General features: G+C 52.7%; 40 protein-coding genes. 24 read left to right on the top strand and 16 right to left on the bottom strand.

What is annotated here, in order from left to right:
• Positions 1-987: 987 nt before the first annotated feature.
• Complete coding sequence (locus tag JCM12308_RS05375) at positions 988-1,392, top strand: cupin domain-containing protein (protein ID WP_208978281.1); 405 nt, start codon at positions 988-990, stop codon at positions 1,390-1,392.
• On the opposite strand, the gene ctlX is transcribed toward JCM12308_RS05375, so the two are convergent.
• A complete protein-coding gene (gene ctlX / locus JCM12308_RS05370; protein ID WP_208608946.1) occupies positions 1,385-2,374 on the bottom strand; it encodes a citrulline utilization hydrolase CtlX in 990 nt (329 codons plus the stop codon). The two genes, JCM12308_RS05375 and ctlX, sit on opposite strands and share 8 nt — an antisense overlap.
• A gap of 403 nt (positions 2,375-2,777) precedes the next feature.
• Between ctlX and JCM12308_RS05365 the strand changes: the two genes are divergently transcribed.
• From JCM12308_RS05365 to JCM12308_RS29100, 4 genes are all read left to right on the top strand, one after another.
• A complete protein-coding gene (locus tag JCM12308_RS05365) occupies positions 2,778-3,404 on the top strand; it encodes an NAD(P)H-dependent oxidoreductase (RefSeq protein WP_054783059.1) in 627 nt (208 codons plus the stop codon).
• A gap of 68 nt (positions 3,405-3,472) precedes the next feature.
• Entirely contained in the window at positions 3,473-4,261 is a 789-nt protein-coding gene (locus JCM12308_RS05360; RefSeq protein WP_054783058.1) for a creatininase family protein, read from the top strand.
• Between the two features lie 122 nt (positions 4,262-4,383).
• Positions 4,384-4,941, top strand: coding sequence for a hypothetical protein (locus JCM12308_RS29105; protein WP_208978280.1), 558 nt, complete (start codon positions 4,384-4,386; stop codon positions 4,939-4,941).
• Positions 4,848-5,567: a hypothetical protein gene (locus JCM12308_RS29100; RefSeq protein ID WP_208978279.1), complete on the top strand. Its 720-nt coding sequence runs from the start codon at positions 4,848-4,850 to the stop codon at positions 5,565-5,567. Before JCM12308_RS29105 ends, JCM12308_RS29100 begins: the two co-directional genes overlap by 94 nt.
• Before the next feature lie 101 nt (positions 5,568-5,668).
• Here the strand turns inward: JCM12308_RS29100 and JCM12308_RS05350 are convergent, their stop codons facing one another.
• The gene (locus tag JCM12308_RS05350) at positions 5,669-6,229 is read right to left on the bottom strand and encodes a nucleotidyltransferase family protein (protein ID WP_208978278.1); all 561 of its coding nucleotides are present in this window, start codon (positions 6,227-6,229) and stop codon (positions 5,669-5,671) included.
• A 280-nt stretch (positions 6,230-6,509) separates the two neighbouring features.
• Entirely contained in the window at positions 6,510-7,280 is a 771-nt protein-coding gene (locus tag JCM12308_RS33225) for a nucleotidyltransferase family protein (protein WP_208978277.1), read from the bottom strand.
• Positions 7,281-7,683: 403 nt separating this feature from the next.
• Here JCM12308_RS33225 and pyrC point away from each other — a divergent pair, with 403 nt between their 5' ends.
• On the top strand, positions 7,684-8,736 hold the full coding sequence (pyrC, locus tag JCM12308_RS05340; RefSeq protein WP_054783056.1) for a dihydroorotase: 1,053 nt from the start codon (positions 7,684-7,686) through the stop codon (positions 8,734-8,736).
• A gap of 185 nt (positions 8,737-8,921) precedes the next feature.
• Entirely contained in the window at positions 8,922-9,617 is a 696-nt protein-coding gene (locus JCM12308_RS05335) for an orotate phosphoribosyltransferase (RefSeq protein ID WP_008548694.1), read from the top strand.
• A gap of 105 nt (positions 9,618-9,722) precedes the next feature.
• Here JCM12308_RS05335 and JCM12308_RS05330 read toward each other — a convergent pair whose 3' ends face one another.
• Positions 9,723-10,265 carry a chloramphenicol phosphotransferase CPT family protein gene (locus JCM12308_RS05330; protein ID WP_054783055.1) on the bottom strand — a complete coding sequence of 181 codons (543 nt, stop codon included), beginning with the start codon at positions 10,263-10,265 and terminating at the stop codon, positions 9,723-9,725.
• Positions 10,266-10,661: 396 nt separating this feature from the next.
• Here JCM12308_RS05330 and JCM12308_RS05325 point away from each other — a divergent pair, with 396 nt between their 5' ends.
• On the top strand, positions 10,662-13,529 hold the full coding sequence (locus JCM12308_RS05325) for a M16 family metallopeptidase (protein WP_054783054.1): 2,868 nt from the start codon (positions 10,662-10,664) through the stop codon (positions 13,527-13,529).
• A gap of 55 nt (positions 13,530-13,584) precedes the next feature.
• Here the strand turns inward: JCM12308_RS05325 and JCM12308_RS05320 are convergent, their stop codons facing one another.
• Positions 13,585-14,385: an MBL fold metallo-hydrolase gene (locus JCM12308_RS05320; RefSeq protein WP_083416901.1), complete on the bottom strand. Its 801-nt coding sequence runs from the start codon at positions 14,383-14,385 to the stop codon at positions 13,585-13,587.
• A 116-nt stretch (positions 14,386-14,501) separates the two neighbouring features.
• Here JCM12308_RS05320 and JCM12308_RS05315 point away from each other — a divergent pair, with 116 nt between their 5' ends.
• Positions 14,502-15,494, top strand: coding sequence for a GlxA family transcriptional regulator (locus JCM12308_RS05315; protein ID WP_054783053.1), 993 nt, complete (start codon positions 14,502-14,504; stop codon positions 15,492-15,494).
• Here the strand turns inward: JCM12308_RS05315 and JCM12308_RS05310 are convergent.
• The 3 genes from JCM12308_RS05310 to JCM12308_RS29090 all read right to left on the bottom strand — a co-directional run bounded on the left by JCM12308_RS05310 (position 15,491) and on the right by JCM12308_RS29090 (position 17,044).
• Positions 15,491-15,976, bottom strand: a complete 486-nt coding sequence (locus tag JCM12308_RS05310) for a RidA family protein (protein ID WP_054783052.1) — start codon at positions 15,974-15,976, stop codon at positions 15,491-15,493. The two genes, JCM12308_RS05315 and JCM12308_RS05310, sit on opposite strands and share 4 nt — an antisense overlap.
• Before the next feature lie 94 nt (positions 15,977-16,070).
• Positions 16,071-16,403: a hypothetical protein gene (locus JCM12308_RS29095; RefSeq protein WP_208978276.1), complete on the bottom strand. Its 333-nt coding sequence runs from the start codon at positions 16,401-16,403 to the stop codon at positions 16,071-16,073.
• A 62-nt stretch (positions 16,404-16,465) separates the two neighbouring features.
• Entirely contained in the window at positions 16,466-17,044 is a 579-nt protein-coding gene (locus tag JCM12308_RS29090; RefSeq protein WP_208978275.1) for a hypothetical protein, read from the bottom strand.
• 371 nt (positions 17,045-17,415) lie between these two features.
• Between JCM12308_RS29090 and JCM12308_RS05295 the strand changes: the two genes are divergently transcribed.
• The 4 genes from JCM12308_RS05295 (at position 17,416) to JCM12308_RS05280 (ending at position 20,686) form a co-directional block, all read left to right on the top strand.
• The gene (locus tag JCM12308_RS05295; RefSeq protein WP_008548361.1) at positions 17,416-17,727 is read left to right on the top strand and encodes a hypothetical protein; all 312 of its coding nucleotides are present in this window, start codon (positions 17,416-17,418) and stop codon (positions 17,725-17,727) included.
• Between the two features lie 23 nt (positions 17,728-17,750).
• Complete coding sequence (locus tag JCM12308_RS05290) at positions 17,751-18,188, top strand: cysteine rich repeat-containing protein (RefSeq protein WP_054783050.1); 438 nt, start codon at positions 17,751-17,753, stop codon at positions 18,186-18,188.
• A gap of 405 nt (positions 18,189-18,593) precedes the next feature.
• Complete coding sequence (locus JCM12308_RS05285) at positions 18,594-18,866, top strand: hypothetical protein (protein ID WP_164845256.1); 273 nt, start codon at positions 18,594-18,596, stop codon at positions 18,864-18,866.
• A gap of 41 nt (positions 18,867-18,907) precedes the next feature.
• Positions 18,908-20,686, top strand: a complete 1,779-nt coding sequence (locus tag JCM12308_RS05280) for a M10 family metallopeptidase C-terminal domain-containing protein (protein ID WP_208608944.1) — start codon at positions 18,908-18,910, stop codon at positions 20,684-20,686.
• Positions 20,687-20,892: 206 nt separating this feature from the next.
• Here the strand turns inward: JCM12308_RS05280 and JCM12308_RS05275 are convergent, their stop codons facing one another.
• Positions 20,893-21,330: a DJ-1/PfpI family protein gene (locus tag JCM12308_RS05275; RefSeq protein WP_208978274.1), complete on the bottom strand. Its 438-nt coding sequence runs from the start codon at positions 21,328-21,330 to the stop codon at positions 20,893-20,895.
• Positions 21,331-21,568: 238 nt separating this feature from the next.
• On the opposite strand from JCM12308_RS05275, the gene JCM12308_RS05270 reads away from it, so the two are divergent.
• Entirely contained in the window at positions 21,569-22,045 is a 477-nt protein-coding gene (locus JCM12308_RS05270) for a hypothetical protein (RefSeq protein ID WP_054783048.1), read from the top strand.
• A gap of 47 nt (positions 22,046-22,092) precedes the next feature.
• Here the strand turns inward: JCM12308_RS05270 and gltS are convergent, their stop codons facing one another.
• Positions 22,093-23,310, bottom strand: a complete 1,218-nt coding sequence (gene gltS, locus JCM12308_RS05265) for a sodium/glutamate symporter (protein ID WP_054783047.1) — start codon at positions 23,308-23,310, stop codon at positions 22,093-22,095.
• Positions 23,311-23,513: 203 nt separating this feature from the next.
• Here gltS and JCM12308_RS05260 point away from each other — a divergent pair, with 203 nt between their 5' ends.
• Together JCM12308_RS05260 and JCM12308_RS05255 are read left to right on the top strand one after the other, a co-directional pair.
• The gene (locus JCM12308_RS05260) at positions 23,514-24,332 is read left to right on the top strand and encodes a class I SAM-dependent methyltransferase (protein ID WP_054783046.1); all 819 of its coding nucleotides are present in this window, start codon (positions 23,514-23,516) and stop codon (positions 24,330-24,332) included.
• A gap of 162 nt (positions 24,333-24,494) precedes the next feature.
• Positions 24,495-25,457, top strand: a complete 963-nt coding sequence (locus JCM12308_RS05255) for a 2Fe-2S iron-sulfur cluster-binding protein (protein ID WP_054783045.1) — start codon at positions 24,495-24,497, stop codon at positions 25,455-25,457.
• Positions 25,458-25,499: 42 nt separating this feature from the next.
• On the opposite strand, the gene JCM12308_RS05250 is transcribed toward JCM12308_RS05255, so the two are convergent.
• A complete protein-coding gene (locus JCM12308_RS05250; RefSeq protein ID WP_208978273.1) occupies positions 25,500-28,382 on the bottom strand; it encodes a putative bifunctional diguanylate cyclase/phosphodiesterase in 2,883 nt (960 codons plus the stop codon).
• Positions 28,383-28,578: 196 nt separating this feature from the next.
• Positions 28,579-29,043 carry an RrF2 family transcriptional regulator gene (locus tag JCM12308_RS05245; protein WP_208608943.1) on the bottom strand — a complete coding sequence of 155 codons (465 nt, stop codon included), beginning with the start codon at positions 29,041-29,043 and terminating at the stop codon, positions 28,579-28,581.
• A 430-nt stretch (positions 29,044-29,473) separates the two neighbouring features.
• Between JCM12308_RS05245 and JCM12308_RS05240 the strand changes: the two genes are divergently transcribed.
• The 6 genes from JCM12308_RS05240 (at position 29,474) to JCM12308_RS05215 (ending at position 36,445) form a co-directional block, all read left to right on the top strand.
• The gene (locus tag JCM12308_RS05240; protein WP_208978272.1) at positions 29,474-30,712 is read left to right on the top strand and encodes a globin-coupled sensor protein; all 1,239 of its coding nucleotides are present in this window, start codon (positions 29,474-29,476) and stop codon (positions 30,710-30,712) included.
• Positions 30,713-31,145: 433 nt separating this feature from the next.
• The gene (locus tag JCM12308_RS05235; protein ID WP_174519176.1) at positions 31,146-32,492 is read left to right on the top strand and encodes a substrate-binding protein; all 1,347 of its coding nucleotides are present in this window, start codon (positions 31,146-31,148) and stop codon (positions 32,490-32,492) included.
• 221 nt (positions 32,493-32,713) lie between these two features.
• Positions 32,714-33,742 (top strand): branched-chain amino acid ABC transporter permease, encoded by a 1,029-nt coding sequence (locus JCM12308_RS05230; protein WP_008548700.1) that lies wholly within the window; start codon positions 32,714-32,716, stop codon positions 33,740-33,742.
• A 4-nt stretch (positions 33,743-33,746) separates the two neighbouring features.
• Positions 33,747-34,901, top strand: a complete 1,155-nt coding sequence (locus tag JCM12308_RS05225; protein WP_054783044.1) for a branched-chain amino acid ABC transporter permease — start codon at positions 33,747-33,749, stop codon at positions 34,899-34,901.
• Positions 34,902-34,913: 12 nt separating this feature from the next.
• Positions 34,914-35,669: an ABC transporter ATP-binding protein gene (locus JCM12308_RS05220; protein ID WP_008548698.1), complete on the top strand. Its 756-nt coding sequence runs from the start codon at positions 34,914-34,916 to the stop codon at positions 35,667-35,669.
• Complete coding sequence (locus JCM12308_RS05215) at positions 35,666-36,445, top strand: ABC transporter ATP-binding protein (RefSeq protein ID WP_008548317.1); 780 nt, start codon at positions 35,666-35,668, stop codon at positions 36,443-36,445. The genes JCM12308_RS05220 and JCM12308_RS05215 overlap by 4 nt, the downstream gene beginning before the upstream one ends.
• A 186-nt stretch (positions 36,446-36,631) precedes the next feature.
• Here JCM12308_RS05215 and JCM12308_RS05210 read toward each other — a convergent pair whose 3' ends face one another.
• A complete protein-coding gene (locus JCM12308_RS05210; protein WP_054783043.1) occupies positions 36,632-37,627 on the bottom strand; it encodes a hypothetical protein in 996 nt (331 codons plus the stop codon).
• A 290-nt stretch (positions 37,628-37,917) separates the two neighbouring features.
• On the opposite strand from JCM12308_RS05210, the gene JCM12308_RS05205 reads away from it, so the two are divergent.
• Positions 37,918-39,168, top strand: a complete 1,251-nt coding sequence (locus JCM12308_RS05205; RefSeq protein WP_008548833.1) for a cyclic nucleotide-binding domain-containing protein — start codon at positions 37,918-37,920, stop codon at positions 39,166-39,168.
• A 49-nt stretch (positions 39,169-39,217) separates the two neighbouring features.
• On the opposite strand, the gene JCM12308_RS05200 is transcribed toward JCM12308_RS05205, so the two are convergent.
• The 3 genes from JCM12308_RS05200 to JCM12308_RS05190 form a co-directional block, all read right to left on the bottom strand.
• Positions 39,218-42,406 (bottom strand): efflux RND transporter permease subunit, encoded by a 3,189-nt coding sequence (locus JCM12308_RS05200; protein ID WP_054783042.1) that lies wholly within the window; start codon positions 42,404-42,406, stop codon positions 39,218-39,220.
• 3 nt (positions 42,407-42,409) lie between these two features.
• Positions 42,410-43,567, bottom strand: coding sequence for an efflux RND transporter periplasmic adaptor subunit (locus tag JCM12308_RS05195; protein WP_208608942.1), 1,158 nt, complete (start codon positions 43,565-43,567; stop codon positions 42,410-42,412).
• A gap of 208 nt (positions 43,568-43,775) precedes the next feature.
• Positions 43,776-44,705, bottom strand: a complete 930-nt coding sequence (locus JCM12308_RS05190) for an SDR family NAD(P)-dependent oxidoreductase (protein ID WP_054783041.1) — start codon at positions 44,703-44,705, stop codon at positions 43,776-43,778.
• 231 nt (positions 44,706-44,936) lie between these two features.
• On the opposite strand from JCM12308_RS05190, the gene JCM12308_RS05185 reads away from it, so the two are divergent.
• The gene (locus JCM12308_RS05185) at positions 44,937-45,722 is read left to right on the top strand and encodes a potassium channel family protein (RefSeq protein WP_008548223.1); all 786 of its coding nucleotides are present in this window, start codon (positions 44,937-44,939) and stop codon (positions 45,720-45,722) included.
• Positions 45,723-45,744: the final 22 nt, after the last annotated feature.

Below are 45,744 nucleotides of genomic sequence, written 5' to 3'. Positions count from 1 at the left end.
TGGGCTCCCACCCGCACTCAAAAGAGTAAATCACTCACAAACTCAATCATCTCTGATTGAGCTGAGCGATCAATCCTTTCGAGGAACTCAAGAGCGCGTCGTCCCGTCGCCGGCAGCGCCGTCGCTCTCGATGAGCTGGGTTATAGGCCTGAGCCCTCTAACCGTCAACCTATAAACGACAAAAAAACGCAAAAACATCACCAACCTATGTGCAAAACATAACCAACCCGCAGAAATCCGCCGATTAAGTTCTCAACAGTCACATTCAAGAAAACTTAGTCCCATCAAACTCACGCAGCGGGAGGGTTTAACCGGCTTTCAAAGCAAGCTGTTATTCCCGCTAATTCACCCACGAAACATTCCCCCTTGTTCCTTCCCCATACCGACTCGGGGAGAACATTACAGGAATAGACCGCGATCAAAACACGCTGCATGCTTTCCCAACACTTGCAAGCGTTGCGGAGCAATCCGAGTTCTTTGACAATTGAATAATAGGTCGACAGTGTATGGGGCAGCTCATAACTATTAGCTCTGGAGTAGAGACGGATGTGCCGTACCTTTTGCGCTATTTAGTGCGTTCGTTTGAAAGATACCGCATCTGGCGACACTGCTATGTTTAGATCAGTCTTTTTGGGAAGCAGCCTATGGGCTCTTAATTGAAGTGTCAGACACTCGTATTTCTCATGAGGGGCATGAGAATACGTCCAACTTGCTATCACTGTATCCAATCTTATCCTCCCGCCTCTTAAATCTATCCCCCCTGCATTTAGAAATGCCTCGGATGAAGATGGAGGCAAGAAGAACAGGAAGAAGATGCGTTGCTTCTTAACTGAGCGCTTCACCAGTGATTTAGGATGCCTATAGATGAAGGCATCTATAGTTTTCTGTTGGGGTATTGTCTGCGCGGAACATTGGAGAGCCCCATGAAGACCATTGCACTCGCGACTGCGACACTGTTTTTTGCCGGTTTAGCTACTTCTTCCGCATTTGCAGGCCAATGCTCCGGGACAAGAAGGCTCAGCAATCGATGACAGTGCGCCAACGGAAAACTATCTGGTTGAGACTGAGGAGTTGGATGCGATTGATCTTGGCAAAGAGAAAGTCAACATTCCAAACCATAACTTGCGCATGCGCACGATAACAGTTCAGCCTGGTGGACACGTTTTGCTTCACGGCCATGAAAACCGGCCAGCTCTGGCGCTGGTCACAGAAGGTGAGTTTGTGGAGTACAGCAATGAATGTGGTGTGCCGGTCATTCATAAGCTTGGCGAAGTGATCAATGAAAATTCCAATGTTCAGCACTGGGTCAAAAATAACGGCGACACGCCAGCTGTTCTGACGGTCACCGATATTGTTGACTTAACTGATACTCAGCAGGGAAACTTTAAGTAGCTTCGACAAGCTTCTCTACTTCCGCTTCGGTTTCGGCTTCGCGCTGGTTCAAGTGAATACCAGCCATGGCACAGCGGGCTGAACCGCCTGCTTGCTCGATGGTGTCCAGCTTCAACTGGACGATCTTTGCGCTCTGCTCGATGAGATCAACCTGCTCCTGTTTCAATGAAGCATAAGCCCCCTGAGACATAGCAAGCAGCAAACCTTCTGTTTTGCTGTGCAACTCAATTGCACGGCCTGCACATGCTGTAATCTGATCATTGGTCAAATGAACAACCTGACGGCCGGATTGTTCCAAGCGGGTGATGATCTCTGCTTTTTTCGCAGGGTCGGTAATCATATCTGAGCCGAGCAGCGCTACACCGGTGCCGATGCACAGGATAGAGTTGGTATGGGCAACAGGATTGCCCTCAGCATCCTGAGCCTCAAAGATAACAGGCTCATATTTGAAGTGATTGCAGAACTGCTCCAGAGCTTGACGATCCGCGTGATTGCTTGGCACTGCGTAAACAACGCGCTCGACATTATCGAACACCATTGCGCCAGTACCTTCGAGAAACTGCTGCTCTTCTTCCAGTTCGGAATAGTCAACGACATCCTGAACCCGGTATTCCGCTTTCAACAGATCAATGACGTCTTCGCGGCGTTCTTTCCGGCGATTTTCAGCGTGCATTGGATAGATGGTGACATACCCACCTGCATGCGTAGACAGCCAATTGTTCAGAAACACTGAATGCGGGGTTTCGCGGGATTTATCTTCAAACAGGTGAACATCCACACCGTGGCGGATCAGTTCATCAGCTGCGGTTGAGATCTCTACATACGCCTGTTCGGCAAAATCAATATCTGCCTGCGCTTCACCAATAAGACTTCTAGAACTGCTCTGCCCAGCATCTTTGCTTGTACTGAAAAACAAAGGGCGGATCATAACAACGGCGGTAGGGGCCTGAACGGATCGGAGAGTAGGTCTGTGAATCGTCATTGGTTCTGCTTCTTATTTGATGAGTTACACAGTGCACCATTCATCGGGCGCAGATTTTTCTTTTGGGAGGATTGGCGCGATTGTCTTAGTGTGGCGACTTCGCTTTTTCCTTTTTGGCTGCTCACCTCCTCCAAGTGATTGCCAGCCTGTTTCTGATTTATCTTTCAGAAAGTACGCACTAAAAAAAATATAAAATTGTGTAAATATTGAGGCATTACATAAAACGGCCCCAGAGTCAGCCTTTCAAATACTCGTGATTACTGAAGTTAGGCCTTTAATGTCATTAGCTTATGGAAAATCTCAGCTGAGTTAGGGAGGATTACGAACTAGACGGTTTTCGTGCGATCATGATGATTGAAGCTACAGAGAATTTGGTTCGCTCCTGCCTTGGTATATGGCTTGAATGGACCGCACTACATTTGAACCGGACAAAAACATGCATGCTCTGATCGTCTATTGCCACCCCAACACTGAGAGTTTCAGTAAGGCCGTTCTTGAACAGGTGGTGACGACGCTCAACCACCAGCAAATCAGCTTTGATGTGATTGATCTTTATGAAGATGATTTTCAACCTGTTTTGACAAAGAGCGAGCTGGACAACTATCTGGACACCGCGCAGAACCAGCAGGGCATTGAGCATCATATTGACGCTTTGAAACGGTGTGACACACTCATCTTCATTTATCCGACATGGTGGTATGGGCTGCCAGCAATGATCAAAGGATGGCTGGATCGGGTGTTTGTGCCGGGAGTTGCCTTTCGGCTCACCGAGGAAGGCGCGATCAAGCCAAATTTGCAGAACATTAAGAAACTTGCCGTTTTTACCACCTGCGGGGCTCCAAGATGGCTTAGTTTTCTAATGGGTACTCCCGGCAGAAAGACCATTTTGCGCGGCGTACGTTTGCTTTGCAGCCCTTGGGTGAAAACCAGATATGCGGCTCACTATAATATGGACAGCTCCACGGATACCTCGAGAAGTCGCCACTTGAAGGTGATTGAACGGAAGACCCGAGGCCTTTGCAAAGCCTAGAGAACAGCCCTCGTCTCTGCTCATTCATCAGGTATACTTGAGGGCAACCGAATAGTGAGGCGCTTGCCATGTTTCCTCGACGCTATTGGATGGATTTCAAGACAACGGACTTTGAGAATATCGATCCTCAAAGGACGATAGCGATCTTGCCGACGGCTTCTGTTGAACAGCATGGCCCTCACCTGCCCCTTGGTGTGGACACCTATATCAACCAGGGCATGTTGGAAACGCTGTGTGCCCGGGCACCCGAAGCTCTGGACTTTCGCATTTTGCCGCTGCAATGCATCGGGAAATCTGATGAGCACATTCATGCACCCGGAACTTTATCATTGCGGGCGGATACCGCAGCCAAGCATTGGATTGATATTGGCACTTCTGTTGCGGCCTGTGGCATTCGGAAAATGGTGATTGCCAACTCCCATGGAGGCAATCTAGATCTGATCGGGATTGTTGCCCGTGAGCTGCGCATTCGTAGCAAAATGCTGGTTGGGAAATGTCATTGGTCCAGTTTTGGCGCTCCGGAGGGCATGTTCAGCGAGGAAGAGCTGAAGTTTGGTTTGCATGGTGGAGATGAGGAGACCTCTCTCATGCTGCACTTCCGGGCGGATCTTGTTGACATGCAAAGAGCTCAAGATTTCCGATCTTCTGCGCAGGATCTGGATGAGAATGCCCGCCTTGGCCCAACCGGGCTGCCATCTTACGGGTGGATTGCCTCTGATCTGAATCCACACGGCACAGTGGGCAATGCGGCGAACGCGAGCTCTGAAAAAGGGCGCTTGACCGCGGAACATCAGGTCGATGGATTTATTGGTTTTCTGCAGGAAACAGCGGATTTTGATATTGCCCGGTTTGATTGATAGGTCAGATGTGCTGAACTCTTATAAAGTCAGTACTCGTGATTAAGCCGATGTTTTGTATTTTGAGTTGTCGACAGGATTGCCACCTCTGGAGTCGAACTATGCCTTTTTTGAGAGTGTGTTTGATTTTTCTCCTTACAGTTTTTGCTATTCCGACGGCGGGATTTTCGCAGGAAGCCTTGAACCTTTCCGGTGGTCAGCGGTGGCTTGTTTTTGCCAGCAGGCAGGATGCTACTGAGGCCGTGCAGTTGGCGGAAGGCTATAGAGATGCTTTGCAGGGCACTGCTTATGAAGACAAAGTTCGCGTGGTGCGATCTGATAATGGGTGGTTTGCCGTTGTGGTTGGCCCAGCGCATTTCAAGAGCATTCGACTGGCCAGAGCGGAGTTCAACACCGTACTGCCAGAAGATGCCTACCTCTCCCGGGGGCGGCGATATGTTGAAACGGTATGGCCCGACAGAGACCGGCAGTTCGATGAGTTTGAAAATCAGGCGCATTTTACGCTGGAGCTGGAAAAACTGCGGGTGAATGCGGACCTCATTGTTGAGCAGACCGACCCCAATGATGCGTTTTCGAAGACTCCCACGTGCGTATTGCTGGTTGGGTTGGACGTGACAAGGTGTTTTCGTTTGAGACTGAGCCGAGTTACTACCCCGAATATGGGCAGAGCGTTGAAGTGATCCGGCTCGCCAATGAGACAGAGCTGCCACAGGTCATTATTAAGCGCTTTACGGGAGGTGCTCATTGTTGCGTGGAGCAACATATCATCACGCAGGACCGAAATGGCGGTTGGGCCATGGTTCAAGGAGCCGTGCTGGACGGGGCTTATGGCTACAGCTTTGAGGATCTGGACGGTGATGGCAGCGTTGAGCTGGTGCGCTCAGACAACAGCTTCCTTTATCTGTTTGCGCCCTATGCGGGTAGCTTTGCGCCGCTGTTTGTTGAGAAGCTCTCCTTCGATGAGATTATGGATGTAAATCTGGACCCGGCATATCAACCAGCATTCCGTAAGGAGCTGGCCTATCTGGAAGAACGGGCTCAATCAGATCCGGCGCTATGGGGAGAGAACGGGTTCCTGGCTGCCTGGGCAGCTGTTCGTGCGCGTTTGGGGAAAGGCATGGCGGCGATTGATGAGGCAACTGAGAAGAGCCGCGGGGATGAGGAGGATTTCCGCAAGTTCGTGTGCCCGGATGGCTCACCAAGTTCTGCCTGCGATTATGAGAATGCGATTGCCCTGCCGTTTCCGGTTGGTTTGACGGTGCATCTGATTGAGCAAGGGTATTTGCCAGTTCAACCGCGGCCTTAAGCTGCCTTACCTAAACGCTATCCCCGGCCACATGGCTTCAACGCGGCGGAGTTTGTAGAGGAAGTGTTCCTCATCGCAATAACCGGTGTTGCGTTCCATCTTCATGCAAAAACGCCGGAGAGGCCGAAGGGGGCCAGTACAGTAAACGTACCACTGGTTTCGAGGCGGACGCCGAGGGCGTATGTCTGAACGGGATCGCGCACCAACGCTTCAGCCGTGCAAGTGACGGGCGTGCCGTTGCTCATGCTGTCTTTATCGTGATGGACAACATGGCCAGCCTGATTGGACAGGTGCACCTGATAAGGGCCGGCGCTGAGGACTTGGCGGATGTGGCGCAGATAGGTGGCTTCTTTTTCCAGCGCTTGATCAGAGGGATCGTAATAGGTGATGTAGAGCTGGTGGTTGCCTGCCATGGCGGGTTTGCCCTTGAGCGCTGTCCAGAGTGGCCAGGCGATGGAGGGGCCGGAGATGCACCAGTCCGGGAGGCGGAGGGATCGGATGCCTTTCATGGCGGCGATCAGGTGGGCGTTGGAGCGCAGGACCAGTTCGAGGAGGCGTGTGCGTTCGTCTTCGCTGGTCACTTGAGGATCCGCGAGGGCTGCCTGGTCCAGATACTCCAGGTTGGCATTGGCCAAAGCTGATGGACGCATTAATTTCGGCATTGCCTTGATAACGCCTGCACCGGTTATTCCCTGAACATCAGGCGCTGAACAAGTGCGCTGGTGATGCTCGACTTCCTTGAACTTAAGCAGGTCCTTTTTCGGGAGCCGGTGATTGGCTTCCGGGGACATGCTCTACTCTTTCTAACTACTAAAAGATTCCAATGAGATAATCCATTGGTGGGTTGGGGGTTGGTAAACAATGTTGAGGATCAATTCTGCGGAGGTCGTCAGCATGGGGGCTGGAAGATGCCTGCGTAGGGGCTCAGAGACGTACGTTGTTTTAAACGGATGATTGGGAACTTGGGTGGTTTTGGTGGGTTAAGGGCGTCTTGGAGCTTTGGCTCGTTTGTTGCTTTAAGGGGGGAACGCTCAGGTTACCATGGGACGATTGTGAGTTCGGGCCAGTGTTTGGTGAGGCGGGTGGCTTTTTGGGTGAAGGTTTGCTGGTTGGGCAGGACCTTGTTGGGGAGCATCTGCATCTGGAAGATGGGTTCCAGTCCGAAGGGGGCTTCGATCTGCAGGCGGTCATCATCGTGTAGGCGGGCGGCGACGGAGTGGGTTGTTGAGGCGTAATAGAGGAGCGATTCCAGTGAGCAGCCGAGTTTGGGGTAGTCCATGCCGAAGTGTTGGGAAACCAGAGGTGCACACGGGCCTGATTACGAATTTCAACTGGCAAGCCCAGCGGTTCGCAGGCTTTGGTGAGCTGCTTGATGACGCGGTCTTCTGCTTCATAGGATGTGTCGGCTTCATCATGATAGATCAGGTCGTAATCCTTGATGCCGTGGCCTGCGTCCTTACCCGTCAGTGCATTCCAGACGCTTTGGTATATTGCGCCGGAGGCGAGCCAGGCATCTGGCAGCCCCGCATCACGCAGGATTTTCAGCAGATCATAGAGGGCGGTGGAGCGGATGACCTCTTCGATAAAATACACGCGCCCCTGCTCACCTGCGCCATGGTGAACAGGGGAGACACGTGTTGGCAAGGAGGGGATCTTCTCCTTGGGAGTGGCATAGCCGGATGGGGCGGAGGTCGCAGAAACTGACATGGACATGATTTTCGTTTGAAAGAGATCAAGCTGCGAAGACTGCCGTAACGACTCGCCCTCAAAAACCAGAACTAAGAGTGAATTAATTTAGTACATAACGGGAACATTATGATAATCTACCACCCAAATCAATCCATGCAAATTTGGGGCTTGGCTGCCTGCGAGAATTGACAGGTAGATTCGCTCAGGGTTTATGCGGGGTGCTTTAGACCCACGAAGATGTGGATAGCAGAAACTGGATGACCACCTTATTTTTGACTGGTTACGCAGCGCATTTCACCCGAAGGTCCAGTTCCCTTGCATACGTATTTGTGCGAGATGCTCCCGAACCGCAGATTTTCCTTGAGATTTGGTGGCATTGGGCAGTAAACCGATGTCGCGCAGCCTTTCGACCACACGGAGCATGAAGATGACCGAGACCCGCCTGACCATTAGACGGCCTGATGACTGGCACCTGCACTTACGTGATGGCGACATGTTGAAGTCCGTTTTGCCATCAACATCGGCAAACTTCGGCCGCGCGATTATCATGCCCAATCTGGTGCCGCCTGTTGTCACCAGTCAGGATGCTGAGGGTTACCGGGATCGCATTCTGGCAGCGATGCCAGAGGGTCACGACTTTACCCCTCTCATGACGCTTTATCTCACCGAGACCACAGATGCGGATGATCTGGAACAGGCAGCCAAGTCTGGTCTTGTCACAGCCGTGAAGCTTTATCCTGCTGGCGCGACAACCAACTCGCAGAGTGGTGTACGCGACTTTGACAAGGTGGCTGGCGTTCTGGAGCGGATGGCAGAGATTGGTCTGCCGCTTCTGGTGCATGGTGAAGTGACCACACCGGACGTGGACATCTTTGACCGTGAGGCGGTGTTCATTGAAACTGTGCTGGACCCGATCCGCCGCAAGTTTCCTAAGCTGAAAGTGGTGATGGAACACATCACGACAGAAGAAGGCGTCAACTACGCCAGGTCTGGCGGTGACAATCTGGGCGCGACGATCACCACGCACCACCTGATCATCAACCGCAATGACCTTCTCGTCGGTGGCATCAAGCCTCACTTCTACTGCCTGCCGGTGGCGAAGCGTGAAAAGCACCGCCTTGCGCTGCGGGCCGCGGCGACCTCCGGTGATGCACGGTTCTTCCTTGGCACAGACAGTGCTCCGCACCTTGACCAGAACAAGCTGTGCGAGTGTGGTTGTGCGGGCATCTTCTCTGCGCTCAACACCATGAGCTGTCTGGCACATGTGTTTGAAGAGGAAGGTGCGCTCGACAAGCTTGAGGCCTTCGCCTCGCTCAACGGCCCGGCGTTTTATGGCATGGCGCCCAACACAACCAACGTTGATCTGGTGAAGACTGATGAGAAGGTTGTTTACCCGCCGAACATTCCGACGCCGGAAGGGCCGGTGACCCTCTTCAATCCGGGATTTGATATATTCTGGAAAGTTGAGAACGAGAAATAAGTTTCAAAGCAGTTTGCACCTAATATGGCCGGGGCAAGCTGCTTTTTTTTGATGTGAACGCGGGCGGCATCTGAACCAGATCCCCGCACGTGTTTCAGATCTTTGTTTGTGCGCGTATTCCCGAGAGTCGGAACAGCTTTTCGGGAATACGCTCTACACCACCTACTGTGACTTGAGGGACAGCGATGTTTTCCAATTCTTTTCCTGACCGCGAAGTGATGGCGGAACTGACCGCAAAAATGCTCATGGAAATCAAGGCGGTGAACTTCCGTCCAGAAGAGCCGTACATTCTGGCTTCCGGCCTTGCGAGCCCGGTTTATATCGACTGCCGCAAGCTGATCTCCTACCCGCGCATTCGTGGCACCCTGATGGAGTTTGCCGTGGCAACTCTGCTGCGTGATGCGGGCTTTGAGAAGTTTGATGCGATTGCAGGTGGCGAGACTGCTGGCATTCCGTTTGCTGCATGGATTGCAGACAAGATGGCCCTGCCGATGCAGTATGTGCGCAAGAAGCCAAAGGGCTATGGCCGTGACGCGCAGATCGAGGGTGACATCCACGAAGGGCAGAACGTGCTGCTGGTGGAAGACCTGACCACTGATGGCGGTTCCAAGATCAAGTTCTGTGAAGCGCTGCGCACAGCTGGTGCTGAAGTGACCGACACACTGGTGGTGTTCTACTACGACATCTTCCCGGAAACAAAGGGCAAGCTGGCTGAGCACGGCGTGAACCTGCACTACCTTGCCACCTGGCACGACATCCTGCGCGTTTGCCGCTCCAACGACTACTTCTCTCCTGAGAAGCTGAATGAAGTTGAGAAGTTCCTCAATAACCCACTGGAATGGTCCGCAGCCAACGGCGGCGTCAGCGAGCTTCCGCTCTAAGCATCGCTTCAACGGGCCAACATACTAATGAAACGCAGGGCTTCGGCTCTGCGTTTTTTGTTGCCATCACCAACCCAGCGCTAGAAGAGAGACCTTAGCTTCAGATCATCCTTGCCTGGCAAATTCTGATTTTCGTATGCCAGATCTCCAACCCTCAAGAATGGCCAAAACGTTGTGTTCTGTTGATGAGGCATTTGAGATCTCGAGATCATAAACACGATCAGTATGCACCGAATGGAAGTCTTGTTCAGCGCTTCCAATAGGCCTGTCTGCTCTGGCCAGTTCCCGTTTCTTCAGCGTTTCCAAATCGCAGTGAAGCCCCACAAAGTAAACGTCAAAAGGCTGGAGCAGCTCTCTTAACTCCGGCACCCAATCAGGGTTGTCGAGAATATGCTCTACGATCAGATTGTTCCCTGCATGAGCGTATGCTGCTAGGGATGCATGAAAGCCGTCGAAAAACGATGTCCTCATGTCTGACCAAATGAAATCTTTATTCTTGATACGTTTGGTCGGCAGCACGCCCCCATCGCGCAGATGATCGATCGAGATGTGCCAGAATGGCAGTTCAATTGCGTTTTGCAGTGATCGTGCGGTGGTAGACTTTCCGCTGCTAGAAGGGCCGTGCAGAAATATGATTTGCGCGCTCATTTCAGCATTCCATGTAAAATCAAAAAAGTAGATGCTGGCTTATCTCAGAAAATAGAAGTCATTGGCTTAACTCGAGATTGCCTAATGGAGACATTGCAAGTTTTGCAATCCACTACAAGAGCTTCAGATTTTCCCCGCCTGCGCTGCTTTGCCACAAAAGCAACATGAAGCAAAAGCATATGAAAAACAGCGAAGTTTATGATAATTACGCTGATGTAGCTTTTGCCAAGCCAAGCTCTTACGGGACACTCGGGTTCAGCTCGCACTCAAACAACTGGATTTCTTGCAGATCCACTGCGTGCAAAGCATGGGGTTGTGCTGTGTTGAACAGCAGCACACGTGGGGCGCCATTACAAAAGCAAACAAGCGATTCTGGCGGCACGCAGGGAAGAAAATATGCATGTAATCCGACACCTTATGGTGCCAGCACTGCTGAGTACCGGACTGGCCTTTTCTGTTCCTGTTTTCGCGCAGGATGCTGCCACGCCGCCTCAGCCCAAGCCGACTGCCGCTGCCCAGCAATCGCAATGGTTTCCTGAAACAGATCTGAAGCTGCATCCGCGCGTTATCTCCCAGCAACTGCCCAATGGCATGCGCTATCTGATGGTTCAGAGTCAATCACCGAAGAACCAGATTGAAGTTCGCATGGCGGTTGATGCTGGCTCTTCCCTTGAAAAAGCACCGGAACCGGGCACCGCACACTACCTTGAGCACATGGCGTTTAACGGTTCCACCAATGTGCCAGAAGGTGAAATGGTTGCCTTGCTGGAACGTGAGGGGCTGGCTTTTGGTGCCGGAACCAACGCAACCACCACGTTGAACACTACGACCTATCGCCTGTCCCTGCCCTCCGCCGATGCTGAGCTGTTGGATACGGCCCTGTTCATCATGCGTGAAACAGCCAGTGAGCTGACGCTTTCTGACAGTGCGATTGATCGTGAGCGCGGCGTTGTTGCCTCTGAAATTCGTGGCAATTACGGGCCGGGCTATGACGCGATGGTTTCCCGTTTTGCCTTCCTTTATCCGGGCATCAAATCACGCACCTTGCTGCCAGTGGGCACCATGGAAGGCATTGATGCCATGGATCAGGCCACGCTGCGCGATTTCTACCAGAATTACTACACACCGGGCAGAACCACTCTGGTGATCACCGGTGACATTGATGTGCAAGCAACTGACGCTGCTATTCAAAAACACTTTGCGGATTGGAAGCGTCCTACCAATGCAGAGGAGCTGGACAGCAAAGAGCCTGAATTCGGCACGCTGCAGGTGGCGCAAGAACCGCGTGCAGCAATCTTCGTTGAGCCTTCTTTGCCAACCGTGGTGAGCCTCTATCTGGTCAAGCCATCTCAGGAGCGTGTCGACAATCTGCAAACCCGCATTGATAACGCAGTGCGTGGTATCGGGATCAGCATTTTGCAAGAGCGCCTGCGTGATGCAGCGCTTGCATCTCACGACACCATGGTGAGTGCCGGCACAAGCTACTACCACGAAGATTTTGCGGACACGATTGTTGCCAGCGCGACGCTTGCCACCGACAAATGGCAGGAAGGCTTTGCGCTGCTGGAACAGAAGCTGCGCCAAACTCTGGCCTATGGCGTGACGCAGGAAGAAGTTGACCGCCAGTTGGTGGACCGGCTCAACTCTTTGGAAGTTGCCTTGAAAGCAGAAGAGACGCTTCCAAACCGAACCATTGCCAATATTCTGGTGCGTGATGTCCTCAATGAGCGGGTTACCACCTCATCCGCCGATAATCTGGCGTTCTTCAAAGAGCACTTTTCTGATTTGAAAGCAGCGCGGGTTTCTAAGGCTCTGCTGGAGCTTTGGGACAATGCAAAACCAAACCTTTTCATGACCACTGCTGAGGCCATTCCAAATGCGGAAGAGACGCTTCTTTCCGTATTTACAGAAAGCCAGAAACAGCCGGTTGCAGCTTTTGAAACCAAGGCTCTGAGCAGCTTTGATTACGAGAGCTTTGGTGAGACGGGCAAAGTGGCTCAGCAGACCATCAGCAGTTTTGGTCAGATCCGCTCCTACACCTTTGAAAACGGTGTGGTGCTGAACTTCAAGCAGACGGATTTTGACAAGGGCAAGGTGTTTGTTTCACTGCGCACTGGTCACGGTATTGAGGATCTGCCTGCGGACAAAGATGGTTTGGCAGGTTTCTTCCAGAGCGCGTTTATTGTTGGCGGGCTGGGCAAATACTCGGTTGCGGATCTGGACAAGGTTCTTTCCGGCACGCAGGTTGGTGTTGGTCTTTCCTTTGGTGAAGATGGCATTTCCGGCCAGTACAGCACGACACCGGACGATCTGAAACTGCAGTTGCAGGTGATTGCGACGTATCTGACTGATCCGGCTTATCGTCCTGAAGGGGCGGCGTTTTACAAGAAGAGCCTTAAAGAAGCTTACAAGCACTCCCGCATTTCACCAGAGGCTGTTCTGGGCCGTGAGTTCTCCCGAATTCTCCATGGTGGCGACAAGCGCTGGGGCACTGGCACCGAAGAGGAGCTGCTGCAGCGGAATTATGAAGAACTGAAGCCGATCATCAGCCGTATTGCTCAAAACGGGCCGGTGGAGATTGGCATTGTGGGTGATCTGGAGGTTCAGGTGGCGCTTGATGCGGTTGCCGAAACCTTTGGCGCTTTGCAGCATTCCTATGAGGTTCCAGCACACAGCTATGCGGCTGGCATTGCGTTTCCTGATGCGCAGGCGGTGTCGTTGACGCACGAGGGCGACAAGGATGCGGCTCTGCTGCAGTATTACTGGAAGACCAGTGACGATGCAGATGCGGCGCAGAGCTATACCCTGCAGCTGCTGCAAGGGGTGATGGAGCTGCGTTTGCGCGATAAGCTGCGCGAGGCGATGGGTGCCTCTTACAGCCCGTATGCCTTCAACCTGAACTCCAACACGATCAAAGACTTCGGCTACATTGGCCTGTCCAGCTCACTCAAGGTGGATGACGTTGAGCTGGCGGAGACGGTGTATCAAGATATCGTCAAAGGGTTGCAGGTGACTGGCAACATCACCGAGGATGAGCTGCTTCGCGCGCGCCAGCCGATCCTAGAAGCGATGAACAACGCTGAGCACAGCAACGGGTTGTGGTTTGAGCTGGCCAGCCAGGCTGTCAGCTATCCGGAAGCGATCCAGCGTTATCAGGATTACACGAAGATCCTGAAGCAGATTACGCCAGAAGATCTGGTGGTGGCCGCCACAGATTTCCTCGTGCCAGAGCGGAACGTGACGCTGAAGATTTTGCCAGAGTAAGGCAAGTTGAAAAACGCAGGGTTTGGGCCCTGCGTTTTTGTTTGGTGCTGGCGATCTATATAGCTTGAGCAAAGGCAGGTTCGGCACTGAAGCTAAGGGTTTCTCCGTCTGCAGGGATCAGGAGTTTTTCGCTCAGGCCTGCTTTTTGGGCTAGTTCTCGCAGTTGGGGGCGGGTTACCGGGCAGTGGTTGATGGCTTCCAGGTGGTTGGCGATTACCTTTCCAGGCGCTATTCTGATGAACTCCATGATCTCATCCAGCGACATGAGGATGTCCTTGCCGATGTCCAGACTGGCGTTGCCTGCTGCAACGACGGCGATATCCGGTTTCAGCGTTTTGAGGCAGTGGCGGACGTCTTTGGTGAGGATGGTGTCACCGGAGATGTAGAGGGTGGGGGCGCCCGGGAGTTCCAGAAAGTAACCGACACCCGGCCCCATGAACCTTGCAATCCAACCATAGCCATGGATCGTCGGGATTGGCGTGATGTGGCCGTCGAAAAACGGCTGGCGTTGCTCGTTTTTGAGCGGAACTGTTGGAATACCTCGCTTGCCGATGAAGGTTTCATCATCCAGACGGCAGAAGACTGGGATCTTCTGAGACAGCAGGAATTTCTTGGCGGCGCCATCCAGATGATCGGAGTGCCCCAACTGGCAGTGAGTGACTAAGGCAGCGGTGATGCCTTGCAGGTGGTCTTGCGCAACATCGGGCAGTGGAACCATGGGGTTCCGGCGGCTTTTGTGACGAATGAAGCTGTAGCTGGGGAGTGAGCCTACTTTGCCCAGCATGGGGTCCACCAGAATCTTGTGCTGTTCATGCTGGATGATGAGGGTTGCGTTGCGAAGAAAGTGAAGTTCCATCCTGACCTGCCGCTCTTAAAACTCGTCGGTATCTCCTGATCCTAGTTTTTAACGTGGAAGCTGATATAGTCTGACTAGACATAAACCATACATAATCCGCCAAGTGAGACCTGAGCATGCCTTCCACTATTGCCATATTGCTGCTGGAGAACTTTCTGGGCCTCGCGGCCTTTGGGTCGGCGGATATGTTTGAGACCGCCAACGAGATCGCGAAGGTACGCGGTGACGAAGGGGCGCCATTTGAGATAAAGACTTACTCGCTGGATGGTCAGCCGGTGCGATCTTCCAACGGCATTCTGGTCGTGCCGGACGGATCACTCGTGGACATCACCGCACCGGATGTTGTTTTTCTGCCGGGCATCGGCACCGCAACAGCTCCGCAATGCACACTCAACACCAACTGGTTTCAGGGCGTTGCGGAGACACTTCAGCGCCTGTCTCAGGGCGGTGCGATTGTTGCGGCGAGTTGCACAGGCACGTTTTTGCTGGCGGAGGCCGGACTGCTGGATGGCAAGAAGGCGACAACGACCTGGTGGAAGCAGAAGGAGTTTTCATCAACCTATAACGATGTTGAGCTGGATGGTGATGAGATACTGATTGATGCGGGCAATGTGATTACCAGCGCAGCGGGGACATCTGCACTGGACCTTGCGCTCTACCTGATCAAGCGATTGAAAGGCCCTGCTCTTTCCCGACTTTGCGCGCGGTTTATGGTGTTGGAGGAGAACCGCGGCTCTCAGCAGCCCTTCATGATCCCATGGCATCAGAAAACACGGGATGAGACAATTGAGCGGGCGGATCAGTGGGTGCAGAACAACTTGTCCTCTCAGCCCATCAAAGTGCAGGATCTGGCGGCTTTTCTTGGCATGAGCACCCGCAGTCTGCTGCGCCACTTCCAGCGCAAACTTTCGTTGTCGCCACAACAGTTCATCCTGAACATTCGATGCGAACGCGCCAAGTCTCAGCTGGAGTATACGAACACTGCCATCGCGAAGATCGCAGAGGTGCTGGGGTATTCCGACGAGAATGCATTTCGTCGGTCCTTCCTCTCACAAGTGGGCGTTTCCCCGGCACAGTACCGGCAGAAATTTCGCAGAGAGGCTTATTAGTCGCCGGAAGACTTATCCGGCACGACAGCAACTGCATCGATTTCAAACTCGATGATTTCAGTTGCCAGTGCCGGGACCGGAATGAGTGTGCTTGCCGGTGGGCTGGCGCCGAAGATTTCACGGCGTTTTTTGTTCACGTAGTCCAGTCTGTCCTGATTGATGCCTTTGACCAGCACCGTAATTTTCACAGTATCTTCAACACTGCTGCCAGCGGCTTCAAGCGCCTTGATCACATTCTCAAAAGTGCGATCGACCTGATCTTCAAAGGTATTGGAGCCATCTTTATCAATGCCAACTTGCCCAGCTACATAGACCATGCGCGTGTCGGGCGCGACGACGACGATCTGAGAGTAACCAGAGCTGCTCGAATCTGACAGGGTGTCCGGATTGATGATGGTTTTCTGATCTGAACTTGCCGCCAGTGCGGAACCGCTGAACAGGAGTGCGGCACAAAGGCCAAGCGCTTTGCTGGTGAGTTTCATAGGGTACTCATTCTTTGATTTTGAAGATATTGAAGTCATTCGTGATAGAGAGCCCAACCCGGCTCTCTAAAACGCGTCGCAGAACTGCTGCAAGCTACTTCTTGCCAGCTTTGCCTTTTGGTGGTGCTTTGGCCTTTGGCTCTTCTTTGAAGCAGGCTTTCATCTTTTCAACTTCAGCCTTCAGCTTTGGAATGTCAGAACGAACAGATTTAACCTTGCCGTTCTTGAGGGCCGCATCGACTTTGGTCATGATTTTGTTTGCAGCTGCTTTGTGCTTGTCAAAGTCCAGCTTTTTCTGCGGATCGGCCAGTGTAGTAACTTTGCCAGCAAGCTTCTTGATTTCCTTCCGCGCATCTTCAACTGCGGTCTGATACTGCTTCTTGCGCTTCGCAATTTCCTCGCTGTTGCCAGGCTGCAGATCCTGCATCACGGTTTTGGCTTCTTCCAGTTCCTCTTCTGCTTCAAGGAACTTGTCCGCTTCCAGTGTCTTCAGGGTCTGGTCGAGGCCTGCCTTGCTTCCTCAAAGATATCCTGAAACTCTTCGCGCGCGTTGTCGTCCTGGATCTTATCTTTTTCCTTGCCCAGCTCTTCCAGCTCAGCTTTTGCTTCATCAATCTTGGCACGCAGCTCAGCGAAGGCTTCTTCCGGATCTTTTGCTGAGGAGTAATAAGCCGCCTCCAGCGCGTCCCTCATGAACTCCAGCTGGTCCACCGCATCTTTGAGTGCATCATTTGCACCGCCCCTGCCCGCACCGGCCTGGGCCTTATCAATGTTGCTGTCTACGGCAACGTAGGCCTGATCGAAATATCGCAGTTGCTGTGCCAGATCGCGGTCGAGCTTGGCCTTGCCCTCGATCTCTGATCGTCTGGCATAGGTGGCATTCAGTGTTTTTCGGAGATAATCAACATGCTCTGCAACTGGCGTTTTGCCATCAATGCGCAGGTTTTCTTTCTTGGGGCGCTCGAAGTTTGTTTTGGGTCCATCCCATTTGAGATTACAAGCGCTTAGGACTTCTTCAACCCATACATCAACCTCTGGAGAGATTGTTTGTTCGTCTACGTCAGACATATAGCAACTCCAGGTCAAAGGCGGTTACTGCTACAAAATTTTGCGGCATTATGCTTTGCTTCGAGCCATTTGAGTTCAGATTCCCTTGTTTGAGTGAAAACGGTTTGAAGGAGATGCCTCAAGCTTTGAGCAAACTTGAAGTGTTTGCCCCATGAAGCCTTGAGGCTGACTTGAAGCGAGGCCTGCCCCGCCATCTTCAAACCCCAGATGGCTAAAACGCGATTGCACGCCGCAAGAGAACCCTAAGGTTTGTGCCCAAGCATCTGCGCAGGCGCGAAAGCCATTGGCTGACGCGATTGGCGACAACACCAGTGCAGCTGTTGATGTGCCTGGTCTGGTGCCGATGACCGCATCAATAAAGGGAAACAAACATGCGACTGAAGTTACTCGCAGCAGCAGTTATTGCCGGTTCACTCGGCTATACCAGTCAACTCGACTTTGCGGAGGTTCCAACGGGCGTCTCTCTCTTCTTTGGCATTGGCAAGGCCAACGCACAGAACCCGCAAATCAATCAGTCCCGACGCGTCGCTCGCCGGACGTCACGCAGAACCTCCAGGCGCACCAATTACCGCCAGTCCATCTCTGGCTGCACGCCATACAACTCCTATTACAATTGCGGCGGCGTTTATTACCGGCCTGTCGTGCAAGACGGTGTAACTGTCTATGTGGTTGTTAATCCTTGATTTTACTGTTTTGGAGATCTGATATGATGAAATCAGTTAGCACTGCTTTGCTCGGCGTTGGCCTGATGCTTGGCGCCACCAGCTTCAATGCATCCGCGCAGGATACGGCCAGAGGTGTGTTTCAGGCTTGTGAACCGGAGATCAAAGCTCATTGCAGCGAGGTGACACCCGGTGAAGGACGCATCTTCGCCTGCATGTATGCCTACGAAGACAAGCTGAGCGCCAAATGCTCTCATGCTATTGATGATCTTGCTGATGCAATGGACTTCCTGTTTGCCAATGCCAATGAGGCTCTTGCAATCTGCGCGCCCGACATTGAGGCACAATGCTCAGAGACCGAAGTCGGCGGAGGCCGCATTCTGACCTGCCTGAGTGAAAAGCAAGACAAAGTTGGTGCTGAATGCAAGCAAGTGATTGATGTCTTCAGCGAAAAATTTGGCTTGAAGGATGACGGTTCCTAATAGTCTGAATGCGCTGCTGGGCGAGGTAATACGCTTGCCCAGCGCGCCCCTTTCCAGCTTTTTCTAATGAAGAAAACTAAGCCAGCAAACTTCCCGCGAAACAATATTATCTGCATGACGCATGTTTTATTATAAAATAATGCACGATAAATCTGCCTAATCTATCGATCGCGTCAGAAGACTGATGAATAATGCTTTTTGCATTTATTCCCTTAAAGATAATTCGTTTTTCTGACGCTACGTCAGTTGATAGAAAAACTGCGTACGCATGATCATTACATAAATTGTGGGAGGTCATCGGTAGGAGCCATTTCTGCCGGTCATGGATCATTGTTGCTTGTTGCCTGACCAGTGTTTTGTTCTTCTCTGACGATCTGTGAGCTTTTGACCTGGATGCTGTGACACATGAAGACCACCAGATTGTTTTTTGCGGTTGTTGTTTTCTGTTTTTCCATTTTTGGTGCGAAAGCCTCCATGCCAGTCAATCCTGACCGGCCCTACTCAGAAACCACTTGTTCCTATGCCATTGAACGGTTGAAGGAGGCTGTGGCTGGCAGCCCTTTGCAAAGTCGCAAAGAGCAGCAGCGGACTGTTCAATATGCCACCGAACAAGTGGAGCGTGCGTGCCTGGAAGATGCTGGGCGGACGGACAAACCACCGAAGCCCCAGCGGAAATGAACTCATTCATCTGAATGTCCATTTTTAAGCTGGAGAACAGAATGACAAATCTCTACGAGACCAGAGATGCCGCAGACGACGCGTCTACATCCTACCGTTTGAGGGACACGGGGCAGGATGCGCAGGGCACTCAAGACAATATCTTCGAGACGGTTCAAGGCACTATTTCCAACGATGGCGATCACGACTGGTATAAGGTTGAGCTGGTCGCCGGGCAGACCTACACCTTTGCTGCCATTGGAACTTTTGATGGTGAGAGCCGATTGGTAGACCCTTATCTGCGTCTGCGCGATGCAGAGGGCAACCTGTTGGTGGAAGACGATGATGGCGGGCCGGGAGCACATTCCAGCATCACCTTTACCGCAACCACCAACGGCACCTACTACCTTGATGTGGCGAGCTATGGAGAACAGGGAACCGGGCAGTATGGCCTTTCTGTCGTAGAAGGCGACAAGGCTTATTATGATGGCAACATGGGTGCCGGTGCCTTGCTTCGTCCGGGCCTTTCGTGGAGTGGGCCGGGCACGCCTGCGACCGTGACCTATGGGTTCCGTGAGAACAACAACGGGGTTGAGGACACGTTTGCCCACGTGACGGATGCGCAGATTGCCGCCATTGAGGGCGTATTGGCTTCTTACTCTGAGGTGGCCAACATCTCGTTTGAACGGGTGAACCCGGAGGGTTTCACCGATGACGCAACCATTCTGTTTTCCAACTATCACTCCACCACGGATGGGGCTGGCGCTTATGCCTACTATCCGGGCTCGGCGGAAGCTGATGCTTATGAAGGAGATGTGTGGCTGAACACAAACAGTGTCTCCACCGACGAGCTGCCGACTGGCTCTTACAGCCACTTTGCAGTGATGCATGAGGTTGGCCATGCGGTTGGACTGGCGCATCCGGGGGATTACAACGCCGGACCGGGTGTTCGCATCACCTATGATGATCATGCTCAGTTCAGACAGGATACGCAGCAGTATTCCGTAATGAGCTACTTTGATGAGAGCAATGCGGACTCCAATCTTGGCTACGGCGGTTTTCCTGACACTCTGATGCCGCTGGATATTTTGGCTCTGCAACAGCTTTACGGCGTGAACACCACCACCCGTGCGGATGATACTGTGTATGGCTACAACTCCAACGCCGGTGGCGTCTATGACTTCTCCGAGGGTATGCCGAGCGCTCTGACCATCTGGGATGCTGGCGGGAATGACACCATCGATATGTCTGGCGCTGGCAAGGTGAACCAGATGATCAGCCTGATCGACGGTTCATTTTCCAACGTGGGCGGTGGCTTGAGCAATCTGGCGATCGCTTATAATGCCGTGATCGAGAATGCCATTGGCAGCGGTGGGAATGACACCATCATCGGCAACGCGGCAAGCAATACGCTGACAGGTAAAGCTGGCAATGACACGCTGATCGGCAATGGCGGCAAAGACAAGCTGATTGGCGGAAATGGCCATGACACCCTGCGCGGTGGTTCTGGCAGCGACGTGCTGAAAGGTGGTGCCGGAGACGATACGCTGGATGGCGGATCCGGGGCGGATAAGCTGATCGCCGGAGCTGGTAATGATACCCTCACCGGCGGTTCTGGCTCTGACAACTTCTGCTTCTTCAACGTGGGTGGCGATGACACCATCAACGATTTTGAACTTGGCAGTGATCTTATCTCCATCAAGAGCCACATGACAGAGTTTGCGAACCTGACCATCTTTGATGATGGCGGGGACACGGTGATCACCTTTGGAACCAACTCCATTTCTCTGGTGAACGTGGATGCTGCGCTGCTGAGCGAAAGTGATTTTGCTTTCGTGTAAACAGCCAGACTTGGTCAGTGCCCTTCCAACCCAGGGCACTGACTCAGCTTCTGAGATGACTTAGGCAACAGCGGGCTCTCTATGCTCTGCCGACAGCATGCCGTTGAACTGTGCGATGGCTTCCTCATTCAGCCCAGCGGCCTGGAATACAGCTGCGGTGAAAGATACAGGCGCCGTGCCCGGAGCGGTGATGATGTTTTGATCTGCTATGCAGCCGGTGTTTGATGAAAGTGCTCTGCACCAGCATAACTCTTCATATTTTGCTGCAGAAACTCGGCGGTATTTGATGTGTGTGCCACCTCATTAAGCAGGCCCGCTCTGGCAAGTGCCAGTGTGCCACCGCAGATGCCTGCAACCGCAACACCGCGCTGATGATTGGCTCGCAGCAGATCAGCAACATCCGGTGCCTGATCCGTTTCCCAAATTGTGCCGCCAACAACAACGGTGACGGTTGGTTCAAACGCTCTGATCTCATCCAGCTTGCGGGAAACAACGGCAGGGAGGCCACCCATGGACCTCACAGTCCCAGCTTGCGGCGTGAAGAACTCAACTTGCATACCGAAATAAGGTCCGCCTGTTCCTGCAATCAGCGCGTATTCCCAATCCGCAAAGCCCTGGGTGAGGATCACTGCAATCTTTGTCATTTTCAAAAGCCTTATGTGTAATCCATCCAATGGATCGTCTTAGCTAAATAAATTATGTTCACTATATGTTCCGAATCTTGTCCTGACTACCCTTTTCTTCTCAAGACGGCTAAACCGATGCCACCTCATCCCTTTACGCAAATTCCTTTGATCTGAACTACCACGCTCTTTCTTAGGGATTTTGGAAAGCCTCGAGATGTGCTGCGTTAGTGGTCACCGTCTGGTTGGGGAGGCCTAAATGAGGCAATGGAAACTTCCTGTTCAGGCTGCAATCGCGGCGCTGATGATGGGATGTGCCACGTTTGTTGCCTTTGCAGTTGATGGAAAACCACCACAGCATTATCCGGAGCTGGTTGGGCAGTGGGTGGTGATCAAAAAGGATGCCGTATATTGGCATCGCGACATTCAAACCCAGGAAAACGGACCGTCACATCTGCGAATCGATGAGCAGACTGGTCCTGTGTTGGAAGGAGTGTTTTTTTGGCAAGTGAGCCCCGGTTCTGGTCGCGATCATGATGGGCGGAGTGAGGTGTCTAAGTCCAAAGAGCCCGTGATCGGGATGATCGGTTGGGACGGAGCTTCAATCACACTGGTGGAGCATCCTGATACGGGTACGATGCAGGGGCGCATGATCAACTCGGACACCATGGAGCTGATGCACTATGAGGCTGGGCCTCACGCAACCATCTCGCGTTATCTGCTTGTTCGGCCTTAGGTAACATCCAGATCGCTGCGATCTTACAGTGGCTGGCGACGAGAGCCTCAAAGGGCGATCAGATTTGAGATCACCCAGGTGTTCATCAGGTCGATGAAGAAACCGCAGGTCAGCGGGACAATGAGGAATGCCTTGGGCGATGCACCGAACTGGCGGGTGACGGAGGTCATGTTCAGCACAGCGGTTGCTGTGGACCCGAGGGCGATACCGCCGAAGCCGGCAGAAATGACGGCAGCGTCATAGTCTTTGCCCATGGAGGTGAAGACGATGAAGATGGCATAGCCGACTGCCAAGGCGATTTGCAGTGTCATCACCAGTGCGACGAAGCCCATGAATTGCCATACGACCAGAAGGTCCATGGTCATCAGGGCGATGCTGAGGAAGATGCCGAGGCTGATGTCGGAGATCATCGCCATGCCTTTTTCGCGACCAACGTTGTCGTAATTGCGGAACAGCAGGCGACCGGTGTTGTTGATGATGATGCCAGCAACGAGGATTGGCACGAAGACAGGAATGACAACGCCTGCTTCCTGCAGGCCGAGGTAGATCATGTAACCGATGAAAATGGCCATGTTGATGAAGAATACAGCGCCGAGCACGTCATAATAATGCAGGTTCAGCTTGCCGTCGTCCTTAAAGTTCTGGCCGACAGCCTCATCAGTGCTGAGTGAACCGGCCAGTTTGTGCCGGCTCATAAGGAACTGGGCGATGGGGCCACCGATGATACAAGCAGAAACAATGCCGACAGTGTTACAGGCAATGCCGATTTCCTGTGCGTTTTCAACGCCGAGCTCGGTGGCAAAGATGGGTGCCCAAGCCAGAGTGGTGCCTACGCCGCCAGAAAGAGAAACCGACCCGGCAATGATGCCGGTATGGACTGGGTAGCCGTAGAAGCTGGCAGCCCCCATGCCGACGAAGTTCTGGATACCGAGGAAGACGGAGGAGATGATTATCAGGATCACAAGGGGTTTGCCGCCCGTGAGAAGATCGCTGACTTTTGCGCGAAGACCAATGGCAGCGAAGAAGTAGATCAGAAAGAAATCAATCGGTTCAGTCGAGAACTTGAATTTGACGCCCCACCACACCGTCAGCACAGTGACGAGGATCGCGCAGAGCAATCCACCGGCCAGCGGGTCAGGGATCGTCAGCTTTCGCAGGGCTACGTTTTTTCGAACAAGCTCTCGCCCGACAAATAAAACAAGGATTGCGATCGTGATTGTCGTAAATGGATCAATCTCAATAAGCTCGGGTTGCGCAGCTTCCATGCGGGCCTCAACTGTTCACCAGCCTTGGTTCTATCAGTTCAGCCTCACCTCCCGTTTAAAAGTGAACTGCGTATTTTAATCGGGGTGATCCGTTTTATTTACTCTGATGCGGCAACAAAACCTTTTGTGCTGCGTAGATTTTCGAGAAGTTCTTGTGTAAGGAAGAGCGTCAATTTCAATATTACAGCGGCTCAACTGTCACCATGACACAACTAGACAATGAAGCACTTGCCGAAGCATATAACCGGGCTTTGGACTTGGAAAAAGCAGGCAAGTTTGATGAGGCTGCTGAGGCCTACAAGCATGTTCTGGAGTTAGATCCTGAAGATCATGGTGGCGTTGCGGTTCGTCTGGCAAGCATGGGCAAAGGTGCTTCACCAACCAAGGCACCAGATGCATATGTGAGCACGCTGTTTGATCAGCATGCCGAAGTGTTCGACATGGTTCTGGTGGATCAGCTTGGTTACTCCGTGCCGCTGATGGTGCGTGACAAGGTTGAAAAGCTGGAGCTTGGGCCGTTCAAGCGCCTGCTCGATCTTGGTTGCGGAACAGGCCTTTCCGGTGAAGCTCTGCACGATCTGGTACCCCATAAAACCGGCGTAGATATTGCCGAGGGCATGGTTGAGGTTGCGGACGAGAAGGAAATCTACGACGACCTTTACGTGGGCGAAGTGGTTGAGTTCCTTAAGGTTGATGAAGAAGAACGCTGGGATCTTATCGTCGCAACGGATGTGCTGCCTTACATGGGGGAGCTGGAAGAGTTCTTTGCCGGAGTTGCTGAGAACATTGAAGATAAAGGCGTTTTTGCATTTTCGTCAGAAACATTGCCAGCTGAGATTCTGGGTGATCAGAACTTCATGGTTGGTAAGTACCATCGGTTTGCCCATGCAGAGAGCTATGTGCGGAACCTGCTGGATAAAAACGGCTTTTCTGTTCTTGATCTGTCACCAATCATCGTGCGCTACGAGCAAGGTGAGCCTGTGCCGGGCCATCTGGTGATGGCGAAATACGATAAGGGCTGAGCGGGGATAAAATAACTTCACAAAGGCGCGTGACTATTAATTGTTAAAATTGTATTAATGTCGCGAATGACTTAGATTTCCCACTAGGAAATAAGCGTGTAGTTATATAATCTGCACAACCTTAGATACGTAGGCCACATTTGTGGAGCAACATGGGTGCCCATGACCAGTCTCAATATCAATGGCAAATCAATTGATGCCAAGCTTGGTGAAACTCTTTTGGACGTCGCCGAGCGTGGTGGACTAGCTTTACAATGTGACTGCGGGAACATCACCTGCGAAAGCACCCGCGTGACGGTGGTATCCGGCGAGGTTGAGGCGAATGGTACTCGGCTAAAAAGCACAGTGCTTGCCTGCAAGGCAACTGTTGCGGGAGATGCGGAGATCAAGCTGCCAGCGTCTTCTGAGCTGCAATCGCTCAAGGGGCATGTTTCTGCAATTCGTCAGGTCTCTGATGACCTTATTGAGTTGCGCCTGAGCTTCACCAAGCCGATTTCCTGGCGTCCGGGCCAGTATTATCACGTTGAGTTTCGTGGTCAGGAACGGGTGAACATGTTTGCCAGCTTTGCGCTGGATGCGGGCACCGAGTTCAACACGCTGATTTTCCTGATTGAGCGGGCAAACACGCCGGACCTCTTCGCGATGATCGTGAAGAAAGGGGACGTGAAAGGCCGTGTTGGCATTACCGGCCCTTATGGTTCGTCTTTCCTTGGGCATGATGATGAGCGACTGATCATGATTGCCGGGCCGAACAGTCTGGCACCGATCTGGGCGATGGCTCTCAGCTCCGTTATGGGTCAGCCGCGCCGTGAGAAGGTACTCATTCTCGACAAATCTCTGAAGCAGGATCAATTTCAGCAGGTGTTTAACTGGCTGAACCGCCGTGGTTTGCAGCCAACCTTTGTTGATCTGCAGGGCAAAAATGCCGAGACAGAGCTGAAAGCGTTGCTACCAGATCTGACTGAATTCGATATGGTGTACACCGCTGGATCTCATGGATTTATTGCGGGTCTTGAGGGCATCTTCGTTGAGGCGCAGGCGACTTATGCCCGCATTCCAAACTTCCAGCCATGGCATGAACTTGAAGCACAGCCAGACGATGCTTCTGCTTTGGAACCAGCTTAACAGCGCTTTAGCCAGCAGCTTTTTTCGTTAGCTTGGAGCTGTTTACCTGCTCTTCGAGTGGGATGCCGCGTGCTTCTTCCAATAACCAGAACAGGGCCTGATTTGGTGGTGCTGGCTTGCCGAAGTAATAGCCTTGCGCTTCGGTGCAGCTTCCCGCTTCAACTGCTCCGCAATCTCTTTGCTTTCAACACCTTCTGCCGTTGTGGCGATGCCAAGGCTGTTTGCCAGATCGATGACTGAGTTCACGATGAAGTAGGCATCCTCATCCTTGCTCATGCTCATCACGAAGGAACGGTCGACCTTGATGCGATCAAACGGGAACCGGCGCAGCGTGCTCAAGGATGAGTAGCCTGTGCCGAAGTCATCCATGGAGATCTTCACGCCGCTTTTCTGCAGCTTGGCAAGGGTTTGGCGCACGCGCAAATGGTCAGCCAGAAGTACAGTTTCTGTTACTTCCAGTTCCAGACGTCCCGGATCCAGGCCGGTGCGTGCCAGCACATCATCAACAACAGGCAGCAACTGCTCGCAATAGATCTGGCGTGGGGAGAGGTTGACGGCTAGGTTCACCCGCTTTGGCCAGCCAGCCGCCAGAGAGCACGCCTCATCCAGCACCCATGCGCCGATTTCGAGGATCAGACCGGTTTCTTCAGCCAGAGGGATAAACTCAAACGGCGAAATGAAGCCATAGCGCGGATGGTTCCAGCGCAGGAGGGCCTCGAAGCCGGAGATTTCACCTGTTGCCAGATTGACTTGCGGCTGGAAGTAGACCTCCAACTCGCGGTTTGCGGTGGCTTTGTAAAGGTCGGTGATGAGGGTCTGGCGCTGTTTGATTTTGGCTGCCATATCATCTTCAAAGAAGCGGAAGGTGTTACGGCCATCATTTTTCGCCTGATACAGCGCAAGGTCAGCGAAGCGGATCAGCTCGTCGACATTCTGATGCTCGCGGCTGAACATGGCGATGCCGACGCTGGCGGCAACCACGATCTCGTGTCCTTCCAGGAAGCACGGTGAAGCCACGACTTTCAGCACTTCTTTGGCGAGCTGTTCCAGCTGCTCCCGGGAAGCAGGCAATTTGGAGAGTATGGCGAACTCATCCCCGCCAAGGCGGGCGACCATCTCTTTGTTGGTCACCTTCTCTCGCAGAATTTTAGCTACGTGAACCAAGAGCTTATCGCCAACGGCATGGCCCAGAGAGTCGTTGATGGTCTTGAACTCATCAAGGTCCATCCAGAGGATACCGAAGTGTTCGTCCTGCTCTAGCGCTGCCTGCTTCATTTCCTGCAGGCGCTCGTTCATCAGCAGGCGGTTGGGTAGTTTGGTGAGAGCATCATGGGTTGCGAGGTAGCTCAGATGGTCGCTGATACGCTGCCGGTCGGTGATATCTTCGAAAATCGCCACCCAACCGCCGCCATCCTGAGGTTCCAGCGTCATCAGAATGACCTGCTCACTTTGCAGGGTCAGGGTGAATGTGCTTCGAACGGTGCTGGGCCAGTGTTGTTGTGCGACGGAGTTTTCGCCTTCGGCCTCCAAGAACTCCTGCGCCAATGGCATGCACTGGACCATTTCGTCCCATGTCATGCCGATTTTGCCCTCACCCTGCTCACAAGCGAAGATATCGTCAAAGCGCTGATTGAACACGATCAATCTTTTCTGTGTATCGAACATACACAATCCATGGGACATGTTGTTCAATGCAGCGTCGAATAACGTATTTTGCTTCACCAATTCCTGCTCTTGCTTGCGCAGTTCCTTATTCTTTCGCTGGATGTTGAGGCGCAAACTGTCACGTTCGCGAGCGGAGGCTTGGAGCACTTTTACGGCTCGGGCGATCTCGCCGACCTCGTCCATTCTTCGCGTGCCTTCCACCCGCACATCAAAGTTGCCGCCTGCTACATCAGACAGAGCATCGGCAATGCGTTGCAGGGGCTGGGACATCTTGCGGGAGACAAACAGAGCCACGATGAAGATGATAAGACAGGCTGTGAAGCCGAGAACGATAAGTCTTTCAAAGGTTTGTGAGCTGGTTTCTTCCCCCACATTGCGCAGGCGCTCCTGTGCATCCAGCAGGACTTCCAGAGGCTTGAATGCGCAGATGACAAGAGGAGACGGGCCATTGTCGCAGTACTCGAAGGCGGTGTTCAAGATCTTGAGTTTGCGAAGGTTTTCCGGCATTTGCAGGGCTTCAACCGGGGCATTGGGAGAGGCTCCGACGAGCTTGTTGTTGTAGAAGATGGCGATCTCAGCACCGGAGATCTTGCTGTACTCGTCGATCACACCGGAATTGAAGGGAAACCATCTCTGAGCAACCAGAGCTCCGCGCCACTGTGTGCCGGGATCGATGAGCGAGGAGTAGAGCACCTGAGAGACGCCTGCATCAGGTTCTCCGGGGAGCAGCGGGCCGAACTGGGTGGCAGGCAGGAGCGTGTATCGTACGGCTGGCCCGGTGCCCGTGGATGGAGTCCAAACGGTGCTAAGCGATTGTTTCAGATGGACTTTGAGCAGCTGCTTCTGAATCAGTCCGGGGTCAGCGCGCTTGGACGCACCGACGATCTGGCCGCGGTAGTTCAGCAGGATGATGGCATCGAGTGGGGTGCCTTCCTGCACCAGCGAGAGGATGTTGACGTCGCCTGCCCAGACCCGGGTTTCTGCGGCTTTCACGATGTCACCGCGCTCGCCAATGGCGGAGAGGCTGGCTGCGGTTTCGGATAGCTGAGACTGAATACGGTGTCTGACCAGCGCCACGTCGCGCTCCAGCGTGGTCGAGAACTGATTGACGGCGATCTGGGAGAGCTGCTCGCTTTGCAGCTGGAGGGTTCTTTCCCATTGAATTACAACGAGAAACGTTAGTGCGAAATAGGATAAAGCTATCGCGACAACAGAGATGATTGCGAGTTTCAGAGAAATTGAGTGCCGGACTCGTCTCATAGAAATTGCCTGCGCCGAACAGTTCGCTATTCGCCAAATGCACAAAAACCCCGTGCGTGCGGGCACAGAGGTCACATGAACAAGATTTGATTGTCGCGGAACTGTCTTAAGCAGGCGTGAGCACTACGAAACTATGAGTTTTGTCGGTTAATGCTCACGAAAGCAGGTTGGTTAAATGCACTTAAAATACATTAGTCTAGGCGGAAAGCTCGACTTTACGTTCGATATTTGACTCCACACTCGTTCTGATTTCGTCTGCGTTTTCAATAATCTGCGTCAGGTTAATTGCATCCAGTTCTTCCATGAAGGAATCCAGCGCATGCTTGAGTTTGCCTCTGAAGCGGCAGACGCCTTCAAGTGGACATGGTTTGGATGGACTGCAGGCAAAGCACTCTACGAGAGCAAAATTATCTTCAACATTCCGAATGAGTTTGCCGATGTTGATGGAAGCGGGTGCGTGAGCGAGCATGAGGCCTCCCAACCGCCCTCGCCTGGATTTGATGTAGCCTTTTCGGTTTAAAATCTGCACGACCTTGGCGACCTGCGGACGCCCACTGTTGGTTGCCTCAGACAAGCGGTCAATCGTCCACTTGTCGTTCCGGTTGACAGCCATGAGCATCAGTATGCGTACTGCTACATCTGTCATCCCAGTTAATTTCATAGGTACCTCGACCTTACTCTAAAGCTGAAATTGCTTCATCGAATTACAGTTAATAAAAACATTTGGGGTATTATTTTTATTGATGGACACCGGTCATATACTACAAAAGAGCAGTACTCGCATGGGAACATTGATCTCCATCAAAAGTTATCAAAATATAAATACAATTACCAACTACGCACATTCGAACCATTACGCCAAGGTAATTAGAATTTTGCTTCTATTACTTAGCGTAAATAACTTTTTTCGCGTTTTTTTTCTTTCGTGACCCCAGTATTTCCTTACGTAATAACTGAAAGAAACGAAAACTATGATTTGATAAATACGGACTTTTAATGAGCGAAACTATCGATGATCGGTTGAGATATCACAGTATATCTTCGACGGAATTGGAAGAACTTGGAAACTCTCAAAACATCATCATGCGATCATGCCAGAGGTCTTGGATGAGTTTTACAGGCATATACGAAACTTCCCGGAAACTCTGAAGTTTTTCAAAAATGAAGCGCATATGCAGCATGCGCGGGAGAAGCAGTTTGAGCACTGGCGACTGATTAGCAGTGGCAAGCTGGATGAAGACTATGCTCAGTCCGTGCAACGGATTGGCAGAGCACATCAGAAACTGGGGCTGACGCCGCAATGGTACATCGGCGCTTACAGCAGACTGGGAAATCTGCTCAACAGTGCGCTGCTGGAATACCTGGGTGGCCGGTTGTTTTCGCGGTCCAGCAAGGCCAGCCGGAGCTTGCCGGGCATTCTGAACAAGGTGATCATGCTGGATATGGATCTGGCACTGGCGGTTTATGAGCAGACAGGCGCGGATGAGCGTCGTGAGTTCCTGACTGATTTGGCAGAGCATTTTGAAGGTTCTGTTGGACAGGTCACCTCCTCCATTGCCAGTGCGGCGGATCAGCTGCATGGGTCTGCAGTTTCGCTTTCCGGCAACTCTGAACACACCAACCAGATCAGCTCCAGCGTGGCAGCTGCGTCTCTGGATGCTTCCCAGAATGTGGAGGCGGTGCGCAGTGCGACGGAGGAGCTGGGGACTGCTATTTCTGAGATTGCTGAGCAGGTTCACAAAACCACAATCACAGCTTCCAACGCGACGGATGCCACGACCAAAGCGTTCCAGCAGGTCAATCATCTGTCGCAAGTGGCGGTCGAGATTGGTGATATCATTGACTTGATTACCCAAATATCCGAGCAGACCAACTTACTGGCCCTCAACGCAACCATTGAGGCTGCACGTGCTGGTGAGTTAGGTAAAGGCTTTGCTGTTGTCGCGCATGAGGTGAAGTCACTCGCACAGCAAACAGCGAACGCTACCGTACAGATCAGCGATCAGATCTCTGGGATTCAGGAAAGTACGAGTGAATCAAAAGAGGCGATCTCTGAGATTAAGGTGATCATTGAAGAAATGAGCTCCAGCGCTAATGCCATTGCCAGTGCGGTGGAGGAGCAAGGCATCGCGACGCAGTCCATTGCGATGAACATTCAGGATGCGGCCATGGGTACCAGTCAGGTCTCTGAAAGCATCGGTCAGGTGCAGCGGGCGGCAGATGAAACCGATAAAACAGCTTCAGGTGTTTTGGATGCTGCACAAATTTTGTCCAATCAGGCCGCTGATCTTCGGTCTTCTGTTGGCACATTTCTTGGCAACCTGAGATAGAGTGGCTTTCGCACTTGCATTAGCTGCATCACAAAAAACTGGTGTTTGTCTTTCATTGATAGGACAAACACCAGCACCACATATGCAATAAGCACTTTTATCCGTTTTCTATAGAATGTCAGTAGATTGCAGTTTTTGTAGCCACCTTCCCTAAACTGTACAAATTTCACCTTAGTCACTTTTGCAGTGCAACACCGATCAAAATATCATTTAGACAAAAGAATTACAGCAAATAATTGAATCTTACTTGGTATTAACCTTTGGTTTAAAAACCATAAGTCGAATTGCGATTCATTATACTACCGAACTAGGCTTTCCTTTGCGTGAGCTGACGTAACTGTTTTTCGTGAACAAGGAACAGTGATGGCAGCGGGTTCTTAGGAGGACGGAGCCCTCTCACGTCATTTCGGGCATTTTGCTTCGGGAGGATTTCATGAGCATTATTCGTAGGCCGATGAATCGGCGTAGTCTATTGAAGGCGGGTGCAGCCAGTGGCCTGGTTCTCGCTACTCCAACAATTATTAGTCGCAGTGCATGGGCAGAAACCAATTTCCGCAATGACCCAACAAACTCCAAAAGCGTTACGTTTGGTTTCAACGTTCCGCAGACCGGCGCATATGCTGATGAAGGTGCAGACGAACTACGCGCCTATCAGCTGGCTGTAAAGCACCTGAATGGTGATGGCGACGGTGGCATGTTGAACACCATGAAGCCGCTTTCTCTGAACGGTAATGGCGTGCTTGGCAAGAAAGTTGAGTACGTCACCGGCGATACTCAGACCAAGTCTGACGCAGCGCGTGCATCTGCCAAGCGCATGATCGAAAAAGACGGCGTTATCATGTGGTCTGGAGGCTCATCTTCAGGCGTGGCGATTGCTCAGCAGTCTTTGGCGCAGGAAATGGGCGTTGTTTACATGTGTGGTCTGACCCACTCCAACGACACCACCGGTAAAGATCGTCGTCGTTATGGCTTCCGCCATTTCTTCAACGCTTATATGTCCGGTGCAGCGCTTGGCCCAGTGCTGAAAAAGGAGATGGGCACTGATCGCCGTGCTTATCACCTGACAGCTGACTACACATGGGGTTGGACACAGGAAGAATCCATCGCCAACACCACAGAAGGCCTTGGCTGGGAAACCGTCAACAAAGTCCGCACTCCACTGGGTGCCGGTGACTTCTCCCAGTACATCGCGCCAGTTCTGAACTCCGGTGCGGATGTTCTGATCCTGAACCACTACGGCAAGGACATGATCAACTCGCTGACACAAGCTGTTCAGTTTGGTCTGCGGGATAAGGTTGTGAATGGCAAGAACTTTGAGATCATCGTTCCGCTGTACTCCCGCCTCATGGCGCAGGGTGCAGGCGAAAACATCAAAGGCATCTATGGCACAACCAACTGGAACTGGTCCTTACAGGATGAAGGTTCCAAGGCCTTTGTTAAGTCGTTCGGCCAAGAGTATGGCTTCCCACCTTCTCAGGCTGCACACACCTGCTACGTTCAGACACTGCTTTATGCAGATGCCTGTGAGCGTGCAGGAACCTTCAATCCAGTAGAAGTCATCAAGGCTCTGGAAGATCACCAGTTCGACGGCATGGGTAACGGTCCAACCCTGTACCGCGGCGCTGATCACCAGTGCTTCAAGGACGTGCTGGTCGTGAAAGGTAACGAGAACGCAACCTCTCAGTTTGACCTTCTGGAAGTTGTTGAAGTTACACCTGCATCTCAGGTCACCTATGACCCAGAGATCTTTGGTGGCGAGCTTGGGCCTTACAAGGTCTAACAGCACCTCTTGCCCGGCTGCACCTCCTATGCAGCCGGGTAATGGCTCCTGCATGAACCTGTACCTGTTCCGCAGTGGATGCCTCGCACCCTCTCACGGATTTAAAGAGACTTGCCGTCAAACTGATCAGGCAAAACGCTTTAATCTTTTGTTTTGGCGTATCTTTTCCGATTACCGGTTTCTATTTTTTCGGGAGTGCGCCCTAAAAGGGAGAAGAGCGGATGGACGCCATCGTTCTTCAAATTCTCAACGGCCTGGATAAGGGCGGCGCCTACGCTTTGATTGCGCTTGGGCTTACGCTCATCTTCGGCACGCTTGGGGTTGTGAACTTCGCCCACGGGGCTTTGTTTATGCTGGGCGCCTTCTGCGCAGTGGCATTCAACCACGTCATCAGCCTTGAAAAAGTTGTTGTCGACCCAACCAAAACAACCGCCTGGGGAACGCCACTGGAGATCCGGGTGCCCTATCTGGAATCCTGGCTGGGCGATACAGGCGCGACGATGCTGAACTACTCAGTTCCATTGTCCATTCTGCTGGCCATTCCGGTGATGCTGCTTGTTGGCTACATCATGGAGCGCGGCCTGATCCGCCACTTTTACAAGCGCCCGCACGCTGAGCAAATCCTCGTAACGTTTGGCCTTGCCATCGTGCTGCAGGAGATTGTGAAAACCTATTTCGGTGCAAACCCGATCCCACAAGCTGCTCCTGATGTTGTGCGTGGTGCGATGGATCTGGGTGTTGTGCTGGGCTTTGATCCGGGCACTGTTGTCTATCCGCAATGGCGTATCGTTTATCTGTTCTTTTCACTGAGCGTGATTGGGGCGGTGTTTGCCTTCCTGCAGTTCACCACCTTCGGCATGGTTGTGCGGGCCGGTATGGCTGATCGCGAAACAGTTGGTTTTCTGGGCATCAACATTGAGCGGCGCTTTACGCTGGTGTTTGCCATTGCGGCGGTGGTCGCGGGGCTCGCCGGAGTGATGTACACGCCTATTCTTCCGCCAGACTATCACATGGGCATGGACTTCCTTGTGCTGTCGTTTGTGGTGGTGGTTGTTGGCGGCATGGGCTCCCTGCCCGGTGCGGTTTCGGCTGGTTTCCTCCTTGGCATCTTGCAGAGCTTTGCGAGTATGAATGAGGTGAAGACCATTCTGCCGGGCATCGACCAGATCATCATCTATCTTGTTGCAGTTATTATCCTTCTGGTTCGTCCGCGTGGACTTATGGGCCGCAAGGGTGTGATGGAGACCTGAGCCAATGACGACTAACATTTCTCCTCGCTCCGACCTGCTCATGTTTGTTCTGTTTGCCGCTGCAATCCTGACCATGCCGCTGTGGCTGGCACCGATTGGAGCCGGTTATCCGGACCTTTTGCAGAAGTTTGCAATTTTCGGCCTGTTTGCTCTTGGCTTCAACCTGCTGTTTGGCCTCACCGGCTATCTCAGCTTTGGTCACGCAGCCTTTCTGGGCATCGGGTCTTACGCCGCGGTCTGGAGCTTCAAGTTGCTGGGTATGAACCCACTTCCAGCACTGCTCTTTTCCGTGGTGTTTTCCAGCCTCTTTGCCGTTGCAATTGGCTATGTTTCGCTGCGCCGATCAGGGATTTACTTCTCCATTCTGACGCTGGCCTTTGCGCAGATGAGCTATAATCTGGCTTACTCTGTGCTCACCCCAATCACCAATGGTGAGACAGGCCTGCGGGTGTTGCAATCTGATCCACGGTTGTTTGATGGGGCGTCCGCTTCCTCTGGTCCGCTCATCTCCAACCTGTTTGGCATTGAGATGACTGGTTACTCAGGCTTCTACTTCTGCGCTGTGCTGCTCATTATCGGGTTTTACATTTCGCAACGTATCTTCCGTAGTCCGTTTGGCATGATGCTTCGTGCTGTGAAATCCAACCAGAACCGCATGAGCTATACCGGCCTGAACACACGGCCTTACACACTTGCTGCCTTCGTTATTTCCGGCACGTTTGCGGGTGTGGCGGGTAGTCTGCTGGCTGTTACCGATCCATTGGCTGGTGCTGAGCGCATGCAGTGGACTGCGTCTGGTGAGGTCGTGTTGATGACCATTCTGGGCGGTGCTGGCACGTTGCTTGGGCCAATCCTGGGTGCTGGTCTCATCAAGTACTTTGAGAACATCTTCTCTGCCTACAACGAGCAGACATTGCATGCGATTTTCTCGTTCCTGCCTGATTTCATGGAGGGACCTGTGGTCAGCGTTGCAAGCCTGTTTGTGGGTGAAGGGTGGCACCTGACACTTGGCTTGCTCTTCATGGTGATTGTGATCTTCCTGCCCGGTGGCATCATGGAAGGCTTTAACCGGATCTCCAAGATGTTCCGTGGCAAGCCTTCACGCCGGAAAGGCGCAGGTCGTTCGCATGCACCAGCATCAGCCAATGCTGCGGAATAAGGGGAGGCAACCATGGAAATTCTTAGTGTTAAGGGCGTGAATAAGCGCTTTGGTGGCCTCAAAGCTCTCAATGATGTGAACCTTTCCATCGAGCAGGGCAACGTACATGCCATCATTGGTCCCAATGGCGCGGGCAAGTCCACCTTGCTCAACTGCTTTGTGGGGCGGCTGATCCCTGATACCGGGTCTGTGACCTTTCTGGGTAAGGATCTGATCGGCGCAAAGCCGCATGAGATCAATCAGGCGGGCGTGTCCCGTGTGTTTCAGACACCAGAGATTTTTGGTGATCTGACCCTGCTGGAAAACGTGATGATCCCAACGCTGGCCAAACGGGATGGCGCGTTCACCATGAATGCATGGGCTCGTGTGGATGGCCAAGCGGAGATCCGCGACAAGGCCATGCATCTGCTTGAAGATGTAGGGCTTGCCGAGAAGAAGGACATGACGGCGGACTCACTCTCGCGCGGTGATAAGCGGCGGTTGGAGCTGGCGATGTGTCTGGTTCAGGACCCGAAACTTCTGCTGCTGGATGAGCCGACGGCAGGGATGTCCCGCGCGGACACCAACAACACCATTGATCTGCTGAAGCGCATTGGTGAGCGTGGCATCACCAAGATCGTCATTGAGCATGACATGCATGTGGTGTTCTCCCTTGCCAGCAAAATCAGCGTTCTGGCGCAGGGCACCGTGATTGCTGAGGGACAGCCGGAGGACATCAAAGGCGACCCACGCGTTCAGGAAGCTTATCTGGGAGGGGCGCACGTATGACCATTCTCGAAGATCAATTCAAAGGCGCGAAGGCTCCCGGTGTTTCGCCGGTTCGTTCTAAAGGTGGAGCTCCAGCGTACTTCTCTGCCTGGGATTTGCATGCGTACTATGGTGAAAGCTATATCGTTCAGGGTGTTAGCTTTGACATTCGTGAAGGAGAAATCCTTGCGCTGCTGGGGCGAAATGGAGCTGGTAAGACGTCAACCTTGCGTGCGATTGCGCGTGCTAGTGACCCGCAGCTGACCCATGGCGAGATCTGGCTGGACCACAAACCGATCCACGAGATGCCGAACTATATGGCAGCTCAGAACGGTATTCAGCTGGTGCAGGAGGATCGCCGGATCATTCCGGGGCTGACCGTGGAAGAGAACCTGCAGCTAGCTCAGATTGCCGAGCCACATGGCTGGTCGATTGAGCGGCTTTACGATCACTTCCCTCGCCTTGCTGAACGCGCCAAGCAGGAAGCGGTGACCATGTCAGGCGGTGAGCAGCAGATGCTGGCTGTGGCCCGTGCATTGGCCCGAGACGTGAAGCTGTTGCTGCTGGATGAGCCTTATGAGGGCCTTGCTCCAGTGATCGTTCAGGAGATTGAGCGCATTCTTGAGAACGTGAAGGAGCTGGGCATCACCACAATCATCGTGGAACAGAATGCGGTGGCGGCGCTGCACCTTGCAGACCGCGCGGTCATTCTGGATATGGGCGAAGTGGTGTTTGATGGCACGGCACAGGAAGTACTCGACAACGAAGAGCTTCGACAAGCTTATCTGGCTATTTAGGCGTCAGCTCCACAAAAGCAGTTTGGGCTAGAACTGAGTCTGCAACTTGCTTTGTTTTACAGCGAGATTTCCGGGCGTTCTTCAGCATGCCCGGAGTCCCGATCAAGTTCCCCCAAGGGCTATTGACCCTTTACCTGAGCCAGAGGATTCGTTCCTCTGGCCTTTTTCTTTTTCAGCCGCGATTTCTCAAAGTGAGTTCAGGAACTGCTGATAGCTCATAGGTTCCAATCGGACTGGCTCACGGCCCGCAAAACGGTCCTGCCAGAAGCTGAGGTAGAGGCTGGAGAAGTCGAAGGTCTCGTTCAGAATGCGCTGTTTTTCGTCATGTAAGCGCCCAGTTGTTAACTCATTCCATTCTTCAAGAATGACTACAGGTAGTCCTAAGAACAAAGGTGAGATACTAGACGATTTTATAATGGGAATCGCTCCAAGGAAGAGTGCTTCCCAAGTCCGATGACAATCCATTCCAGCGCCGGAAGGGCTTATTGTGAACAAATATTTAGAATTCTTAATCCAAGACTGCTGACGAAGAAGATAATCACTTTCATAATACGCGACTGTATCATCAGCCATTTCCATTGCAAGAGCTCTATCTCCTCTATTTACTGCATGATGCCAGTTACAATACCCACATAGCTCCCGATCTTTTAAAGCGGGAGCATTTTTAACTACTGTGCAAAGCTCTTGCTCCTGGTCAAAAGGCGTTTGAAACGCTCCCCAAACATGAAAACGCCGAGAGTTCATCGTATGATAATCTAACCCAATAGGTAGGCAAAACACCTTTTCATGCTGGACTGCAAGGTTCTGCGCATACCACGCAATTAGGAGTGGGTGAGATAAAAGATTATTTAGATCGATCGCAGACAATGTGTTTGAGTAACCCGTATTGATCCCAACTGTCAAATCGCTATCACCACTTACTAAGACGAAAGGTTCTCGAACATGAAGTAACTTAGTTTGCACAAAGCAAGGCAATGCATCGGTCGTAATGTAAAGTGTCGCACCTTCCTCATGATGCTTTAGCAAAGCACTATCTAAATTATTTTCAGACGATTTCAAATTTCGATTCCTGCTATTGCAGCTTTTTGCAAACCCTCGACTTGAAATAAAACGGCAATGATTTTCTTCTTTATTACTTGGAAGCCATTTATAAGAATTATAATTCAATATTGATAATAACATTAAGTTCTCCTGCCTTTTAGATATCTAAGCGTGCTGCATTGGATGGCGCCACTCCGAAATCTTTCCCGTAAATTCCAGAGATACGGCTTAAAACCCTGAAGCTTGAGGCATAATCACTTCCGTAAACCAGAGCCGTTTTGGGAATACACTGTCGAGTTGAATGGAATTTGAGATATCCCATTGGTGCAGGATTACCATGATTTGCCAAAGTACATGCAGGATGGGATGGGGACGGTAAACTCTTTGGCACTGCTGGTCAGCCCAGCGTTTTACTGAAAGAAGGCCCGTGGATGCGCTTCCTGTCTCAGCGCGATGTCGAACAATCCTCGAAGAAAGCGAAGTCACCGCTTGAGGTGAGCTACGGCAACATTCCGCGGCATCGCACACAGCTGCATCAGCGCCTTCTGGATCTTGGCCTTCCCACTCAACCAGTCATTCGCGAAGTGCTGGATTGTGCTCAATACTTCTCTCTCAAAGCACATGAAAATCTGCTCGTTCAAGGGCAGAGTGCCGACCGGTTCTTCATCATTCTGGAGGGGGAACTGGAGGTCATCAAAGTCGATCAGGATGGAGCTGACACGGTTCTCGGGCATCTGAAGGCCGGTGATGTGGCTGGAGAACTGGCGTATATCCGCGCCCATGTTGGGCCGCAGCGGTACATTGCAACTGTTCGGGCCAAGCGGGATACGGTTGTCGCCTCGCTGAGTTGGAACCGGTACGGCACGCTGCCCACTTCAACGGAAACCAACTCCATGCTGTTCCGCTACTTTGCACGACAAGCGGCGCATCAGCTGGAGCAGACCAGCTCGCGGGTGCTGGAAGAGATTAAGATCCGGTCGCGGCGCTTGCAGGCTTATGCGGTTTTGCTGGTAGCGAACATGATTGCCATGTCATCGTTTGCTCTGTTCATCAGCCTCTACAAAAGCACCTTTGATGATTACGGCTATGGCTTTATTGCCATGACGATTTACAGCCTGAGCCTAAACTTCATACTGGCTGCGATCCTGTTCTACATTATGAAGAACCTCTATCTGCCACCGCGCATATTCGGGCTTGAGTTTACGCATCTGCCGAGCCAGTTCGGCTATGGGCTGGTGATGACCATTCCGATCATTCTGGTGATGGCAGGCGTCCGTTATATTGTTCACCCCTCGGAAGAGTCCTTCTCCTTCTACTTCCTCAGCCATCAGGTCCAAGGACCATTTATGGGATGGCCGGAGTTTGCCTTTGCGATTTTTTATGCGCTGGTGATGTGCCCAATCCAGCAGTTCATCGTGCGGTGTGGTATGCAGGTTCCGGTGACTGCGGCGTTGGGGCCGCATAAGATTTCTTCTGTTTTCTGGGGCAATTTTGCTGCTTCTGTTGCCTTTTCCATCATCCACCTGCCCTACTCCAAGCTGGCCGTTCTGCTGACGTTTATGGTGAGTTTTTATTGGGGGTTGATGTTCCAGCGGCGGCGATCCTGGATAGCTGTTTCAACCAGTCATGCCATTGCGGGGCTTGCTGCGTTTTACTGGTTCGCCCTGCTGCGTATTGCATAGAAAAAGGCGCTCGAGGCGCCTTCTCCATTGTTGCTATTTTTCAGACAGATCAGCTATCAGACGGCTTTTCTTCTTTGCCATCGCTTGCTGCCAACTCACCGCCAGTGCCTTTGGCTGCGCGACCTTCCTCGATGGTCCAGCCAGCCTTTTCGCGCATCCATTGGAAGCTGACGTAAAGAGTTGGGATGAGGAAGATGCCGATGGTTGCTGAGAACAGCATACCAGCCAGCACCGGAACGCCCACGGCGACCATTGCGCCTGCACCCGGACCAGATGCGATCACCAATGGCACCAGACCTGCGGAGAATGCCAGTGATGTCATCATCACCGGGCGGAAACGCAGGCGTGCACCTTCAATGGCGGATTCATAAAGCCCCATGCCATCAATGCGTTTTTCAAGTGAGAACTCGTTCATCAGGATCGCGTTCTTACCAGCCAATGCGATCAGAATGACCATACCGATCTGCGCATAGAGATCGAACGCCAATCCGAAGATCCAAAGGCTGAGCAAAGCACCTGCCAAGGCCGGGGCCACAGAAAGCAGAACTGGTATTGGTGTGTTCCAGCTTTCATAGAGCGCCACGAGGAACAAGTAGGCGAACAGGAATGCCAGACCGAGCACCAATGCCGTTTGACCTGCTGCTTCTTTCTGTTCCAGCGCCAGACCAGTCCATTCATAAGCATAGCCCTTCGGCAAGGCTTCGGCGGCTACACCTTCCATTGCTGTCAGAGCTTCACCCAAGCCAGCTCCCGGAGCGGCGTTGCCGTTGAAGGAGACTGCACGGTAGTTGTTGTAGCGGGTGATGGTGTTTGCACCACGCGACAGCTCTGTGTGCACAACGGAGGACAGCTCCACCATCTCACCGGTGTCAGAGCGGACAAAGATGGAACCAATGTCCTCAACACCAGAGCGGTACTTCTGTTCAGCCTGCAGGCGGACGGTCCATGTCCGGCCATAGAGGTTGAAGTCGTTGATGTAGTAGCCGCCCAGCGTTGCCTGCAACGCGTTGTAGACGCTGGCGATGTTGAGGCCGAGCACCTGCGCGCGTTCACGGTCCAGCTGTACATTAAGCTGAGGGGTGTTTGCGTTGAAGGTGGTGAAGAACGACGCAATATCCGGCGCTTCATTCGCCGCCACGATCAGAGAGCGGGAGACTTGTGCAAGGACCGTCGGGTCCTGACCTTCCAGCGCTTCCATGATGAACTCGAAGCCACCTACGGTGCCCAGACCATCAATCGCCGCCGGGTTGACCGGGAAGAAGGTTGCTTCCGGAATACCGGCCAGCGATCCGTATGTTCGATAGACAAAGGCGAAGGACGACAGTTCGCGAGATGGACGTTCCTCATAGTCTTTGAGTTTGACGAAGAAGACACCTGCGTTTGGAGAAGAACCACCACCAGCCAACAGATCGAGGCCAATGATCATGGTGGTGGAGTCCACCGCCGGATCCTTACGAATGATCTCATCAGCTTTGCGCATGACGGCTTCTGTCCGGTTGCGAGACGCGCCCGGAGGCAGGTTGACCAGCACCATGGCATAGCCTTTGTCCTCATCCGGTACGAAGCCATCTGGTGTGTTGGACACAATCAGGAAACCGAAAAGTGCAAAACCAACAACCGCAAGCAAAGAGTACAAAGACATCTTGGCAATGCGTTTGATGAGGTTCGCGTAACCGTGACCAACATCATCAATCTTCTGAGAGATTTTGGCCATCACGCCCGTCAGGTTCTCTGACTTCATCAAGATTGCACAAAGTGCCGGAGACAGGGACAGCGCGTTGATGGTGGAGATGACCATAGCTGCAGAGATGGACACCGCAAACTCGCGGAAGAGCACACCGGATGAACCCGGCAGGAAGGCCACTGGCACAAACACCGAGAGCAGCACAAGCGTAGTGGCGAGCACGGGAGCGGCAATCTCACCCACGGCTTTGGACGTTGCCTGCGCCGGTGTGAGGTCAGGGTGCTCGTGCATAATGCGTTCAACGTTCTCAACGACGATGATCGCGTCATCCACCACAATACCAATGGCAAGCACCAGAGCTAGCAATGAGATTGTGTTGGCCGAGTAACCCATCATGTAAGCCACTGCAACTGCACCGATGATTGACACCGGCACCGCGATGAGTGGGATGAGCGTTGCCCGGAACTTGCCGAGGAAAACGTAGACCACAATGGTCACAAGCACGAAGGCTTCCAGCAGGGTGTGGATCACCTTCGAAATCATCTCATTCACGAAGAGAGAAGTATCGAAGACAGAGATGTAAGTGAGGTCTTCCGGAAAGCGTTCTGCCAGATAAGCAATACGCTCATTGACGGCTTCTGACACTGCCACGGCATTTGCGCCCGGTGACAAGTATATACCGATCATCGCCGTTGGCTGCTGATTGTACTCTGCCAGAACGTCAAAGGAGGCACTGCTGAGTTCTACGCGGGCCACGTTGCTCAGGTGGACGACAGATCCATCCGGATTGGCGCGCAGAACGATGTTCTGAAACTCCTCAACGGTGTTCAAGCGGCCTTTCGCCGTGACCGTCAGCTGAAGTTGCTGGTCCGCAGCCAGAGGTGCGGCACCAATACGGCCTACAGCTGCCTGCTTGTTTTGAGATTGAACTGCAGAGATTACGTCTTCTGCTGTCAGATTGAGGGCTCTGAGTTTGACCGGATCCAGCCAGATGCGCATGGAGTAATCCTGCGCGCCAAACACGCTGGCATCCCCGACGCCCGGAATACGCTTCAGTTCGTCTACGATGTTGATGGTGACGTAGTTGGAAATGAAGAGGCCGTCGTGGGTTTGATCCGGAGAGTAAAAGGAGATCGCCTGCAGCAGGTCACCAGCTTTTTTGGTGACGTTGACGCCCTGATCCCGCACTTCCTGCGGGAGCTTACTCTCGATCGTGCTTATTCGGTTCTGAACGTTTACCGCATTGATGTCGGGATTGGTGGTCAGATCGAAGTAAACCGTTAGGGAGTAGGTGCCATCGCTGGATGAAGACGACTTCATATAGCGCATGCCATCCACGCCGTTGACCGCCCCTTCGATGGGCTGGCCCACACTCTCTTCCACCGTGAGCGCATCTGCGCCGATGTAGGTGGCGTTCACCTGCACGGTTGGCGGTGCGATTGTTGGATACTGAGAGACCGGGATGGAAAAGATCGAAATCGCGCCGACAACGACGATCAGGATCGAAATCACCATCGCCAACCGCGGTCGGCGAATAAACATGTCATAGATCATGGTTTACTGACCTGCCAGCTGCGCGTTGACTTTAATTCCCGGACGGACTTTCTGAATGCCGGAGGTGATCACCAGATCGCCTTCTTCCAGACCACTGCCAACGATGACGAGGCCGTTGATCTGATCAACAACGGTGATACGCTGCTGCTCCACCACATCTTCCTTGTTCACCTTCAGCACGTATGGACCTTCCTGATCCAGCAACAGTGCGGATTGGGAGACGACGAGCACAGGGGCTGCATCTTTGGCGTTGGCGACCACATCAACCAGCTGATGATCGAAGAGAACATGATCAGGATTGCCGAAGACAGCGTAGGCAGTGACGGTATCAGTGCCCGGATTGGCTTCCGCTTCCAGGAAGTCCAGCTTGCCGTCGTGTTGATAGAACTTGCCATCAGACAGTCGGATACGAATGAGGATGTTGTCTGTTTCCAGATTATCTGCCCGCTGTGCCTGCAGGATCAGCGCCTGAGGAACAGGGAAGGCAACGCGGATCGGATCCAGAGAGGTGATGGTCGCCAGTGTGCCGCTGTTGGCATTTACGTAAGCCCCTTCCTTAAACGCGGAGGTTCCGATCTGGCCATCCAGGGGAGCACGGATTTCGGTGTAGCTCAGGTCAAGTTCGGAGAGTTTGAGGTCTGCCTGACGAAGAGCGAGGGTAGCGTTGGCTTCTTTGAGGTTGGCACGAGCCGTGTCCAGTTCTGAAACCGAGATCGTATCCCGATTGACCAGCTGCTCTTTACGGTCAAAATCGACCTTTGCCAGATCTACCTTGGCCTGAGCGCTTTCCAGATTGGCCTGCGATTGCTCAACGGCGAACTCGTACGGCTCCTGCTGGATCACGTAGAGAAGATCGCCTTGTTTGACGGTTTGTCCTTCCTTGAACTCCAGCGGCTCAAGGAATCCGCCAACACGTGCGATGAGGGCAACCTGACTGATTGCTTCGGTACGGCCTGCGAAAACGCGTTCTTCTTCAATAACTTCTTTGCGCGCAGGTTCTACAAGAACACCCGGCGGCGGGGGTGCTGCCTCTTGCGCGTTGACCACTCCTGAAATGAGGAAACTGCCAAGAGACGCCACTAGAAATGAAGCGGCGACTTTACGAGCAGATGAAATCAAACTTCCATTCCGGCCGGCAGGGAATTCAATTTTATTTTTCATTTTTTACTCTTACACATTGAGAATTGCTGGCAGCACTTGCCTAACATTACCCTAGGGAAGTGACTCAATCCTTGATGGCTTGGGCACAGCTGGAGTCTTCGCTGCCAAGGTGCCCTGGCGACGTTGCGTTCAAGTCGGATTGAGAAGTGAAGTTCTCCTCTCACTTTCGTGAGGGAAAGCCCGTGACCGCTGTCACAAAAAGCGGTTTCTAGGTGTTTTTACACTCACTCGCCTGTGCCAGTTGCACGAGTTGTTGTGTGTCTTCCCAGAACTTGCGCCGCGTTTCAGCATCCAGAAAATGCTTGTCCGGTGGGTATTTGGTGCCGCATTCGTAGAAGCCGCCGGTCTTCTCCGCAAAATCCTGCGAGAGCAGCATGTGCATGGCTGGCAGTGCCGCGTAAGGTGCGGATTTGCCGACCAATGAGCTCTTCATGCCCAGCCAGAAGCGCCTTGCTGCGCTGTAGCCCTGTATCTGTTTGGTGAGGACAAGACCGGGGCCAAAGGCGTTGATGCAGATCTCGGTATCTTTCAGCTGCTCTGCAATTTCTGCAAGGAAGAGAAGGTTGCAGTTGGTGTGGGCCTTGCGACGTTCCCAGTTGCTGAGGTTGCAATCCGGATTGTTGAGCAGCGTCATATTGGGCAGCTCGAACCGGGTGGCTGGACTGGCGAAGGAGACGACGCGGGGTGCTTTCTGCTTCTTCAGCAGAGGCGTGAGTTTGTTGAGGAGTTGGAACCGGCTGAGGTAGATGACCGCAAAGCCTGCCTCGATCCCCTCTTTAGTGATGCCGTGAAAGCCCGAGATTTCGCTGGCGCAGAGGACAACACGGCTCAGGTCCGGCAGCTTTTGCTGGATCTCGTTGGCGAGGCGATCCACCTCTGAGATGAGCGAGAGGTCTGCAACAAAGCTGCGATGGGAGCGATTAGGGCCAGCTTCGCCAACCTCTTTGAGGACGGATCTCAATTTATCCTTGGACCGGCCTACGAGGACCAGACTTTGGCCAGCATCTGCCAGACGGATCGCAAGTGCCCTGCCGATGCCATCCGTTGCGCCTGTTACCAGACAGGTGTTGTTGGTTGCCCGCCATTCCTCCAAATACCCGGGAGGTGGCGGCACCGGAATGGCCTTGGCTTTTTTCATGCCGGAAGTAGAGCAGAAACCCTTTAATCAGTTGCAGAATTTTTCGATAAACTCACTGAGGGAAAACGTAAGGGTTTACTTGCCACTTGGCCGACAGCCTTAGCGGAACGTCTGCAATAGTGGTTCACACGAAAGTTTTTGCGCCGGGATCTTGAGTGACTTTGCAGAAAACCCCAGATTTGCTAGTAGATTTTGATCGGGCAACACGTCGGGATTAGGGGATTTAGATTTATGCAGGAAGCAATAACCGATTTCAGGGGCGCTTTGCGACGTCTCTATTTCGGGCAGACCACCGCAGCGCGTTCCTGGCGCATCGGACTGTTGATGTTCGATGTGGTGACGATCCTCTACTTCGTGCTTTCTGCCACGCTTCCACAGTTGGAAAGCTACCCACGGCTGGACTGGGCTATCGGTTTCATTCTGCTGGTTGATTATGGCTTCCGCCTTGCTATTGCCCTGCGGCCCTTCAGAGCGGCGTTTGACAGCACGGCGCTTGCGGATCTGATTGTGATCCTTTCGCTGTTTGCAGAAGCGTTTATCGAGAACCTCGGCTTCCTGCGCGTAATCCGCATGCTACGGTTGCTGCGCTCCTATCATGTGGTGAAGGATTTGCGGGAGACGTTCTCGTGGTTCAAAGAGCATGAAGAGATCATCAACTCTGCCCTGAACCTGATGGTTTTCGTGTTTATGGTGAGCGCGGTTGTTTATGTGATTGAGGCGCAGCTGAACCCGGACATCAACTCCTACATGGATGCGCTGTACTTTACCGTCACCACGCTGACGACGACTGGCTACGGCGATATCACTATGACGGATACGATGGGTCGCGGGATTACGATCGTCATCATGGTATTTGGCGTGGCGCTGTTCTTACGGCTGATCCAGACCATTTTCCGTCCGTCGAAAGTCAAATACGCCTGTCCTGATTGTGGCCTTAATCGTCACGATAATGACGCCGTTCACTGCAAGCATTGCGGCAATACCTTGCACATTCCCACGGAAGGGGAATGGCAGTAGGCCCTTTCGCGGTAAGCCGTAA

The organism is Pseudovibrio denitrificans JCM 12308 (assembly GCF_001310815.1).
Classification (GTDB): Bacteria; Pseudomonadota; Alphaproteobacteria; order Rhizobiales; family Stappiaceae; genus Pseudovibrio; species Pseudovibrio denitrificans.
The sequence above is the reverse complement of the archived record's forward strand: the minus strand, read 5'-3'. Positions and strand labels throughout refer to the sequence as shown.

Bases quoted from the DNA above. Each gene is read 5' to 3' on its own strand.
- ctlX (WP_208608946.1), bottom strand. From the start codon at position 2,374: ATGACGATTCACAGACCTACTCTCCGATCCGTTCAGGCCCCTACCGCC.
- JCM12308_RS05365 (WP_054783059.1), top strand. From the start codon at position 2,778: ATGGACCGCACTACATTTGAACCGGACAAAAACATGCATGCTCTGATC.
- JCM12308_RS05360 (WP_054783058.1), top strand. From the start codon at position 3,473: ATGTTTCCTCGACGCTATTGGATGGATTTCAAGACAACGGACTTTGAG.
- JCM12308_RS05350 (WP_208978278.1), bottom strand. From the start codon at position 6,229: ATGCCGAAATTAATGCGTCCATCAGCTTTGGCCAATGCCAACCTGGAG.
- JCM12308_RS33225 (WP_208978277.1), bottom strand. From the start codon at position 7,280: ATGTCCATGTCAGTTTCTGCGACCTCCGCCCCATCCGGCTATGCCACT.
- pyrC (WP_054783056.1), top strand. From the start codon at position 7,684: ATGACCGAGACCCGCCTGACCATTAGACGGCCTGATGACTGGCACCTG.
- JCM12308_RS05335 (WP_008548694.1), top strand. From the start codon at position 8,922: ATGTTTTCCAATTCTTTTCCTGACCGCGAAGTGATGGCGGAACTGACC.
- JCM12308_RS05330 (WP_054783055.1), bottom strand. From the start codon at position 10,265: ATGAGCGCGCAAATCATATTTCTGCACGGCCCTTCTAGCAGCGGAAAG.
- JCM12308_RS05325 (WP_054783054.1), top strand. From the start codon at position 10,662: ATGCATGTAATCCGACACCTTATGGTGCCAGCACTGCTGAGTACCGGA.
- JCM12308_RS05320 (WP_083416901.1), bottom strand. From the start codon at position 14,385: ATGGAACTTCACTTTCTTCGCAACGCAACCCTCATCATCCAGCATGAA.
- JCM12308_RS05315 (WP_054783053.1), top strand. From the start codon at position 14,502: ATGCCTTCCACTATTGCCATATTGCTGCTGGAGAACTTTCTGGGCCTC.
- JCM12308_RS05310 (WP_054783052.1), bottom strand. From the start codon at position 15,976: ATGAAACTCACCAGCAAAGCGCTTGGCCTTTGTGCCGCACTCCTGTTC.
- JCM12308_RS29095 (WP_208978276.1), bottom strand. From the start codon at position 16,403: ATGCAGGATCTGCAGCCTGGCAACAGCGAGGAAATTGCGAAGCGCAAG.
- JCM12308_RS29090 (WP_208978275.1), bottom strand. From the start codon at position 17,044: ATGTCTGACGTAGACGAACAAACAATCTCTCCAGAGGTTGATGTATGG.
- JCM12308_RS05295 (WP_008548361.1), top strand. From the start codon at position 17,416: ATGCGACTGAAGTTACTCGCAGCAGCAGTTATTGCCGGTTCACTCGGC.
- JCM12308_RS05290 (WP_054783050.1), top strand. From the start codon at position 17,751: ATGATGAAATCAGTTAGCACTGCTTTGCTCGGCGTTGGCCTGATGCTT.
- JCM12308_RS05285 (WP_164845256.1), top strand. From the start codon at position 18,594: ATGAAGACCACCAGATTGTTTTTTGCGGTTGTTGTTTTCTGTTTTTCC.
- JCM12308_RS05280 (WP_208608944.1), top strand. From the start codon at position 18,908: ATGACAAATCTCTACGAGACCAGAGATGCCGCAGACGACGCGTCTACA.
- JCM12308_RS05275 (WP_208978274.1), bottom strand. From the start codon at position 21,330: ATGACAAAGATTGCAGTGATCCTCACCCAGGGCTTTGCGGATTGGGAA.
- JCM12308_RS05270 (WP_054783048.1), top strand. From the start codon at position 21,569: ATGAGGCAATGGAAACTTCCTGTTCAGGCTGCAATCGCGGCGCTGATG.
- gltS (WP_054783047.1), bottom strand. From the start codon at position 23,310: ATGGAAGCTGCGCAACCCGAGCTTATTGAGATTGATCCATTTACGACA.
- JCM12308_RS05260 (WP_054783046.1), top strand. From the start codon at position 23,514: ATGACACAACTAGACAATGAAGCACTTGCCGAAGCATATAACCGGGCT.
- JCM12308_RS05255 (WP_054783045.1), top strand. From the start codon at position 24,495: ATGACCAGTCTCAATATCAATGGCAAATCAATTGATGCCAAGCTTGGT.
- JCM12308_RS05250 (WP_208978273.1), bottom strand. From the start codon at position 28,382: ATGAGACGAGTCCGGCACTCAATTTCTCTGAAACTCGCAATCATCTCT.
- JCM12308_RS05245 (WP_208608943.1), bottom strand. From the start codon at position 29,043: ATGAAATTAACTGGGATGACAGATGTAGCAGTACGCATACTGATGCTC.
- JCM12308_RS05240 (WP_208978272.1), top strand. From the start codon at position 29,474: ATGCCAGAGGTCTTGGATGAGTTTTACAGGCATATACGAAACTTCCCG.
- JCM12308_RS05235 (WP_174519176.1), top strand. From the start codon at position 31,146: ATGAGCATTATTCGTAGGCCGATGAATCGGCGTAGTCTATTGAAGGCG.
- JCM12308_RS05230 (WP_008548700.1), top strand. From the start codon at position 32,714: ATGGACGCCATCGTTCTTCAAATTCTCAACGGCCTGGATAAGGGCGGC.
- JCM12308_RS05225 (WP_054783044.1), top strand. From the start codon at position 33,747: ATGACGACTAACATTTCTCCTCGCTCCGACCTGCTCATGTTTGTTCTG.
- JCM12308_RS05220 (WP_008548698.1), top strand. From the start codon at position 34,914: ATGGAAATTCTTAGTGTTAAGGGCGTGAATAAGCGCTTTGGTGGCCTC.
- JCM12308_RS05215 (WP_008548317.1), top strand. From the start codon at position 35,666: ATGACCATTCTCGAAGATCAATTCAAAGGCGCGAAGGCTCCCGGTGTT.
- JCM12308_RS05210 (WP_054783043.1), bottom strand. From the start codon at position 37,627: ATGTTATTATCAATATTGAATTATAATTCTTATAAATGGCTTCCAAGT.
- JCM12308_RS05205 (WP_008548833.1), top strand. From the start codon at position 37,918: ATGCGCTTCCTGTCTCAGCGCGATGTCGAACAATCCTCGAAGAAAGCG.
- JCM12308_RS05200 (WP_054783042.1), bottom strand. From the start codon at position 42,406: ATGATCTATGACATGTTTATTCGCCGACCGCGGTTGGCGATGGTGATT.
- JCM12308_RS05195 (WP_208608942.1), bottom strand. From the start codon at position 43,567: ATGAAAAATAAAATTGAATTCCCTGCCGGCCGGAATGGAAGTTTGATT.
- JCM12308_RS05190 (WP_054783041.1), bottom strand. From the start codon at position 44,705: ATGAAAAAAGCCAAGGCCATTCCGGTGCCGCCACCTCCCGGGTATTTG.
- JCM12308_RS05185 (WP_008548223.1), top strand. From the start codon at position 44,937: ATGCAGGAAGCAATAACCGATTTCAGGGGCGCTTTGCGACGTCTCTAT.